Below are 54,738 nucleotides of genomic sequence, written 5' to 3'. Positions count from 1 at the left end.
GATCACGACGCGTCCCGGCTCCCGCGGCAGGAGGGCGGTCGCGACCGGGGTGGAGCACCGGGACCGGGACGGTCGCGTCACCACGACGGCCGCCGATGTGGTCGTCGGCGCCGCGGACCTGCACCACATCGAGACACAGCTGCTGCCCTGGGAGCTGCAGACCCATCCCGAGGGCGCGTGGACCCGCCGGTCCCCGGGGCCGGGCGCGGTGCTGGCGATGCTCGGTGTCGAGGGACGGCTCCCCGAGCTGGCCCACCACACCCTCTTCTTCACCTCCGACTGGGCGCGGAACTTCGGCGACATCTTCGGCCCCGACACGCGGGTGCCGGACCCCGCCTCCATCTACGTCTGCAAGCCGTCGGAGACCGACGCCACGGTCGCGCCCGCGGGGCACGAGAACCTGTTCGTCCTGGTGCCGGTGCCCGCCGACACCGCGATCGGGCACGGTGGCGACGACGGGCAGGGTTCGCCGGAGGTGGAGCGGGCCGCCGACGCCGCGATCGACCAGGTGGCCTCGTGGGCCGGCGTCCCCGACCTGCGGAGCCGGATCCGGGTACGGCACACCGTCGGGCCCGAGGACTTCGCCACCCGCTACAACTCCTGGCGCGGTGGCGCGCTCGGCCTCGAGCACACGCTCCGCCAGAGCGCGTTCTTCCGGCCCGGCAACGCCTCGGCCAAGGTCGAGGGCCTTCTCTACGCGGGCGCGAGCACGGTGCCGGGCGTGGGCCTCCCCATGTGCCTGATCAGCGCCGAGCTCGTCCTCAAGCGGCTCAGCGGTGACCGGTCCGCGTTCCCGGTGCCCGGATGAGCGCGCCGCACTGGTCGTACGTCGCGATGCTGGCCTTCTGCCTCGCCGGCACGCTTCCCCTGGTGCCGGCGTTCCGGCTGCGGGTGCTCCGTCAGCCCCGTCGGCTGGTCCTCACGGTCCTCCTGGCCGGCTCGCCGTTCCTCCTGTGGGACCTCTACGCGACCGGTGCCGGGCACTGGTGGTTCGACGACGCCCAGACCCTGCCGTGGCGTCTCGGGGGTCTGCCGCTGGAGGAGATCGGGTTCTTCGTCGTCATCCCCGTCGTCTCCGTGCTGACGCTCGAGGCGGTCCGGGTGGTCCGGCGGTCCGGGTTCAGGCGCGACGCCGAGGTGGACCGGTGACCTACACAGCGCTCGCGGTGATCGGGGTGCTCGCCGCCCTCGTCGTCGACCGCTGGGTCGCCCGCACCCAGTTGACCAGCTCCAGGGACTGGTGGTCGGCGTACGCCATCATCGTGTTCTTCCAGCTGCTCACCAACGGCTGGCTGACCGGCCGCGGGATCGTCCGCTACGACGGCGGGAGCATCGTCGGCTCCGGGAGCACCACGTTCCTGGGGGACGGCCGGATCGTCTACGCGCCGGTCGAGGACCTGGCTTTCGGCTTCGGGCTGGTCCTGACCACGTGCGTCGTGTGGACCTGGCTCGGTCGCCGCGCCGGGGAGGACCCGGCGTGACCGTCAGCGACCGCTTCCAGGCGATGAGGCCGATGGAGATCGGCGTCCCCGGTCCGACACCCGGCGACATGGCCCGCGCGTTCCGCTCCATCCGTCGCGACCCGTTGTCGTACCTCGTCGACGTCCAGCAGGAGTACGGCGACCTGGTCGCCTTCCCGGTGCCCGGCACGCCGGCGCTGCTGCTCAACGACCCCGCCGACGTGCGCCACGTGCTGCAGACCGGCGCCCGGCACTGGAGCAAGCGGACCGTTCAGTACGCCGCGCTCGGCCGCGTCACCGGACCCGGCCTGCTGGCGTCCGCGGAGCCCAGCTGGATGCAGCACCGGCGCGCAGCGGCGCCGGCCTTCCACCACGAGCGGCTCGCGGTCGTGAGCACCCAGGTGCACGCGGCGGCGGACGAAGCGATCCGGTCCGCCGTGCCAGGGGGACCGGCACCCGCCGGCTCCGTCGTCGACGTCTCCTCGCTGATGCACCGGATCGCCCTCGACGCGGTCGGGCGGGCACTGTTCTCCGCCGACCTGACCGGGCACGCCCGCGACCTGTTGCGCGCCACGAGCAGGGCAGCCGAGCTGGTGGTCCGCCTGGGCCGGTCGATCCTGCCGACGGCGGAGTGGGCGCCCACGGTGCTGAACCTCCGGTTGCGCACCACCCGGCGCCGTCTCGACGTGATCACCTCCGAGCTCATCGCCCAACGGCGGGCGCGTGGGCCGGCGCTGCCCGGAGAGCACGGCGACGACCTGCTCGGCCTTCTCCTGGACAGCGGCCTCCCCGACCAGGAGATCCGCGACGAGCTCGTCACCATGGTCATCGCCGGCCACGAGACGGTGGCCGCCAGCCTCACCTGGACGCTGATGTTGCTCGCCGAGCACCCGCAGGTGCAGGACCGGGTGCGCGCCGAGCTGGCCTCGCTGGGCAGGCCGGCGACGTTGCTCGACCACCGGGCCCAGCTGCCGTGGACGCGGGCAGTCATCGACGAGGCGCTGCGCCTCTACCCGCCTGCTTGGGTGGTGTCGCGACGCGCCGAGCAGGCCGACGTCCTCGGGGGCGTCGCCGTCCCGGCCGGGACGCTCGCCATCATCAGCCCCTGGCTCGTCCACCGGCGACCGGTCACGTGGTCCGAGCCCGCTTCGTTCCGCCCGGACCGGTTCCTCGACGCCGACGCGGGGCGCCACGCGTACCTCCCCTTCGGCCAGGGCCCGCGCCTGTGCATCGGGCGCGCCTTCGCGCTCGGCGAGATGACGGTCGTCCTCGGTCGGCTGCTCGAGAGCCACCGGGTCGGGTTGCCGACGGGCTGGCAACGCCCGGAGCCCCGGGCACAGGTAGCGGTCCACCCGCAGGGCGGCATGCCCCTGATCCTCACCCCGCGGACCGGGACGCCATGACCACGTCCGTGCTCGCCGTCGTCCTGCTCCTGGCCGCGGCCGGCGGGCAGTGGCTGGTCCGGGGCCTGCGCCGGGTCCCGGACGCGGCGCAGCGGTCGTCGGGCAGCGCATCGTCCGTGTCGGTGGTCGTCCCGGCGCGCGACGAGGAGCGCACCCTGCCCGGCCTCCTCGGGTCGCTCCGCGACCTCACCGTCCCCGTCGCCGAGGTGATCGTGGTGGACGACGGGTCCCGCGACCGCACGGCGGCGGTCGCACGAGCCGCCGGTGCCAGGGTGCTGCCGGCGGCAGCTCCCCCGCCGGGCTGGACCGGGAAGGCCTGGGCCTGTCACCGCGGGGCGGAGGAAGCCGTCGGCGACCTGCTGCTCTTCCTCGACGCCGACACCGTCCTGTCGACGCCCGACGCCCTCGCCGGCCTGCTCGACCTCCGCGACCGCGACGGCGGGCTGGTGTCCGTCCAGCCATACCACCGGACCCAGCGTCCCCACGAGCAGCTGTCCGCCTACTTCAACGTGGTGGCGGTGATGGCCAGTGGTGCGTTCGGCCGCCGCGTCCCCTCGCGCCCGATGGCGTTCGGTCCCTGCCTGCTGACCACGCGTGAGGACTACCGCCGCGCCGGGGGTCACGCCGCCGTCCGTGGCGAGATCCTCGACGACGTGGCGCTCGCCCGGGCCTACGCCCGCGCCGGACTCCCTGTGCGGTGCACGCTGGGAGGGAGGGCGATCTCGATGCGGAGCTACCCCGACGGGATCCGGCAGCTCGCCGCCGGGTGGACGAAGAACATCGCATCCGGCGCCTCGGCCGCCTCACCGGTCGCCGCGCTCCTGACCGTCGGGTGGGTCGCCGCCCATCACGCCGTCGCCGTCGGCGCCGCGCTGTCCGTGGTCGAGGTCGCCTCCGGCAGCGACGGCCCCGCCGCGGGTCACCCCCTCCTCTGGGCGGCGGGTTGGGCGCTGCTGGCGGTGCAGCTGCGCGCGATCCTGGGGCGCATCGGCGGCTTCCGGCGGTGGGCGTGGGCGGTGTTCCCGGTTCCCCTCCTCGCCTTCGACGCGATCTTCGCCCGTTCCGCTGTCCTGACCGTCGTGCGTCGATCGGTGCGGTGGCGCGGCCGGGACGTGGACCTGCGCAGGGCCGGTCGCTCCGGGGAGGTGGCCTGAGTGTTGCGCCTGGTCATGCCGCAGTGGCTGACGATCCTCGTGGACGTCGCGGCCTGGGGCGCCTTCCACACCATCAGCGGGTATGCGGCCTACCGCCTCGGCGACGACCGACTCGGCCGTGACGGGTGGCTGCTGCGACCGCGGGCCTTCGAGGCGCGCGGGACGTGGTACCGCCAGAGGTTGCGGATCCACCGCTGGAAGGACCGGGTGCCGGAGGCGGGCGGCTTGTTCCGCGGCGGGGTGAGCAAGCGACGACTGCCTGCCCGCGACCGCGCAGGTCTCGAGCTGTTCGTGCGCGAGACGCGCAGGGCCGAGCTGGCGCACTGGTGGTGCCTCGCCTGCGGTCCGGTGTTCATGCTGTGGAACCCGCCGCTCGCGTCCGCGCTGCTGGTGACGTACGGCGTGGCGGTCAACCTGCCCTTCGTGCTCATCCAGCGGTACAACCGGTTCCGCACCCAGGGCCTGATCGACAAGCTCGCGCTGCGGGGAGGCAGCGCATGACCGATGTCCGCAGCGAGAACACCGAGAACGCCGAGGCGGTCGACCAGCGCGGACGGACCGCGACGAGCGAGACGTCCCGGCACGGGCCGATCGCGCAGCTGCTCATCGCGTGGTCGCCGCTGAGCGCGATCCTGGTCGCGTACTGGGTCGCCCAGTGGGTCACCGCGCCGCTCGGGCGCGGGGAGGGCGCCGACGTCAACCGGGTCGGCGCGCCCCTCCACGTCCTCGGTCCGGCCCGGGCCGACGAGCGGATGTTCGGCGCGGTGCCGACCGTGTGGCTGCAGGAGCGGCTCGTCGACGGCTCCGCGCAGTGGTACGACGCCGTGGCTGCGCTGGTCTACGTCACCCACTTCGTCTCGCTGCCCGTCCTCACAGCGATCGTCTGGTTCTGCCTCCGGGAGCGGTTCCGGGAGTGGTTGGTGGCCGTCCTGTCCTTCGCGCTGGTCGGGATCGCGGGCTACGTCCTCTACCCGGCGGCGCCTCCCTGGCTGGCGTCCGAGCGCGCCGACATCGGCCGCGTCGACCGGATCTCCCACCTGGGCTGGGAGTGGCTGCAGGTCGACGCGGTCGCCCGGCTGACCGAGCTCGGTCAGCAAGGCAGCAACCCCGTCGCTGCCATGCCGTCGCTGCACGCCGGCGCGGCCCTGCTCGTCGCGTTGTTCGTCTGGCCCTCGGTCGCCGCGACCGCGCGGACCGTGCTGCTCGCGTATGCGCTCGCCATGGCGCTGACGCTGGTCTACACCGGGGAGCACTACGTGGTCGACGTGCTCGCCGGCTGGGCGCTCGCAGGTCTTGCCGTCTCCGCCGCAGTGCTCGCCCGGCGTGCCGGACGTCGATCGACCGCGCCCTCCCGTCCCTGTCCCCCCACTGATGAGGTGCTGTCATGACGACCGATCCCAGGACCCTCCCGACCGACGCCGAGAGCGTCGTCCTGCTCGACGAGGCCGGACGAGCGATCGGGCAGGCCGACAAACGCTCGGTCCACCACGCCGACACCCCGTTGCACCTGGCGTTCTCCTGCTACCTGTTCGACGGTCGGGGCCAGGTCCTCGTCACGCGGAGGGCGCTGCACAAGCAGACCTTCGCGGGGGTCTGGACCAACGCCTGCTGCGGGCACCCGGGGCCCGGCGAGGGCATCGCGGAGGCGGTTCGCCGGCGGGTCCGGCAGGAGCTCGGGACGGACGTCGTCGAGCTCCGACTGCTGCTGCCCGGGTTCCGCTACCGCGCAGAGCTGGACGGCGTCGTGGAGAACGAGATGTGCCCGGTGTTCGCAGCGACGGTCACCGAGCCGGTGGCCCCGGACGCCGACGAGGTGGCCGACGCCGTCTGGGAGCCCTGGGAGGACTTCCGCGCGGGTGTGCTCGACGGGAGCAGGGAGGTGTCCCAGTGGTGTCGCGAGCAGGTCGCGCTGCTGCCCGCGGACCCGTTGGCCGCGCCGACCGCGTCGTACGACGACCTGCCGCCGGCCGCACGCGACCAGGCCTCATGAGCCGCGCAGCCGCTCGTTCTCCTTCCGGAGCCGGGACACCTCGCCCTCGAGCTCGAGCACGCGGGCGATACCGGCGAGGTTGAGCCCCTCACCGAGCAGGTCGCGGATCCGGTGCAGCCGCTCGATGTCCGCGCGGCTGTAGAGGCGCGAGCCACCAGGCGTCCGCGCCGGCTCGACCAGCCCGCGACGCTCGTAGACCCGCAGGTTCTGGACCTGCATCGACACCAGGTCGGCGGCCACCGAGATGGCGTAGACGCCGCGCACCTGCTCCCCTGGCATCGCTACCTCCTCCGGCTGATCGACGACTCCGCGTCAGGACTTGATCTTAGAGGAATAGATGATCTATAACCGTCATTACAGGTAATCGAAACCGCCGGACGCAGGTCCGGCCTTCCACCGGAGGAGGAACCATGTTGCTGCGCACCACCGACCCGTTCCGCGACTTCGACCGCCTGGCCAGCCAGCTGCTCGGGTCCGCGGGCACGACCAACCGTCCCGCCGTCATGCCGATGGACGCCTGGCGCGAGGGTGACCGGTTCGTCATCGAGTTCGACCTGCCGGGCGTCAGCCGCGACAGCATCGACATCGACGTCGAGCGCAACGTCCTGACCGTCCGGGCCGAGCGGGTCGCCGGCAACGGCGACTGGCAGCGCCTCGCGTCCGAGCGGACCCACGGCCAGTTCAGCCGCCAGCTCGTCCTCGGCGACAACCTCGACCTGACGAAGATCGAGGCCGGCTACGACAACGGCGTGCTCCGGCTCGTCGTACCCGTCGCCGAGAAGGCCAAGCCGCGCAAGATCGAGATCGCGGGCGCCACGCCGGCGGTCGAGACGCAGGCGATCGAGGCATGATCACCCCGGGTCGGGCCCGGCGACACGCTCGCCGGGTCCGACCTCAGCGCACGCGGAGGCGACGCATCAGCTTCAGCGACTGGAGCATCTGCTTGACGTAGGCGTCGTAGTCCTGGCCCGGCCGGGCGCCGAGGACCTGCTTCTTCAGCGTCGCGACGTTCTTGACGTCGGTGTACTTCAGCAGCCCCTGGTCGCCGTGCCGCGCACCCACGCCGGAGGTCTTCACACCGCCGGACGGCGTCGCCTTCGACGCGTACGCCGTCGCCAGCGCGTCGTTGATGTTGACGTTCCCCGACTCGATGCGCGCGGCGATCGCCTCCGCGCGCGCCAGGTCGTTGCCCCAGACCGACGCGTTGAGCCCGTAGTCGGTGTCGTTGGCGAGCCGCACGGCCTCGTCGATCGACCGGTAGCGGTAGAGACCGACGACCGGGCCGAACGTCTCGGTGTGCCCGGCGAGCATGTCCTTGGTGACGCCCTCGAGCACGGTCGGCTCGAAGAAGGCCGGGCCGAGGTCCGGCCGCGCGCGGCCACCGGTCAGCACGGTCGCCCCCTTCGCGACGGCGTCCTCGACGTGCGAGGCGACCCGGTCGCGGTGGTCGGGCGAGACCAGGCTGCCGATCTCCGGCCCGAAGTCGTACGACGCGCCGATCCGCAGGCTGCTGGCCCGCTTCACGAAGGCGTCCCGCAGCTCGTCGTACCTGCTCTCGGGGAGGTAGATCCGCTCGATGTGCATGCAGATCTGCCCGGTGTTGCCGAACGCGCCGAACGTCGCGCTCTCGACCCACTCCTCCACGCCGGTGGCGTCGAGGTCGTCGAGCACGATCATCGGGTTCTTGCCGCCGAGCTCGAGGCAGCAGCCGATCAGGTTGCGGCCGGCCCGTTCCCCGATGACCCGGCCGGTCGCGGTCGAGCCGGTGAACATGATGTAGTCCGCGTTGTCGATGAGCGTCGGCCCGACGTCGGGCCCCTCACCGCAGACCACCTGGAACAGGCCCTTCGGAAGGCCGGCCTGCTCGAGCAGGCTGATGCCGAAGAGCGGGCTGAGAGCCGTCTTGTTGTCCGGCTTCACGACGACGGCGTTGCCGGCCATCAGCGCGGGGATGGCGTCGGAGAGTCCGGTCGCGAACGGGAAGTTCCACGGCGCGATGATCCCGACGACGCCCTTGGGCACATGCACCTCGGTCGAGGTGGAGACGAACGGCACCGGTCCGCCGTGCTTCTTCGGCGCCAGCACCTTCGGGGCGCGCTTGAGGTAGTGGCTGATGACCATCGGCGGGTCGCAGGTCTCCTCGACCGCCATCCGCCGGTTCTTGCCGCTCTCGGCCTGGAGCAGGTCGGCCGTGGTCAGCGCGTTGTCGACCATCAGCGTGTGCGCACGCTCGAACACCTCGAGCCGCTTCCTCAACGGCCACTGCGCCCAGAGCCGCTGCGCGGCGCGTGCCTCCTGGAAGGCCCGCTCGATGTCGGCGGGCGTCGACTGCGGCAGCTCGACCAGCACCTCGCCGGTGTAGACCTCGGTGAGCTTCCAGGTCGCGCCGGTGGAGCCGGGGACCCGAGCGACGAGGCCCTCGAGGAACTCGTCGGTGAGGGTGGCCGGACGGGTCGGGGTCGTCACGAGGGCGCTCCTCCGAGGATGATCTCGGCGGCCTTCTCGCCGATCATGTAGCACGGCGCGTTGGTGTTGCCGCCGGTGATGGACGGCATGATCGAGGCGTCGACCACGCGCAGTCCCTCGATGCCGCGGACCTGGAGCTCGGGGGTGACCACCGCCCGCTCGTCGACGCCCATCCGGCAGGTGCCGACGCCGTGGTAGACCGACGTCGCGCGGTTCTTCAGGGCGGTCCGCAGCTCCTGGCCCTTCACGGCCGGACCCGGGTGGATCTCCTCCTTGACCGCACCGCCGAAGGCGGCGGCGGCCATGATCTCGCGGGTCATCTCGGTGCCCTCGGCGAGCACGGTGACGTCGTCGGGCTCGGTGAGGTAGCCGTAGTCGATGAGCGGCGCGGTCAGCGGATCGGAGGACGCGAGCCGGAGCGTGCCCCGGCTGCGCGGGTAGATCAGCGTGGCCAGCACGGTGATCGCCGGGCGCGGGTCCACCTCGTGGCGGACCGGGGCGTCCTGGTTGGGCGTCGGGTAGGACCACGGCAGCATGTGCAGCTGGAGGTCCGGCACGTCGGTGGCGAGCGAGGTGCGGACGAAGCCGACCGACTCGAACACCGAGTTGGCGAGGAACGAGCCGCCGCGGGTCTTCTCCCGGACCAGGCCCTTGCCGAAGTAGATCGGCGTGCCGCGGTGCGTGACCGTCGGCACGTGGAACGTCAGCGCGTGGAACATGTGGTCGTGCAGGTTGTCGCCCACCGGCAGGTCGGCGACGCAGTCGATGCCGACCGAGGACAGGTGGTCGGCGTGGCCGATGCCCGACAGCATCAGCAGCTGCGGGCTGCCGACGAACCCGGCGGAGACGATGACCTCCTTGCCGGCACGGATCATCCTGCGAGTGGTGGCGACCAGCCCGGTCTTGTCGAGGTCGGCGACCTCGACGCCGGTGGCGCGGCCGTTCTCGATGACGATGCGGGTGGCCTGGACCCGGGTCTGCACCTCGAGCGTCGGCGGGTTGAGGTGGTGGACGAAGCCGCGGGCCGAGGAGTAGCGCAGTCCGCCGACGGCGTTCTGCTGCATCCGGGCGATGCCCTCCTGCTCGGCGGCGTTGTAGTCGTCGAGGACCTTCACCCCGAGGGTGTCGGCGGTGGCCTGGATGAACTGGTGGGTGGCCTCCTGCGGCGTCTTGTTGCGACCGATCTTGATCGGGCCGCCGGCGCCGCGGTAGGCGTTCTCGCCGTCCTCGAAGTCCTCGTAGCGCTTGAACGCGTCGTTGACCTCGTCAGCGCTCCAGCCGGTGTTGCCCTCGGCCGCCCAGGAGTCGTAGTTGGCGCGGTTGCCGCGCACGTAGACCATGCCGTTGACCGAGCTCGAGCCGCCGAGCACCTTGCCGCGCGGCGTCGGCATGCGACGCCCGTCGAGGCCCTCCTGCGGGACCGAGTAGAAGCCCCAGTCGTTGAGCTTCTTGATCTTCGGCTCGGCGTGCATCGGGCCGATCATCCCGGGGATCTTCGTGAGCATCTGCTCGTCGGACTTCCCGGCCTCCAGCAGGATCACGCTCGCGCCCGACTGGGCGAGGCGGGCGGCGACGATCGAGCCGGAGCTCCCCGACCCCACCACCACGTAGTCGGCTTCGTTGCTGCGCTGCGCTGCGCGCTTGGGCATCTGGGTCTCCCTGCTCGTCGCTCCACTCGGCGCGGCAACTGTAACTTGTTCTAGTTCGTTTACGAAAGTGTTTCGTATTCGTTTGGTGACAGGATCGTCGGGTGCGGATCCTGTCCATCCAGTCCTCGGTCGCCTACGGCCATGTCGGCAACTCCGCGGCGGTGTTCCCGCTGCAGCGCCTCGGCCACGAGGTGTGGCCCGTGGTGACCGTCCACTTCTCCAACCACACCGGCTACGGCGCCTGGCGCGGGCCGCTGCTCGCACCGGACGACGTGCGCGAGGTGATCGCCGGCATCGCGGACCGCGGGGTGCTCGGTACGGCGGACGCGGTCCTGTCCGGCTACCAGGGCGACCCGGCGATGGGCGCGGTGATCCTCGACGCCGTGGCGCAGGTCAAGGCGCTCAACCCGGCCGCGCGGTACTGCTGCGACCCGGTGATCGGCGACGTCGGCCGCGGCGTGTTCGTGCGCCCCGGCATCCCGGAGTTCCTGCGCGACGAGGTGGTCCCCCACGCCGACATCGTCACGCCCAACCACTTCGAGCTCGACTTCCTGACCGGTCGCACCACGACCTCGCCGGAGGAGGTGCTCGCCGCCGTGGACGAGCTGCGCGACCGCGGTCCGCGGGACGTGCTCGTCACCTCGGTCCGCTACCCGAGGGTCGCGGACGGCTCGGCCACCGACGAGGAGGAGCTCGACGTGGTCGCGGTGTCGGACGAGGGCGCGTGGGCGGTCACCACTCCCCTGCTGCCGATCGGCCCCAACGGCGGGGGCGACCTGACGGCCGCCCTCTACCTGGCCCACCTGCTCGAAACCGGCTCCCCGCAGACCGCCGTCGAGCGCACGACCAACGCGGTGTTCGCCGTACTGCAGGCGACGCTGGACGCCGGCACCCGCGAGCTCGCACTGGTCGCGGCGCAGGACGCCATCGCCGGCCCGTCCGCGCGGTTCGTGGCCCGACGCCTGCGCTGACCGTGCGTCAGCGCTGCTGGAGGCCCGCGCCGATGCCGGTCAGCCGCATCAGCCGCTCCACGCAGGTCGGCACGTGGTAGAGCAGCAGCTCCCGCCCTGAGCGGGCGAGCGCCTCGGCGCCCCGGTCGATCCCACGGAGCCCGGCCACGTCGCAGAACGTGACGCCGGTGAGGTCGAGCAGCACCAGGTCGGCGGGACAGTGGGCGACGTTCAGGGAGTCGAGCGCGTCGGTGAGCAGGTGGACCGAGTCGAGGTCGAGCTCCCCTCCGAGTCGGACGACGGGGAGGCTGGGCGTGAACCGGATGCGGACGTCGAGGAGGAACCCGGGACTCCCCGGGGTGTCGTCGCCGACGAGGTCCGGGGTGCTGCCGAGAACCAGGTCGGGAGGTCGGCGAGGCGGTGGTGAGAGGACGGACATCTGGGAAGCTCCTGGGTGGAACCCGAGTGGCGATCACTTCCGCCCGGCTGCTGACTCAACCACCTCCGACAGTACGCCTCCTTGTCAAGCGGGTGCCAGGTCGTCGGGCACGTCCCGCCCGACGCCGTCCGCGGGGCGGTGCCCGGTGAAGCGGGTCAGGAAGTCGGCAGCCACGTCCCGCAGCTTGCGGTTGTGGTTCTGGGAGTGCTGCCGCAGCAGGTCGAAGGCAGCCTGGGCGTCGCACCGCTCCTCGGCCATGAGCACGCCGATCGCCTGGTCGATGACCGAGCGCGACACGAGTGCCTGCTCCAGCTGGGCGGTGAGCCGGTGCAGGTCCTCGCGCTGGAGTGCGAGCGCCAGCGCGACCGCCGCCTGGTCCGCGAAGGACTCGAGCCGCTCGCGCTCCTCCGGCCCGAACTCCCGCGGCCGGTCGTAGCCGTAGACGTTCACCGCGCCGAGGGTGCGTCCGTCCGCCGTGCGCATCGGGATGCTGAGCGACGAGCGCAGACCGATCTCGGCCGCACGAGCGCCGTACTCGGCCCACCGCTCGTCCGCAGCCTGGTCCGCCACCTCGACCGGCGCTCCGGTCTCGATCGCCTCGAGGCACGGCCCGGACCCGTAGGCGTACTGGGCCTCGTCCAGCGCGGCGGCCCGGGGGTCGCTGGTCGCGACGCTCGTCGGGCGTCCGTCGACAACGGTGGTGATCCCGCACGAGGCGGGCGGGTCCACGACGGAACCCGCTACGACAGTGACGCCCTCGAGGAACGTCTTCATGTCGGTGGTACTGAGGAGCAAGGTCTGCAGCGACCCGATCAGCTCCGTGAGCCTGATCTCGTCGTCGTAGGTCATCGTTCCGTGGTGCTTCTTTCCGGACCCCCCGGCCGGTCCACTCGCTGGTGAGATCGGTAGTAATACCCACTTCCGGCCGAGCTGCTACCCGTTGCACCGGTCACACGGCGGCGTACTTTCGTCGTCCAGGCGTCGCGCTGACTACCATTGCCGCGCGCCCGCATGGGCCCACGCCGCGTTAGCTCAGATGGCCAGAGCGTTCGCCTTGTAAGCGAAGGGGCGTCGGTTCGAATCCGACACGCGGCTCTGAGGATTGTGTCGGAATTACTCCCTAGCGTCGGCTCATGAAGCAATGTCGCGGCTGCGGCCGCGAACTGACGAAGCGGAGCCAGAAGGTCTACTGCAGCGTCGACTGCCAGCACTCCTCCACCCGAGCAGGGAGAACCGCGGAATGGCTGAAGTCGGGCGTTGCTTCGGTCGGCAGCAAGGCGGCCCACTACGTGCGTCGGCACCTCTTGGACGAGCAGGACGGATGCTGCGCTATCTGCGGGATCGTCGAGGAGTGGAACGGGCAGCCTCTCGTCCTGATCCCCGATCACATCGACGCAGACGCTTCGAACAACCGCCGGGAGAACCTCCGCATGATCTGTCCCAACTGCGACTCGCAGCTGCCGACCTACAAGAGCAGGAACCGGGGCAAAGGACGGCACTTCCGTCGAGAGCGTTACGCCAGCGGGCAGTCGTACTGATCCCGGCCCGGTTCAACCGCCCCGGTCGCGCGAGCGGACTTCAACTTCGCTTGAACTTTGACGCCGTGGCAGGCACGATCTGCGCATGACCCTGCTGACCATCGGGCAGCTCGCGGAGCGGGCGGGCGTGGCGACGAGCGCGATCCGGTTCTACGAGGACAAGGGCCTGGTGCACTCGACCCGCACGACCGGGAACCAGCGGCGCTACGAGCAGTCGACGCTGCGGCGGGTGTCGTTCATCCGGGCGGCGCAACGGGTCGGGCTGACGCTGGAGGAGGTGGCCGAGGCGCTGTCGACGCTGCCGGACAACCGGACGCCGACGAAAGCCGACTGGCACCGGATCAGCCGGGACTGGAAGCCGCGCCTCGAGGAGCAGGTACGACGGATCCGGCTGCTCCAGCAGCGGCTCGACAGCTGCATCGGCTGCGGCTGTCTCAGCCTGAAGAGCTGTGCGCTGATGAACCCCGGCGACGTGGCCGGCGAGCAGGGCGGCAAGGGCGCGGTGCTGTTGGAGCCGTGACCGCGTAGGGTCCCGCTCATGGCGCTGCACGTGGTCGCCAGCCGGGTCGGGCCGGCCGAGAAGACGGCCCTGCTGACCCTCCCCTGGTCGACCCCGCTGGAGGACTGGACCGACGAGCACGTCGTACCCCTTCCGCGTGGGCTCTCCCGGCACGTGGTGCGCATCGTCCGCATCGGGCAGCAGACCCTCGCGGTGAAGGAGACCCAGCCGGAGATCGCGCTGCGGGAGTACCGGGTGCTGCGCGACCTGAGGCGGCTCGACCTGCCCACGGTCACCCCGAAGGCGGTCGTGACCGGCCGCACCGACGCAGCCGGGGAGGACCTGCCCGCGGTCCTGGTGACGGAGCACCTCAGCTTCTCGCTCCCCTACCGGAGCCTGTTCCGTCACGGCCTCAGCGCCGACAACCTGCCCCAGCTGGTCGACGCCCTCGTCGTCCTGCTGGTGCGGCTGCACCTGACCGGCTTCTACTGGGGCGACGTGTCGCTGTCCAACGTGCTGTTCCGTCGGAACGCGGGCGGGTTCGCGGCCTACCTCGTCGACGCCGAGACCGGGGAGCTGAAGGAGACGCTGTCCGACCGGATGCGCGAGCACGACCTCACCGTCGCCGGCGAGAACGTCTTCGCCGAGCTGCTCGACCTCCAGGCGGGCGAGGAGCTCGACCCCGGGGTCCAGGCGCACGACATCGTGGACCTCCTCGCAGAGCGGTACGACGCGCTGTGGCGCGAGCTCACCGAGGCCGAGGAGTTCGGCACCGACGAGATGTGGCGCATCGAGCAGCGGATCGAGCGGCTCAACGAGCTCGGGTTCGACGTCGACGAGCTCGACATCGTGACCGACCTCGGCGGCGACGTCGTCCGCATCCAGCCGAAGGTGGTCGAGGCCGGCCACCACTCGCGCGAGCTCCAGGCGCTGACCGGGCTCGGCGTCGAGAACGACCAGGCCCGCCGCCTCCTCAACGACCTCGCGGCCTACACCGCCCACCACGACCTCGGGCGCGAGGACCGCTCGCTCGTCGCCAACCAGTGGCTGACGACCGTCTACGAACCGTTGGTGCGGCTGATGCCCGCCGACCAGCGCGGCAAGCTCGAGCCCGCCGAGTTCTTCCACGAGGTGCTGGTGCACCGGTGGTTCCTGTCGGAGAAGGCCGGTCACGAGGTGGACATCTTCGAGTCGGCACGCGACTACGTCGCGAACGTCCTCCCGACGCGGCCCGATGAGTTGGTGACGCCGGACTAGTCTCCAGAACCGTGGACCTGCCCGTGATGCCGCCCGTCCAGCCGATGCTCGCCAAGGCGGTGAAGGGCGTGCCCGATCCGGAGAAGTTCGGAGGCCTCAGCTTCGAGCCCAAGTGGGACGGCTTCCGGTGCCTCCTGTTCAAGGACGGCGACGAGGTCGAGCTGGCCAGCCGCAACACCAAGCCGCTGACCCGCTACTTCCCCGAGCTCGTCGTCGCCGCGCGCGAGCAGCTGCCCGCACGGTGCGTGCTCGACGGCGAGATCTTCGTGGCGCTGCCCACCGACGGGCGCGACCGGCTGCAGTTCGAGGTCCTCCAGGAGCGGATCCACCCGGCCGAGAGCCGGATCACCATGCTCGCGGAGAAGACCCCCGCCAGCTATGTCGCCTTCGACCTGCTCGCGCTCGACGACGAGTCGTTCATGGACCGCCCGTTCTCCGAGCGGCGGGAGGCACTCACGGCGGCCCTGGCCGACCTGCCGCCCGACGGTACCTGCCACCTGACCCGCACCAGCACCGACCCGGCGGTCGCTGAGGAGTGGTTCCACCAGTTCGAGGGCGCGGGCCTGGACGGCGTGGTGGCGAAGCCGCTGGGCGCGCCGTACCAGCCCAACGCCCGGACCATGCTCAAGATCAAGCACGAGCGCACCGCCGACGTCGTGGTCGCGGGCATGCGCGAGCACAAGACCAGCACGCCCGAGCGGCCGCTCCTCGGCAGCCTCCTGCTCGGCATGTACGACGGCGGCGAGCTCCAGCACGTCGGCGTCAGCGCCAGCTTCACCGAGGCCCGCCGCGCCGAGCTGTGGCAGGAGATGCAGGCGCTCGTCGTACCCATCGAGGAGCACCCGTGGGGTCGCTGGCAGGAGTTCCTCGTCGCCAACCCCGGCCGCCAGCCCGGCACCCAGAGCCGGTGGAGCGCGGGCAAGGACCTCTCGTTCGTGCCGCTACGCCCGGAGCGCGTGCTCGAGGTGAAGTACGACGCGATGGAGGGACGCCGCTTCCGGCACACCGCGCACTTCAAGCGCTGGCGCGACGACCGCGACCCCGAGTCATGCGGCTACGAACAGCTCGAGCAGCCCGTTTCCTACGACCTGTCCGACGTCCTCGGCGGATAGTCTGGAGGGCATGGAGCCCGCACCCGAGAGGTACGACGTCGTCCTGCTCGTCGAGCAGCCCCTGACCGCCGCGGACGCGGCCCAGGTGCGATCCCTGCACGCCGACTTCGACGCTCAAGTCGTCTACCACGTGCTGCTCCCCCTGGTGGACGCCGCCGCGGCCGTCGAGGCGTCGCTCGGAGCGATCGGCGGAGCCGACCTGCTCGCACCCCCGATGACGCCCAGCCCCGACGAGCTGGCCGCGCTGCGCGAGGAGCAGAAGGACCAGGCCACCCACGACCTCGCCGCGACCACCGACGCCCTCCGCGCCGCCGGCGCCGAGGTCGGCAGCGCCGCCGTGGTCAGCAACCCGCCCGTCGACGCCCTCGCCGCCAAGGTGGGCGAGGTCGACGGCCGCGAGGCGATCGTCCTCACCCGCCCCCACGTCGTCGCCGAGTTCTTCCACGTCGACTGGACCTCCCGCGCCCGCCGCAAGCTCGGCGTCCCTGTCCTGCACCTGCTCGAGCACGAGACCTTCGACGAGCAGGCCGGTGGGGGTGAAGGGGTCACGGGAGTCTGACCGGGCACGCCCGCCCCCCGGCGCGCCTCAGGGTTGTCAGCCTTTCCCCTGCCTTGTCAGCCCTTGCAGAGGCTGACAACCCGTGGAATACCCGGTCGACCGGGTATTCCGCGCCCCCCGGCGGCCGACCGTCCGGCCGATTCAGTCCCCCGACCTACCCAGCTCGACGACGATGTCCAGGTGCCCGGCGTGCCGGGCGTACTCGGCCAGCACGTGGAAGCAGATCCACTCCAGGGTGGGTGGGTCGGAGGTGAACCGGCCGCCGACGGCGCCCCGCGCGTCGAGCGGGTACGACGCGAGCACCTCACGAGTGCGCTCACCGATCGCCTCGAGTCGCTCGGCGTAGGACTCGGCGGTCGCGTCCGCCGGGACCTGCCAGCGGGCGTCAGGGGTGTCCTCGCCGGGGTTGTCGACGTCCCAGTCGCCGAACGGCTCCTCGACCGGCTCGCCGAGGAAGCCCCAGACGAACCAGCGCTGCTCCATGTGCAGCGCGTGGCTGAGCAGCTCGAGCGGGGTCCAGCCCGACGGCACCCTGGCGGTGCGTTGCTGCTCGGGCGTCAGGTCGAGCACGCCGCGGATCATCTCGCCGCGGACCCAGTCGAGGTAGTCGGCCCACCGCGGGGCGCCGGCCGGACCGGTCTTGGGCGGCTCCTCGACGTTGCGCGACACCCGGTCGTCCTCAGCCACGGTCCGGCCCGATGTAGTTGCCCTCGTCGTCCCAGTGCTCGGCGACCTTCTTGCTCGGCTGCACCCGCGGCGGCTCCCCCGGCATCTTCGGGTAGTCGGGCGGGAAGTTGAGCTCCCCGCCGGGCAGCTCCTCCCACAGCTCGAGCAGCGGCTCGAGCGAGAACGCCTCGTCGTCGATGGTCGCCCACGGGTCGCCGTCGGCCATCCGGTCGGGGACGGTGAAGAGGTTGTGGTCGCGGGGGTCCTTCACCTCCGCGATCTCCTCCCACGTCATCGGCGTGGAGACCGGCGCCCCCGGGATCGGGCGCAGGGAGTACGCCGACGCGATCGTGCGGTCGCGGTTGTTCTGGTTGTAGTCGACGAAGATGCGCTCCCCCCGCTCCTCCTTCCACCAGGCCGTGGTGACCCCCTTGTCGCGCCGCTCGAGCTCGCGCCCGAACCCGATCGCGGCGTGCCGGACGTCCTCGAACGTCCACCGTGGCTCGATGCGCACGTAGATGTGGATGCCGCGGTTGCCGGACGTCTTCGGGTAGCCGCGGATCCCGAGCTCCTCGAGGGTCTCGCGCGCCACACCGGCGACGCGGACGGCGTCGGCGAACGTGGTGCCGGGCTGGGGGTCGAGGTCGATCCGCAGCTCGTCGGGGTGGTCGACGTCGTCGCGGCGCACCGGCCAGGGGTGGAAGGTGAGGGCACCCATCTGCGCGCACCACACCGGCACGGCGATCTCGGTCGGGCAGATCTCGTCGGCGGTGCGGCCGGACGGGAAGGTGATCTGCACCGACTCGAGGTAGTCGGGCGCCCCCTTCGGCACCCGCTTCTGGTAGAACGCCTCGGCGTCCTTGTCCCAGGGACCGGTGGCGAGCTTGAAGCCCTCGCGTACGCCGTTCGGCCACCGCTCCAACGCGGTCGGCCGGTCCTGCAGCGCGCGCATCAGCCCGTCGGCCACGCTGACGACGTACTCCGCCACCATCAGCTTGGTGACCTCCGGCGTCTTGTCGGTCGCCTCGTAGACCACCCTGTCGGCGCTGGAGATCCGCACGCTGCGTCCTCCGGCCTCGACCTCCGCCGCCACCGACTTCGCCATGGCATCGACCCTAACCGGCGTCGCCGACGAAAACTCGTCACAACAAACCGGCCGCACCGTGCGTCAGTGGAGACGTGAAACCGATCCTTGCTGCGGCGACCGTGCTCGCCGCCCTCACCGCCGTCCCCCTCACCTCGTCCCCGGCCGCCGCCGGCGAGCCGACCTGTCGTGGCCAGTCGGCGACCCACGTCGGCACCCTCGGAGAGGACCTCACCACCAGCCCAGGAGCGGACGTCGTCGTGACCAACGGCGCCCGTCGGGTCGAGACCAGGGACGGCGACGACGTCATCTGCGTGACCCGCGACGCGCCCCACCGGGTCACCGTGGTCCCGGGTGCCGGTGACGACCTCGTCGACAGCACGAGGTACGACGGCTGGGGGCTCCGTACCTACCTGGGAGTGCTGCACGAGACCGGCAGCTCGGGCGACGACACCTACGTCGGCGGCGACGCACCCGACCGGGTGCTCGTCTTCTCCGGCACGGCCGAGGACCACAAGGTGGTCAGCGGTGAGGGCGACGAGGACGTCCTCAAGATCGGCTCGCCGTACGCCGGCACGGTCGCCGCCGACCTCGGCCCGGGCACCGACGACTACTTCGCCAACGGGTTGCACGCGGGCGTCGACGTCGAAGGCGGACCCGGCCGGGACTTCCTCCTCACCGACTGCCCGGGCTGCACCTCGGCCGGGTTCGACCTCGGCACGGGGGCGGTGACCGTGGACGGAGCCGCGGCCGGGACCGCCGCCGGGTTCCAGTCGCTGAGCCTGTTCCGCCGCCGGTTGGAGGAGCTCACGGTGGTCGGCGATGCCGGCTTCAACTCCGTCACCGCGGTCGCCTGCACCGCGGACGTGCGCGGCAACGGCGGCGGGGACGTCCTGGTGGTGCACCCGGCGGGTTCCGCCGTCTGCGCGACGCCGTCGGCCGCCATCCGGGGCGGCCGGGGCAACGACCTGCTCAGGGGGACGCCGGGTGACGACCTCCTCGTCGGCGGGCCCGGCACCGACTCGGCGTACGGCGAGGCGGGCGTCGACGTGTGCGAGGCCGAGCGGCGCCGCGGCTGCGAGGGCTGACCGGCTGGTCGGCCTCAGCGACGGCGGTAGTCGAGCTCGACCTGGAACCTCGCTCGCTTCGTGAGCTGGGTGCCGGCCGGGATGTCGGTCTCGTTCACCCGTGTCTGGAACTGGACGAACACCAGATAGGTCCCCGGGGTGACGTTGAAGGTCGTCCCGCCGTGGCGCGACGGACGGATCTTGTCGACCACCGGGTTGCCGTTGCGGGACACCAGGATCTGCTCGATCTGACCGGCGCGGCCGCGGTCCCACTCGATGCGGACGCGCCCGTTGCGGTTGACCTTCAGGTCGGCGCCGGACTGGGTGTCGGCGAGCACGCCGAGCTTGCAGTCGAGTCCGGCGTTCGTGTCGTTGACCCGCACCAGCTGGCGGGCGGTGAACCGGACCGTGTCGAACGCGCCGTTGTCCGCGTCTGCGACCGCCGTGCTGCGGTTCTCGACCCGGCCGCGGGCGCTGACGGTGCCGCTCTCCTCGGCGCGGAAGCTCCGCTCCACCTTCGCCGCGCGCTTCCCGGTCGCCGACGTGAACGTCCGGTTCTTGTTGATCGGGCCGGGGTGGTCGGTGCAGCCGGCCTGGTTGGTCTTGCCGTAGCCGAACGAGCCGATGTTGCCGTCGACCGGAGGAGCGGCGGCGGCGGGGCTCGCGGGAAGCAGCAGTGCGCCCGCCGCAGCAACGGCGGCGAGAGCGGAGATCGCGGTGGTGCGCATCGAGATGGGGCTCATGACGACACCGTAAGTCCCTTGGCCGTCGCCCGCCTCAGGGAAATCCCGCTGACACGGGCGACCGCGACTCTCAGGCGCCGTCCGCCGGCTCGAGGGTGAGGCTGATCGAGTTGATGCAGTAGCGGTCACCGGTCGGGGTGCCGTAGCCGTCGGGGAAGACGTGGCCGAGGTGCGACCCGCAGTTGGCGCAGCGGACCTCGGTGCGCTTCATGCCGTGCGAGTCGTCCTCGAGGTATTCGATGGTGTCGCTGATCGGCTGGTAGAAGCTCGGCCAGCCGCAGCCGGAGTGGAACTTGGTGTCGGACTCGAAGAGCTTGGCCTGGCACGCCTTGCAGCGGTAGACGCCCTTGGTCTCGGTGTCGGTGTACTCGCCCTTGAACGCGCGCTCGGTGCCGGCCTGGCGGAGCACGGCGTACTCCTCGGGAGTGAGCTCGGCCTTCCACTCCTCGTCGGTCTTCTCCACGTTGTAGGTCATGCCTCGAGGCTACCCAGCGGGGGTAGGCCGCACGCCGCGGCGAGGTAAAGGTTCGCTGAGTCCTTCGCCCGTCGGACGGCATCGGGATGCGCGGTCCCGAGGTGACCTCGACCCCGAGACACGAGCACAACCCTCACCTCCGGGACGGCGGTCGGTGGCCGTTCAAGGAAGGCGGGCGAGGAGGTCGGCGACGTCGACCCGGGCTCCGGTGTAGAACGGCACCTCCTCGCGCACGTGGCGGCGGGTCTCCGACCCGCGCAGGTGCCGCATCAGGTCGACGATCCGGGTCAGGTCGTCGGCCTCGAACGCGAGGATCCACTCGTAGTCACCGAGGGCGAACGACGGCACCGTGTTGGCTCGCACGTCCGGGTAGTCGCGCGCCATCTGGCCGTGCTCGGCCAGCAGCCGGCGGCGCTCGCCGTCCTCGAGGAGGTACCACTCGTAGGAGCGGACGAAGGGGTAGACCGCGACGTAGGCGTGGGCTCGCTCGTCGGCGAGGAACGCCGGCAGGTGGCTGCGGTTGAACTCCGCCGGCCGGTGCAGGGCCATCTGCGACCAGACGGGGACGAGCCGGGCGCCGAACGCCGTACGACGGAGGCGGTGGTAGGCCTCCTGCAGCTGGTCGCTCGTCGCGGCGTGCCACCACACCATCACGTCGGCGTCGGCACGGAGCCCGGCGACGTCGTAGACGCCGCGGACGACCACGTCCTCGGCGGCGAGCTCGGCCAGCAGGGCCTCGACCTCGTCGGTCTCGCTCTTGCGGACGACGTCGTCCGGGCCGAAGGTGCGCTCGAGCCGAAAGACCGACCACATCGTGAAGCGGATCGTGTCGTTGAGCTCGTTGATCTTGGCGGCGTTGGACTTGATCTCCGCCTGCGGGTCGCTCATGCCTCCATTGTGCGGGGTCGGGTGGGTGAGAGTGACCGATGGGTCACCCTCACCCACCCGACCGTCCGTACCCCGCTTCCCGCGCCTTCACGATCGCGTCGGCCCGTCCCGTCACGCCGAGCTTGGCGTAGATCGCGGAGACGGTGTTGCGGACGGTCTTGTTGGACACGTAGAGCTCGCCGGCGATGTCGTCGTTGGAGCGCCCCGCGGCGACCATCCGGAGCACGGAGCGCTCCCGGTCGGTGAGGTCGGGGAAGGGCTCGTCGGTCTCGGGCCGGGCGCCGGCCCCGGTCAGGAGGAGTCCGATCTGCTGGGCCATCGACGCGCCGAACACGAGGCCGCCGCCGGCCGCGGTGCGGATCGCGTTGTGCACCTCCGCGGCGCCGGAGCCCTTGAGCAGGTAGCCGCACGCACCGGCGCGGATCGCGCTGAGGACGGTGTCGTCGTCCTCGTTCATCGTCAGCATCAGCACCCGGAGCGAGGGCTGCCGACCGACGAGGAACCGGGTCGCCTCGATCCCGTCGAGGTGCGGCATCTGGATGTCCATGACGACGACGTCGGGCGTGGCCTCGGCCACCACGTGCAACGCCTCCCTGCCGTCGGCCGCCGACCCGACGACCTCCACCCCGTCGAGCGCCGAGAGCAACGCGGTCAGGCCGTCGCGGACGATCTGGTGGTCGTCGACCACGACGACCCGGATCGGGAGGGCCGGGCTGCTCGGGCTCGGGGCGGTCACGCGTTGCTCCTCAGTGGTAGGCGGGCACGGACGACGGTGCCGCCGTCCGCGGGACAGGTGATCTCGGCGCGGCCACCGAGCTCGGCGGCGCGCTCGCGGACGCTGACCAGGCCGACCCCGGCCTGCCGGTCCGGCTCGATCCCGACGCCGTCGTCGGCGAGCTCGACCTCGAGCACGTCGTCGACGACGTCGAGGGTGAGGCTGGCCGCGGAGGCTCGGGCGTGGCGGGCGACGTTGGTGAGCGCCTCGCCGACGATCCGGTAGGCGGCGACCTCCACGGCCGCGGGGAGCCCGCCGTCGAGGTCGGGGGCAGCCACCGTCAGCGGCACCTCCAGCCGGTCGGCCTGCTGCTGGATGGCGCCGACCAGCCCCCGGTCGTCGAGCGCCGGCGGTCGGAGGTCGTGGACGAGACGTCGTACGTCGGCGACGACGGCCTGGACGTGCTCGCTCACGTCGGCCAGGCGCTGGCGGGCCTGGTCGGGGTCGGTGTCGATCTGCATCCGGGCGGTCTCGACCTGGAAGACGATGCCGCTGAGCGACGGGCCGAGCCCGTCGTGCAGGTCGCGACGGATCCGGCGGCGTTCCTCCTCGCGAGCCGTCACCAGCCGCTCACGGCTCTGCTGGACCTCCTCGGCCAGCTGGTTGGTGCGGACCGCCGTCGCCGCCTGCCGGACCAGGTCGCCGAGCAGCTGCTCGTCGCGCGCCGTCAGCCGGCTGCGGACACCCTTGGCCGGCAGCACCAGCCGGCCGATGTCGGCCCCGCGGTAGGTGATCGGCAGGGTGCGGACAGCGTCGGGCCGCTCGCCGTGGGTGGTCACCACTCGCTCGCCGTTGGTCCAGTCGACCTCGAGGCTGACGAACCGGACGCCGAACGCGGTCGCGACGGCGCGGGCGACTTCCGACAGCTGCTCGGCCGCGTCGTCGGTGTTCTCGAGCGTCGACGACAGGCCGGCCAGCGCGTCGTACCGGTTGCCCCGCTCGCCGAGCATCCGCCGTCGGACGGCCGAGGCCAGCCGTTGCCGAAGCGGTCCGTAGAGGACGACCGCGACGACCAGCACCACCGCGACCACCTGGGCCTGGGTGAGGTCGTCGTCGAGAGTCAGCGTGAGCAGGGCCAGCAGGGCGGCGTCGGCGGCGACCAGGACCGCTAGGAGCACCGCGATGACGATCGTCCGACCCAGCAGGTCCTCGATCGACACGAGCTGCGGGCGCACGATCGCGACCGTCATCGCCGCTCCGGGGAGCACCATCGCGATGATGATCGACGCGTAGTCGGTGCCCTCCACGTCGACGACGAACGTGACGGTGAGCTGGTAGGCCACGATCACGACGGCGCTCCAGGCCAGCCAGCGCATCCGGTCCCGGGTGATCCCGGTGGACAGGCGGTAGCGGATGATCACCAGCGCGAGAGCGGTCGCGAAGGCCGCGAGCAGGACGCCGAGGACGACAGGCCGGAGAGTGTCGGCGACGCCGGTCAGGGCGTTGATGGTGACCGGGTCCACGTCGATCTCGGGCGGGAGCGACCGCATGTTCTCGGCGAGCTCCTGCTCCAGCGGCATCACCAGGATCGCCAGGCCGCCGACGGCGCCGATGCCGAGAGCGATCCGACCGAGCAGGCCGGGGAGGCCCGGGAGCAGGCGTCCGTTGGGGAACACCAGCACCAGCGCCATGATCGAGATCGGCAGGAAGACCCCGAACCGCTCGAGGAACCACACGGCGAAGGTCATGCTCGGCCAGAGACGGTCGTCGGTCACCCCGGCGCGGATGTAGGACTGGGCGAGCCCGTCGAGCACCCAGAACAGGCCCAGCAACCCGAGCAGCCACCCGAACATCCGGGCGTCGTCGCCACGCAGGATCGGTACGGCGAGGACGGCGAGAATGACGCCGTTGAGCGCGAACGGCCAACCCGGGTCGCCGGCGTAGCGCACCCCGGCGCCGGTGCTGGGTGCGGCGACGTCGAGGGCAACCGCGAGGGCGAACAGCACGCAGCACACGACCGGGAGCGCGAACACCCCCGCCGTGCGCATGATCGCGTCCCGGTCCTCCCTCAGCACCGGGACAGTGTGCAGCCGATCCGGCCCCGTCGGGGCCGGATCGGCTGTGGTCTCGTGCCGCGCCTTGCGGGTCACCGCGGGCTCACCGGCCGCGGAAGGCCTTGTCGCCCACCAGGAAGCCGAGCGCCACGACGGTGAGACCGACCGGGCCGGTGAAGCCCGCCATGTACTGCAGCGGAGAGATCCCGGCCAGCAGGGTGATGCCGCCGCCGACCAGGCCGACGATGCCGAGCCAGCGCGCGACGCCGCCGCTGCGGGAGAGCACGAACAGGGCGAGACCGGAGAGGCCGAGCAGGCCCCAGCACCACGGGATGGTCGCGATCCAGTGGCCGTAGAACGAGGCGTTGGACGGGTCGACGAACACCTCGTCGTCGGCGAACGCGAACACGAACTCGGTGTCGAGGCCGGCGCCGAGGAACAGGGTCAGCGCGGTGCCGAGCACCCCGGTCGCGGCGACGGCGGGCACCAGGCTGTCCGGCCCGGCGGTGGCCCGCAGCCGGCGGAACAGCCCGGCGGCGAAGACGACCATCAGGGCCGCGCTGATCACGGCCAGCACGTGGAAGGCCAGGATCTGCGGCACCTGGTTGTTGAACTCCTCGAGCAGCTTCTCGGTCGACCAGTCGGCCTCCTGCTCGTAGCTGACGGTCACCTGCAGGGAGGCGACGATCGCGCCGATGCCGGTGAGGCCGGCGCCGAGACCGGCGAGCGCCCAGCGGGTGGAGGCGGCCGGGGCCGGGATCGGGTGGTCCGGTCCGTTCGGGAGGTCCGAACGGACGGGGTGGGTGACGTGCGTGGTCATCGAGGTCTTTCCTCTCGGGAACGATCGGGTGCGATGACCTGAGGTTCGCGGGCCGGCTGTCCCGGCTCCCAGGGACAGGACGGCAGACCTACCGGGACAGGGCGGCAGCAGCGGCGTGCCCGGAGGCGATGCAGGCCGGGATGCCGACGCCGTCGTAGGCCGCACCGCAGACCGCGAGCCCCGGCACAGCGGCGACAGCGGCGCGGATCCTGGCGATCCTTTCGCTGTGCCCGACCCAGTACTGCGGGAGCCCGGCACCCCACCGCTGGACGACCGCGTCGACCGGCGCGGCCGTCAGGCCGGTCGCGGCCGCGAGGTCGGTGAGCGAGGCGCGGACGAGCTCGTCGTCGGGGACCTGGAGGGTGGCCTCCTCACCGAAGCGGCCCAGCGAGGTGCGCAGCACCAGCAGGCCGTCCGCGGCCTCCCGCACCCAGTCCCACTTGGCGAAGGAGAAGGTCGACGCCTTCACGGCGCGCCCGTCGACAGGGGGCACCAGGAAGCCCGAGGCGCCCACGTCGAGCGCCTCGGCGACACCCGGGGCGGAGGCGTCGAAGGCGAAGGTCACCACGGCCACGGACGCGTAGCCGATGCGCTCCAGCTCGGCGGCTGCCGTCGGGGCGAGGTCGCCGAGCAGCCGGGCGGTCGGCGCCGCGGGCGTGGCGAGCACGAGCGCGTCGGCGGCTTCGTCGCCGCCCGCCGTGGCGACCACGAACCCGTAGCCGGTGCGACGGACCGCGGTGACCGGGCTGCCGACCCGGACCTCGACCCCGGGCTGGGCCCGCAGGTCGTCCGCGGCGGCCGCGACCAACCGCCACATGCCGCCGTCGACCGCAGCGAAGACGGGGGGCGCGTCCGGGGGCGGCACGGGCAGCGTGAACTCCGTCCGCCCGAGCAGGTCAGCCAGCTGGGGCACCGCCGAGCGGATCGAGATCTGCCGTGCCTGCCCGGCGTAGACGCCACCGAGCAGCGGCTCGACCAGCCGGTCGACGACCTCCGGGCCGAACCGCTGGGCCACCGCCTCGCCGACCGACTCGTCGCCGGTGACCTGCTGGACGAGCTGGCGGCGGGCCCGCGCCATGCCGTCGGGCGAGAGGATCCCGGCCCGCTCGAGCTGGTCCAGGTCGAGCGGCGCCCCCATCAGCGTGCGCGGCAGCGGCCGCAGCGCGTCGCGGGTCCAGATCCGCGAGGAGGCGGGCGTGGGGTGCGTCAGCGGCAGCGCGAGCTCCGTGGCGAGCGCGACGCCTTCCGGCCGCCGGTTGATCATCGCCTCGGCTCCGACGTCGACGGCGGTCCCGGACACCTCTCCGCGGCGCAGCTTGCCGCCGACCTCGCCGGTCGCCTCGAGCACCAGCACGTCCACGCCGGTCTCGGCCAGGTCGCGGGCAGCGGTCAGTCCGCTGACGCCCCCGCCGACCACGACCACCCGCACGGATCCAGCGTGGCAGACGTCCGCACGACATGATGACGTGCATGGCCGACTCCAACGCTCGACTCGCGGTTCTGATCGACGCCGACAACACCTCGCCCAAGCACGCCGCCGCCCTGTTCGACGAGCTGGCGAGCTATGGCGTCGCCACCGTGAAGCGGGCGTACGGCGACTGGACGACGCCACAGCTCAACGGCTGGAAGACGGCGCTGAACCAGCACGCGATCGTGCCGATCCAGCAGTTCGCCTACACCGTGGGCAAGAACGCGACCGACTCCGCGCTCATCATCGACGCGATGGACATCCTCCACACCGGCAGCGTCGACGGGTTCGCGCTGGTGTCGAGCGACAGCGACTTCACGCGCCTGGCGACCCGGCTCCGCGAGTCGGGGAAGACCGTCTACGGCCTCGGGATGCGCAAGACCCCCGCCTCGCTGGTGGCTGCGGTCGACCAGTTCATCTATCTCGAGGTGATCGGCGACCAACCGGCGACGGCGCAGACAGACGACCCGACGGAGGAGCAGGCACCCCTGCCCAACCTGCAAAGCCTGCTGACGCGAGCGATCAACGCGTCGTCCGGGGACGACGGTGTGGTCCGCGTCAGCACGCTCGGCAACTACCTACGCTCGGCGAGCGCGTCGTTCGACCCGCGGCTCTACGGTGAGCCCAAGCTGTCGACCCTCCTCCAGGCCCAGGGCTACTTGACGGTGACCGGGTCCGGCAGCGGGTTGGAGGTCGCCCTGAAGGGCGCCACCAACAAGACGACCGCCAAGAAGGCACCGGGGAAGAAGGCGACTGCCAAGAAGGCATCCGCCAATAAGGCTCAGTCCAAGGGGTAGGACTGGACGAACTCGGTCAGTCGCGCGAGCTGGTCGGGGTCGGTCGACGGGATGACGCCGTGGCCGAGGTTGAAGACGTGGCCCCGGGCGGACCGGCCGGCCTCGATGACCTCGGCGGCGCGGGCGGTCATCACGTCGGTCGGCGCGAAGACGAGGGTGGGGTCGAGGTTCCCCTGGACCGCCCTGTCGCCGACGAGCGGGATCGCCGAGGCGAGCGGCGTGCGCCAGTCGACACCGACCACGTCGGCGCCGGCCTCGCCCATGAGGCCGAGCAGGTTCGTCGTACCGACGCCGAAGTGGATGCGCGGGACGCCGAGCTCGCCGATCCGCGCCAGCACCGCGGCGGAGTGCGGCATCACGTACTGCTGGTAGTCGGCGGGCGTCAGCGCGCCGGCCCACGAGTCGAACAGCTGGACGGCCGAAGCGCCGGCGGCGACCTGCACCTCCAGGAAGGCCGCGGAGATCCCGGCGATCTTGCGCATCAGGGCGTCCCACACGTCCGGGGCGCCGAACATGAGCGCCTTGGTCCGCGCGTGCTCCTTGGACGGCCCGCCCTCGACGAGGTACGACGCCACGGTGAACGGCGCGCCCGCGAACCCGATGAGCGGGGTGCCGCCGTTGGTCACGCCCAGCTCCCCGACCAGGTTCTGCACCGCCCGGGTGATGAACGGGACGTGCTCGGGAGTCAGGTCGGGGATCGCCTCGACGTCGGCGAGCGTCCGCACCGGGTCGGCGACGACGGGGCCGACCCCCGGCTTGATGTCGATGTCGACACCGACCGCCTTGAGCGGCAACACGATGTCGGAGAAGAAGATGGCCGCGTCGACGCCGTACCGCCGTACCGGCTGCAGGGTGATCTCGGTGACCAGGTCGGCGTCCATGCACGACTCGAGCATGGTGGTGCCCTCGCGGACGGCGAGGTACTCCGGCAGCGAGCGGCCCGCCTGCCGCATGAACCACACCGGCGTGTGCGGCACCGGCTCGCCGCGCACGGCCTTGAGGAAGGCGCTGTCGCTGAGGTCGTGAGGATCGCTCATAGCGGGCTCAGCGTCTCAGGTCGGCGGGCGCCGCGCACATCGGCGGGCTCCCGGGGGCGGCGTGGCTCAGGTCCGATCCCGCCGATGTCTCCTATGGTGGATTCATGGTCGCCCGCCAGGAGACGCACCAGGGGTCCGGCGCGGCCGGGGAGCCCCCGGAGTTCGCCGCTGCCGTGGCAGCGATGCGTGCGGCGGTGCTGCGCCCCGAGATCTTCTGCGAGGAGATGCCGGCGCCACAGCGGATCGCGCCGTTCGCGACGGCGATGTCGGCCGACGTGACGGTGGACGGCGAGGAGGTCGCGACCGGCCGGATCGTGCTGCTCCACGACCCCGCGGGCAACGAGGCGTGGAACGGCACGTTCCGCTGCGTGGCCTACTGCCGGGCCGAGATCGACCACGCGCTGGCCACCGATCCGATGCTCACCGACGTGGGCTGGACCTGGCTGGCCGAGGCGCTCGCGGCCCACGAGGCGGCCCACACGGCGCTGTCGGGCACGGTGACCCGGGTGGCGACGGAGAGCTACGGAACGATGGCGGGCGACGGCGGGTCCGCCCAGCTGGAGGTCCGTGCGTCGTGGACGCCGACCGACGCACCCGCCCTCGCCGCCCACGTCGAGGCCTGGGCCGAGCTGCTCTGCACGGCCGGTGGGCTGGAGCCGGTGCCGGACGGAGTCGCGGTGATGCCCTCGCGTCGCGGACAGCGGGGCGCCACGCTCTGATGCCGGACAAGCCCAACCCCGACGCAGCCGAGGAGGCGAGCGCGCCGGAGCCCGAGGTCGCGCTGCTCACCCTCGCCGACGGTCTCCCGCCGGTCATCGACACCGACGAGGAGCTGCGCGCCTACACGACCGAGCTCGCGAAGGGCAGCGGCCCGGTGGCGATCGACGCCGAGCGGGCGTCGGGCTACCGCTACTCCAACCGGGCGTACCTGATCCAGGTACGACGCGAGGGCGCCGGCACCGCGCTCATCGACCCGATCCCGCTGTCGACGCTCGCGCCGCTCCAGGAGGCGATCGGCGAGTCCGAGTGGATCCTGCACGCGGCGACCCAGGACCTCCCGTGCCTGGCGGAGGTCGGCCTGACCCCCGCGGTGCTCTTCGACACCGAGCTGGCCGGGCGGCTGCTCAACTACCCGCGGGTGGGGCTGGCGACCTTGGTCGAGACGCTGCTCGGCGCGCGGATGAAGAAGGAGCACTCCGCGGTCGACTGGTCGACCCGGCCCCTGCCCGAGCCGTGGCTGGAGTACGCCGCGCTGGACGTCGAGGTGCTCGTCGACCTGCGCAACGTGCTGGCCGACCAGCTGGTCGAAGCCGGCAAGGACGACTGGGCCCGCCAGGAGTTCGACAACCTCCGCTCGTTCGAGCCGACGGTGCGCGTGGAGGCCTGGCGTCGTACCTCCGGGCTGCACAAGGTCCGCGGCCGGCGAGCCCTCGGAGCCGTCCGCGCGCTCTGGGAGGCGCGGGACGAGCTCGCCCGCGAGCGCGACGTGACGCCCGGCCGGCTGATCCCCGACTCCGCGATCGTCGCGGCGGCGACCGCCATGCCGACCAACCGCGGCGCGATGATGTCGACGCCCGGCTTCCACGGGCGCGGCGCCTCCCGCTTCGCGCCGGTCTGGCTGGCGGCGATCAAGGCCGCGGCCGAGATGCCGGAGGCCGACCTGCCCTCGCGCACCCCGCGGGGCGACGGCCCGCCGGCGCCGCGCGCGTGGGCCGAGAAGAACCCGGTCGCGGCACGCCGTCTCGAGCTGGCCCGGGCGGCCGTCGCCGCACTTGCCGAGGAGCACCAGCTGCCGGCCGAGAACCTGCTCACCCCCGACCACCTGCGGCGGGTGATGTGGGAGCCGCCCGCGACCCGCGAGCCGGTCGAGTTGCTGGAGCGGCTGATCGACCAGCTCGGCGCCCTCGGGTCCCGCAGTTGGCAGATCGGGCTGACCGCTCCCGCGCTGGCGCGGGCGGTCATCGACGCCGAGGACGAGAAGAAGGCGAAGAAGGCCAAGGCCGCCAGGGCCTCCGAGAAGATCGAGAAGGCCGAGAAGGCCGAGAAGGCCGACTGACCTAGCCGCCGTCCCCGGTCTCGCCGTCGCTCGGGTCCGGGCTCCCTGTCTCACCCGGGCCGCCGGGGTCGTCGGTCTCCCCGGGCTCGTCGGGGTCCTCCGGGTCGAGCACGGCCCGCGACTTCTCGTCGATCAGCTCCAGGTCGGCCTCGAGGTCCTCCAGCAACGGCTGGGTGAGCAGCCGCTCGAGGTCGGGGTCGACGGCCGCCTCCAGCTCGGGCCAGCCCTCCAGCAGCGGCGGCAGCACGATCGAGCGGATCGCGTTCACGAACACCCGCGCGTTGGCCGGCTGCAGGTGCGGTTGCAGGAAGGCGTCGGAGAAGTTGACGTCGACCTTGGTCGGCATCACGTAGCCGGTCTCGGCCATCGTCGTCACGGCCTCGTCGCTGAGCAGGTTGACGAGGAAGTCGGCCGACTGCTCGACCCGGTCCTGCGGACCCTCGGCCACGCACACCCCGGTCAGGTCGCCGATCGTGGCATCGTCGTCGAGCTCCGGCATCGGCATCACGTCGAAGGCGAGGCCGGGGACGTTGCGCAGCGTGGGCGTGAGGTCGCGGAAGCCGGCCACCATGCCGAGCTTGCCGTCCTTGAAGTAGTCGAGGGCGGTCTGCGACCGCAGCTGGCGGTTGCTGAGGGTGATCGTCGGGTCGCGCAGCACCTCGAGGGTCTGGCGCAGCGCGTCGGCGGACTCGCCGTCGGCCAGGGCGAGCGACGTCGGGTCGTCGTCGTCGTCGAACATCTCGCCGCCGCCGGCGTACACGAACGGCGCCAGGCCCTGCAGCGTCGGCTCGATGTAGACGCCCTTGGACTCCTTGCGCGGGCGGCTGGCGAACTCCGCGGCCGCGCGGAACATCTCGAGCGTCCAGTACTCGCGGTCCTCCGGCGGCACGGGTAGCTCCCGGGCTGCCATCCGCTCGAAGTCGATCAGGTCGGTGTTGTAGTAGATGACCATCGGCGAGCCGGCGTACGGCATGCACTGCAGGTCGTCCTCGGCGGAGAACGCCGAGATCGCGTCGCGCGGGAACTCGTCGCCGAACGCCACACCGCGGGCGTCGAGCAGGTCGAGGAGCGGGCGGTTGCGGTCGGCCTCGAGGGTCTCCGCCAGCTCGTCGCGGGGCAGGAGGTAGAGGTCGGGGGTGACCTCGCCGGACCGGATGTCGGCGAGCATCGCGTTGGGGTCGGGCCAGGCCTCGACGTGCACGTCGACGACCTCGGACTCACGGTTGTAGGCGGCGACGATCTCCTCGAAGGCGTCGACCTCGGCCTCGTTGCCCCACACGGCGAACACCAGCCGCGCCATCCCCGGCGCCTTGGTGGGAGAACCGTTGCCCCCCTTCTGCGGCGGGCCCTCGCTGTCGGCGTAGAGGACCATCGCCACGACCACGCTGATGGCGACGACGACCACGGCCGCGTACGTGCGCCAGTCCAAGCGCGCCAAGCTGAACATCGGTTGTGGTCTCCCCTGGTCGTGTGCCCGGGCCACCCTACCGAGCGGTAGGCGCCCACCACGACAGGGTTAAGCGGCGGGGACGGCGGGCCGGCAGCGTCGCGCACGATGGTGCGGCACGCTCGGCCGGGTCGAAGTCGTCGAGTGCGCCGGACCGGGAGCGCCTCACGGCGCGTGGCCGCTCTTGGCGGCTGATTTTGGGACCCGGGGCTGCCACAGCCCGGCGCACTCGTAGTCCCATTGTAACGGCGCTACCCCAACCCGCGGGCCAGCTCCACATGTCCGGCCGACTCGAGCTGTTCGGCCAGGCCGAGCATCCGTCGTACGTCGTCGTGGCTGGTCCCGGGAAGCGCGGCGCGACCGGTCGCGACGACCCGGGCGAAGGCCGCCGCGCGGAAGAGCACGTCGGCGAAGTCACCGGCGGCGATGCCGCCGAGGACCTGGTCGATCATCGCCCGCAGCTCGTCGGGGCCGGGCGGGTCGGCCACCCCGGCGACGACCCGGGCGACCTGGGCCGCGGACCGTCCGGCCTCGAACTCGCGGGCCACCGCCGCCGGATCGGCGTAGACCCACGACCGCAGCAGGTAGAGGCGCCACAGGCAGCCGGCCAGCGAGTCGGGAGGCGAGCCCGACCAGACCTCGGCGATCGCCTCGATCCCCTCGGTGTCGGCGAGGTGGACCAGGCGGTCGGCGACGGCCGCGTCGTCGCTCGCGCGGGCGCCGCGCACCAGCAGGATCGCGGCCCGGTCGGCCGCCTCCTGCAACAGCTCGGGGTCGGCACCCTCGGCGAACCCCTCGAAGAAGCTCCCCGTGCGCGTGATCGGACGATGGTGTGGCCGCTCTCCCTCACCCATCCCGTCAGCGTACGGCGGGCGGGATAGTCCCTGACGAAAAGCACCTCCGGCGGCCGAGTTCAGGTGCTTTTCGTCAGGGACTATCGCCGGTTCAGGCCTCGAGCAGCTTGCGGATCCGGACGTCGCTGACCTTGCCGGCGGTGCCGAGCTGCGGCGCCCAGAGGGAGACGCGGAACTCCTCGAGCTGCCAGCGCACCTGGCGCAGGGCGGAGCCGGGCGGGCGGCCAGCGGGGAGGGCCTCGATCCGGTGCAGGTAGGCCTCCTGGAGCGGCTGCACGCGGTCGAGCCGGTCGCGGTCGCGGGCGACGGCCAGGCCGCCCTCACCGAGCTGCTCGCGGCGACGGCGGATCGCGGCGAGGTAGACGGGGTAGCGGCGCAGCTGGGCGGCGCCCGCCTCGCCGACGAACCCCTCGGGCACCAGCCGCGCGAGCTGGGCCTGCATGTCGCTCAGCGCCGGCAGCAGCGCCAGCTCGGCACGCCCGCTCAGCAGCCGGTCGGTCTCGCGGTGTCCGTCGAGCACCCGGAACAGGTCGGGCAGGAGCGCCCGGACGCTGCCGGCCGCATCCGCCCGGAGCGAGGCCAGCAGCGCGTCGTACTCCTGCTGAGTGCGGAGGATCTCCTGCTGCTGCGCGGCGTCGACGGCGTCGACGACCACCGCCCGCAGGCAGTCGGCGAGCAGCGCCTGCACGGAGGAGTACGACGTGCCGGCCAGCCGCAGCTTCTCCTCGTTGGAGAGGTCGTTCGGGTCGACGCGACCGTCGCCGTCGAGACCCAGGAGGACCAGCCGGACCAGCCCGAGCCGGTGCCGGGCATCGCGCTCCTCCGCGGACCCGAAGACCTGGAGGCCGACGGTTTCACCCTCGTCGACCAGCCCGGGGAAGGCCTCGACCTCGTGGCCGGCCCGGGTCCAGGTCGCCGTCCGCTCGATCTTGCCGAACACCCAGGAGGTCTCGCCGGTGCGGGCGACCCCGCTGTCGGCGGCCACCTCGGCCATCGCCTTCTCGAACCGCGGCTGCAGCGGAGCCTTGAGCGCGGTCAGGTCCTTGCCGCGGGCCTGCTCGCGGCCCTTCTCGTCGACGACCCGGTAGGTCGGGCGCAGGTGCGGGGCGAGGGAGCCCAGGTCCCAGGCCTCGCGAGGGACGTGGACACCAGTGGTGGACCGCAGGTAGCGCTCGAGGGCGTCCAGGAGGGACTCCTCGCCCGCCGGGACCTGGGCGAGGAACTGGCGCGCGGTGTTGGGCGCCGGGACGAAGTTCACCCGCAGCTGCTTCGGCAAGCTCCGGAGCAGCTCGGTGACCAGCTCCTCGCGCAGGCCCGGGACGTTCCAGGAGAAGTCCTCGTCGCCGACCCGGTTCAGCACGGCCACCGGCACGTCGACCGTGATGCCGTCGTCGGCGGCGCCCGGCTCGAAGTGGTAGCTGAGGTCGAACGTCAGCCCGCCGTCACCCACCCACTGCTCCGGGTAGTCCTGCTCGGTGACCTCGGCCGCCGCGTCGTGGGTGAGCATCGCGGGGTCGAACGTCAGCAGGTCCGGGCGCTCCCGACGTGCCTGCTTCCACCACTGGTCGAAGTGCGCGCCGCTGACCACCTCGGCGCCGACCCGCGCGTCGTAGAAATCGAAGAGCGTGTGCTCGTCGACGACCAGGTCGCGGCGGCGGGCGCGGTGCTCGAGCTCCTCGACCTGCTGGAGCAGCCTGCGGTTGTCGTGGAAGAACTGATGCCGGGTCGACCACTCGCCGTAGACCAGGGCGTGCCGGATGAAGATCTCGCGGGCGAGGGCGCGGTCGACCTTGCCGAAGGAGATCAGCCGGTCCGCGACCAGCGGCACGCCGTACAGCGTCACCCGCTCGCGGGCCATCACCGCCTGCCGCTTCTGCGACCAGTGCGGCTCGGAGTAGGTCCGCTTCACGAGGTGGGCGCCGAGCCGCTCGGCCCACTCTGGCTCGATGGCGGCGTTCTGGCGGGCCCAGAGCCGTCCGGTCTCGACCAGCTCGAAGGCCATCAGGAACTGCGGGTTCTTCCGGGCCAGTCCGCTGCCGGGGAAGATCGCGAACTTCGCGCCGCGGGCACCGAGGTACTCCCGCGGCCCCGGCCGCCTCCGGTCCGCCCGGCCCTTGTTGGTCGAGCCTGTCGAGACCTTCTCCCGCTCCTCCAGCAGGCCGACGTGGCTCAGCAGCCCGGACAGCAGCGCCTGGTGGATGCCGTCGGCGTCGGGCTCGCCCTCGCCCTTCTCGATCCGCAGGCCCATCTCCTTGGCGACCTGCCGCAGCTGGCTCTGGAACTCCTGCCACTCGCGGACCCGCAGGTAGTGGAGGTACTCGCGCTTGCACATCCGCCGGAACGCGCTGCCGGACAGCTCGCGCTGCTGCTGCTTGAGGTAGCGCCAGAGGTTGAGCCAGGTCAGGAAGTCCGAGCCCTCGGCCTTGAACCGGGCGTGCGCCTGGTCGGCCCGCGCCTGCTCCGCCGGCTGGTCCGCGCCCGGCCGCTCCCGCGGGTCCTGCAGCGACAGCGCCGCCACGATGACCAGCACGTCCCGCACGCACCCGAGCCGCTCCGCCTCCAGCAGCATCCGCCCGAGTCGCGGGTCGATCGGTAGCCGCGCCAACCGCTGCCCGACCTTCGTGAGTCGTTGATTCCTGTCTCGTGGCCGGTCGAATCGTCCCTCGTGGCGGGACGAGTCGTTGCTCGTGGCGAGCGCGCCGAGCTCCTCGAGCAGCTGCTGGCCGGCCTGGATGTTGCGCCTGTCCGGCGGCTCGACGAAGGGGAACCGGCCCACGTCGCCGAGTCCGAGCGAGGTCATCTGGAGGATGACCGAGGCGAGGTTGGTCCGCAGGATCTCGGGATCGGTGAACTCCGGCCGGCCCTCGAAGTCCTCCTCGCTGTAGAGGCGGATCGCGATGCCCGCCGCGACCCGCCCGCACCGTCCCGACCGCTGGTTGGCCGACGCCTGGCTGATCGGCTCGATCGGCAGTCGCTGCACCTTGGTCCGCGAGGAGTACCGCGAGATGCGCGCGACGCCCGTGTCGACGACGTAACGGATGCCGGGCACGGTCAGCGAGGTCTCCGCGACGTTGGTCGCGAGCACCACCCGGCGACGGGAGTCGCGCGCCGGCGCGAAGACGCGGTGCTGCTCGGCGGCCGACAGCCGCGAGTAGAGAGGGAGTACGTCGACGCCGGGCACCGCGCCGCGGTGGTCGAGCTTGTCGAGACCCTGGAGCGCCTCGGCCGTGTCGCGGATCTCGCGCTCGCCGGGAAGGAACACGAGCACGTCGCCGGGTCCCTCGGCCGAGAGCTCCTTGACCGCCTCAACGATCGCCTCGGTCTGGTCCCGGACGATCGGCTCTCCTTCCTCGTCCTCCTCCGGCAGCTCGACGAGCGGCCGGTAGCGGACCTCGACGGGGTAGGTGCGGCCGGAGACCTCGACGATCGGCGCCGGCTTCCCGTCCTTGTCGGAGAAGTGCTCGGCGAACCTTTCGGGGTCGATGGTGGCGCTGGTGATGATCAGCTTGAGGTCGGGTCGCTTGGGGAGCAGCTGGCGCAGGTAGCCGAGCAGGAAGTCGATGTTGAGGCTGCGCTCGTGCGCCTCGTCGATGATGATCGTGTCGTACCGCTTGAGCATCCGGTCGCGCTGCAGCTCGGCGAGCAGGATGCCGTCGGTCATGACCTTGACCCGGCTCGTCTTCGACGTGCGGTCCGTGAACCGGACCTGGTAGCCCACCAGGTCACCGAGCTCGGTCCCGAGCTCCTCGGCGATCCGCTCCGACACCGCCCGTGCCGCGATCCGGCGCGGCTGGGTGTGCCCGATCATCCGCGGGCGACCGTCGTCCCCCGGTGTGCCGCGACCGAGCTCGAGGCAGATCTTCGGGAGCTGCGTCGTCTTCCCCGACCCGGTCTCCCCCGCCACGATCACGACCTGGTGGTCGTTGATCGCCTTCGCGATGTCGTCGCGTCGGGCGCTGACCGGCAGGTCCGGCGGGTAGGTGATGTTCACGGCAGAGGCATTCTCCCTGGTGCGCCCTGAACCGGCCATTCGGTTTCCTTGGACAGCGCGTACCGCAAATACCACAGGTGGTCCCGACCGCTCACCGGAAGTGTTTGGGATCACACCGGATGGTTACTGCGCTCGTGGAGGGAGAGGTCGCCCGCTGTTCCAGGGAGGGAGCACGGCGTCGGCCTATCGACATGCCTATTTCCACAGCAAAGATCGCTGCCGGGGTTGCCGGCGGCTACCTGCTCGGACGGACCAAAAAGCTCAAGCTCGCACTGACTATGGCCGGTCTGCTCGCAGGCAAGAAGCTGGCACCGGACCCGAAGGCGCTCGCGAGCAAGCTCGGCGATGGCGACCCCGAGGTCGCCCAGCGACTCACGGGAGCAGCCAAGCAGCTGGCGCTGGCGACCGCTGCCTCGCGGGTCGAGGCGGTGACCGAGAAGCTCGGTGGCGCGAACGGCCGGGCGAGCAGCAGCGACGACGACGACGAGCCTGATGAACCCGACGAGGCCGACGAGACCGACGAGACCGACGAGACCGACGAGACCGACGAGTCGAGCGATTCCGGCAGCCGGTCGTCGGGCGACCGGTCGCGCAAGCGGACCAGTTCGGCGAAGAAGTCCAGCTCGCCGAGGAAGTCCGGATCGGCGCAGAAGTCGAGCCCGGCCAAGAAGGCGAGCCCGGCGAAGAAGTCGAGCCCGGCGAAGAAGTCGAGCGCCGCCAAGAAGTCGAGCGCCGCCAAGAAGTCGAGCGCCGCCAAGAAGTCGAGTCCGGCGAAGAAGTCGAGCCCGGCGAAGAAGTCCAGCGCCGCCAAGAAGTCCGGTCCGGCCAGGAAGTCGGGCTCGTCCCGCAGGTCCGGCTCGTCCACGAGGTCGACCGCCTCGTCGAAGCGGTGATGACGATGGCTTCCAGCACTGCTCAGGACAGGCTCAAGGACGCATCGAAGGCGCTCCTCGACACGTTGGGGGACCGCGCCATGGGTGCCGTCGAGGGCAAGGTCGGCGACCTGACCTCGAAGATGGAGTCATTGGCCGAGAACGGCGGTCTCCACCTGCCGAAGACCGGCCTGAAGGACGCCGCGTCGAAGGTCAAGGAGGCAGCTCCCTCGCCCGGCGCGCTCAAGGCAGGTGCCGGCGTCGGCGGGGCGGTGGCCAAGACGGTCGACAAGGTCAAGGACGTCGTGCCCGGGCTCGGAGGCGGGGGCGACGGCGGCGGCAGCGAGACGAAGGTGACGACGATCCTCGAGGAGATCGACGTCGGGGTCCCGATCGCGCTCGCGTACGACCAGTGGACCGAGTTCGGCGCGTTTCCCACCTTCATGAAGAAGGTCGAGAAAGCGCACGCCGAGGAGGACCAGAAGATCAAGTGGAAGGCGCAGATCTTCCTCTCCCACCGGGAGTGGGAGTCCACGATCCTCGAGCAGCAGCCCGAGGAGCGCATCGTCTGGAAGTCCGAGGGCAAGAAGGGGTACGTCGACGGAGCGGTCTCGTTCCACGAGCTCACCCCGGACCTGACGCGGATCATCGTCGTGCTCGAGTACCACCCCCAGGGGCTCTTCGAGCGCACGGCGAACCTCTGGCGTGCGCAAGGGCGCCGGGTCCGCGCCGAGCTCCTCCACTTCCGCCGGCACGTGATGGCGCACACCGTGCTCGACCCGGACTCTGTCCAGGGCTGGCGCGGCGTCATCGAGGACGGCGAGGTCGTGCAGGGTCCCGACGAGGCCGACGAGGACGAGCCCGACGAGGCGCCTGAGGACGAGTACGACGACGAGGGCGACGACGACGTCGAGGACGAGTACGACGACGAGGACGACGACGACCTCGACGACGAGGAGGACGACGAGGACGACGACGAGGACGATTACGACGACGAGTCCGAGTACGACGACGAGTCCGACGAGTCCGACGAGGACGAGGACGCTGACGACGACGTTGAGGACGAGTACGACGAGCAGGAGGACGACGAGCAGGAGGACGACGAGCAGGAGGACGACGAGCAGGAGGACGACGAGCAGGAGGACGACGAGCAGGAGGACGACGAGGACGAGGACGACGAGGACGCTGACGTCGAGGACGAGTACGACGACGAGGACGACGAGGACGACGAGGACGACGAGGACGACGAGGACGAGTACGCCGACGACGACGTCACCGACGAGATCGACGACGAGTACGAGGAGGACGAGCGATGACCGTGCAGACGACATCCCGCCGGCAGGGCGGCGGCTACCTGGAGCGGCCCGCACCCAGCGGTCTCGCCGACGTCATCGAGATCATCCTCGACAAGGGCATCGTGATCGACGCCTACGTGCGGGTCTCCCTCGTCGGCATCGAGCTGCTCACCATCGACGCCCGGATCGTGATCGCCAGCGTCGACACCTACCTGCGCTTCGCCGAGGCGACCAACCGCCTCGATCTGGGCACGGCGGAGGGCCAGGACCTCGACGACGTGCTCAGCAGCCTGCGTGAGGGCGGCGCCAAGAAGAAGACCAAGGGCGCGTTGAGCGGGGTGAAGGAGGCGCTCACGCCGGGCAGCGACAAGGACGACGACTCCGACGAGGACGAGAACGAGGAGAAGCAGCGCAGCCGCAGCTCCTCGCGTCGTACGTCGCGGAGCCGGTCGTGACCGCGACGGAGGTCGAGCAGACCGCCCTGTTCGTCTACGGCGTGGTGCGAGCCGACGCCGAGGTCCCCGAGATCCCCGGCGTCGCCGGTGCCGTGATCCACACGGTCGCGCACGACGAGGTGATGGCGGTCGTCGGCGACGTCGACGTCAGCCGGCCCGTCGTGCGGAAGGCGGACCTGCAGGCCTACCAGCAGGTGCTCGACCGGCTCGCCGTGTCGGGCCCGGTGGTCCCGGTGCGTTTCGGCACCGCACTGCCGGACGCGACGAGCGTGATCGACGTGCTGCTGGCCGACCGGCCCGATCTCGTCGAGCTGCTCGACGCGCTCGAGGGTCGCAGCCAGATGACGCTGCGCGCGCGGTACGTCGAGGACGTCGTGCTGGCCGAGGTCGTCGCGGACGACCCGGTGATCCGCGACCTCAACGAGCGGACCCGCGGCCTGCCCGAAGAGGCGTCGTGGGCCGACCGGATCCGGCTCGGCGAGCTCGTCGCCCGGGCGGTGGACCGGCGCCGGCAGGACGACGCAGCGGACCTGCTCGACACCGTGCTGCCGCTGGCCGTCGAGCACCGCACCCTGCGCGGGGCCGGCCTCGACCACGTCGTGGAGGTCGCACTGCTCGTCGACCACGACCGCCGCGAGGAGCTCGAGCAGACGCTCGAGGCCTACGCGGAGGCGGTCCACGAGCGGATCCGGTTGCGGCTGGTGGGCCCGCTGGCGCCGTACGACTTCGTCGGGACGACGTGATGGGGATCCTCACCGGCATCCTCGGCCTGCCGCTCGCACCGCTGCGCGGCACGGTCGCGATCGGCGAGCAGGTGCTGCGCCAGGCCGAGGCGGCCTACTACGACCCCGCCGTCATCAAGCGTCAGCTGGAGACCGTCGAGGAGCAGCACCGCGCCGGCCTGCTCACCGACGAGGAGGCGGCGTGGTGGGAGTCCGAGCTCCTCGAGCGCCTGGTGGAAGGAGCCGACCGTGTCCGGCCCTGAAGCCGTGAAGCGCGCCCGCCACCACGTCCAGGGACTGACCGGCAGGGAGACCGAGGCCGTCATCGGTCTGGAGAAGGACGAGGACCGGTGGACGGTGCTTGTCGACGTGGTCGAGCTGCGGCGGGTACCGAGCACGACCGACGTCCTGGCGACGTACGAGGTGGCTCTCGACGACGACGGCGACCTGGTCGGCTGCCGCCGGCTGCACCGCTACGTCCGCGGCAGCACCGAAGGAGATTGAGATGACCGAGTCACCACGCGCGCCGGAGCGGCCCGGACCCTCGTCGGTCACCGGACCCTACGAGCGCTCGTCCGGGCCGCAGTCGCTGGCCGACGTCCTCGACCGGGTGCTCGACAAGGGCATCGTCATCGCGGGCGACATCCAGGTGAACCTGCTCGACATCGAGCTGCTCACGATCAAGATCCGGCTGCTGGTCGCCTCGGTCGACCGGGCCGAGGAAATGGGCATCAACTGGTGGAAGAACGACCCGATGCTCTCGGGGAAGCGCGACGAGCTGGAGCAGGAGAACAAGGAGCTCCGCGAGCGGCTGGAGGCACTGGAGGCGCGCCATGGGTGACCAGGGCTACTACCTCTACGCCGTCTGCCGCGGCTTGGACCCTGCGGTGCTGGCCCGGGTCGAGGGGGTCGGGCCGGCACCGCTGGAGGTCGTCGAGGTGCTCGACCTGCAGGGGGTGGTGAGCGCCGTCGACCTCGAGGAGTACGGCGAGGCCGGCCTCCGCTCCAACCTCGAGCGCCTCGACTGGGTCGAGCGGACGGCTCGGCGCCACGACGCCGTGGTCCAGGCCTGCGCCCAGCACGCGCCGACCGCGCCGATGCGGATGGCCACGATCTACCTCGACGACCGCAGCGTCCGCGACCGGCTCGAGCTCGCCTACGACCCGCTCGCAGCGGCGCTGTCGCGCGTCGAGGGTCGGCAGGAGTGGAGCGTCAAGGTCTACGCCACGCCGTCCGGCCCCGTCCGCGAGGACAGCGAGGCGGTCGTCACCAGCGGAGCCGCCTACCTCCGGGCCAAGAAGGCGGCCGCAGAGAGCCGGCGCACGGCCGAGGCCCGCGCGATGCGCGCCGCCCGCCAGGTCGACGGCGAGCTCAGCGCGATCGCCGTCGCCACCCGCCATCTCCGCGCGCAGGACCCGCAGCTGTCCGGGGTCAGCTCGACGATGCTGCTCAACGGCGCCTACTTGGTCGACGCCGAGGACGCCCCGGCCTTCGCCGAGCAGGTCGCGGCGCTCGTCGCCTCCCTGACCGACATTCACATCGCCTGCGGGGGCCCTTGGCCGCCGTACTCCTTCGCCACGGTGGAGGAGCCGTGACCGTCCTCGCCGAGGAGCAGGCGTACGGCGACATCGCGCTCGTCGACCTGCTCGACCGGCTGCTCGGCACCGGGGTGGTCATCGTCGGCGACGTCGTCATCAGCCTCGCCGGCGTCGACCTGGTGCAGATCAGCCTGCGCGCCCTGATCAGCTCCGTGCGCGAGGACATGGGCCTGTGAGCGAGCGGAGCAAGCTGGCGCAGCGGCTCGAGACCGATCCCGAGTCCGTCGAGCGCGACCTGCTCAAGCTGGTGCTGACCATCGTCGAGCTGGTGCGGCAGCTGATGGAGAAGCAGGCCCTGCGCCGCGTCGACGAGGGCGACCTCTCCGACGAACAGGTCGAGTCGCTCGGGCTGGGGCTGATGAAGCTCGAGGAGGCGATGGAGAACCTCAAGGAGCGCTACGACCTCACGGCCGACGACCTCAATCTCGACCTCGGGCCGCTCGGGACGCTGCTTCCCCGCTAGCTCGCCGACTCGGACGACGACGGTTCCGACGACGGGTCGGCGGGGAGAGGCTCGTCGTCGGACGACTGCCCGTCGGACTCGTCGCCGGGGAACCGCATCTGCCCGCCCGGCGGCAGACCTGGCATCCCGGGGTGGAACATCGGGCCGAAGCGTTGCTCGCCGCTCCGGTCCGGGTGGGAGTCGCTCACGAGCGCGGTCGTGGCGGCGCCCCCGGCGGCACCGAGGATGACGCCGGCGACAGCGACGGCGGCCACGGCGCGCATCCGGAAGACCCGGTCGCGCCAGCGCGGCTGCGGCGCCACGGCGGGTGCGTCGGCTGCCCCAGGTGCGGCGGATGTGGGAGCAGCAGGTTGTGCGACCGGCGGCGGAGGCGCGTCGGTCGGCTCGGCAGGGTCGTTCACGTTGTCGTGATCAGTCATGTTGTTCACGCTGCACCCGGACGCTGTGCCCCACCTGTGCGCAGCCCGTCGACTTCCCATGATCGGCCGCGTCCGGCACTCCTCGTCCGCACACCGCCCTCACAGCGGACTCACAGGCAGTCCGGCCAGACTAGGGGCATGAGCCAGCCCGACGACCTCACCCGCCCGGACGGCTCGCCGGTGCGCGTGCTCGTCGTCGACGACGAGGTTAACATCGCCGAGCTCATCGCGATGGCGCTGCGGTACGAGGGCTGGACCGTCGACGTCGCCCACACCGGCTCGAAGGCGGTCGCCGCTGCGAAGGCCGAGCGCCCCGACGCGGTGGTCCTCGACTGGATGTTGCCCGACTTCGACGGCCTCGAGGTGCTGGGCCGCATCCGGGCGGCCGAGCCCGCCGTACCCGTCCTCTTCCTCACCGCTCGCGACGCCGTCGAGGACCGTGTCGCCGGGCTGACGGCGGGCGGGGACGACTACGTGACCAAGCCGTTCTCGTTGGAGGAGCTGGTGGCGCGGCTGCGGGCGCTGGTACGACGCGCAGGGCTCGCCGTCGCGCAGAGCAGCAGCCTGCTCGCTGTCGGCGACCTGACCCTCGACGAGGACTCCCACGAGGTCGTGCGCGCCGGCGAGGAGATCCACCTGACGGCGACCGAGTTCGAGCTGCTGCGCTTCCTGATGCGCAACCCGAAGCGGGTCCTGAGCAAGGCGCAGATCCTCGACCGCGTGTGGAACTACGACTTCGGCGGCCAGGCCAACATCGTGGAGCTGTACATCTCCTACCTCCGGCGCAAGATCGACGCCGGGCGGGACCCGATGATCCACACCATGCGCGGCGCCGGGTACGTGCTGAAGCCGGCCTGACCCCACGATGCGTCCTCCCCGCACGCTCACCTCGCGGCTGGTGCTGACGACAGTCGCCCTGGTGGCGCTGGCGTCCGTGCTCGTCGCGGCGGCGACGACCTTCGCGATGCGCGACTACCTGACCGACCAGCTCGACAGCGAGCTTCGAGAGACGCTCGACCGCGCCACTGGTCCCGGCCCCTCGGAGCTGCCGGACCAGCCACCCGACGAGGAGTTCGCCGGGATCCGCGGGCAACGCGTCGGCACCCTGACCGTGAACTTCGGCGACTGCGGCCCCAGCACGATCATCACCGCCGACGGCCCGGGCCGCGCCACCGTCGAGGAAGTCCCCGGTGTAGTGGTCGACGAGCTCGGACTGCGTGAGAGCACAGACCAACCCGCCACCGTGGCGATCGAGGGCTACGGGCGTTACCGCGTTCTCAGCGACCAGGACTGCACCCTGGTCGGACTCCCCACCGAGAACGTCGACGATGCCGTCATGTCGCTGGTCCGTTGGGAGCTGGTCCTCGGCGCGCTGGCGGTCCTGCTGGCGGGCATCGCCGGCAGCCTCGTCGTACGACGCCAGCTCCGGCCGCTCTCCGACGTGGCGGCGACAGCGCACGAGGTGGCCGAGCAGCCCCTCGACACCGGCGCCGTCGGCGCCCTGGCCCGGGTCCCCGACCACCTCACCGACCCCGACACCGAGGTGGGGCAGGTCGGTCAGGCGCTCAACACCCTGCTCCAGCACGTCGAGTCCTCGCTCGACGCCCGGCACCGCAGCGAGCAGCAGGTGCGGCAGTTCGTGGCCGACGCGAGCCACGAGCTGCGGACCCCGCTCACCACGATCGTCGGCTACACCGAGCTCGCCCGCCGGCGTGGCGACGTCGAGGCCACCGAGACCGCGCTGGCCAAGGTCGAGGAGGAGGCTGCGCGGATGACCGCCCTGGTCGAGGACCTCCTGCTGCTGGCCCGGCTCGACAGCGGCCGGCCGCTGGCGCAGGAGGCGGTCGACCTGACCCGGCTGCTGCTGGAAGCAGTCGAGGACGCACGGGTGGTCGCGCCCGACCACCGCTGGCGACTGGAGCTGCCCGACGACGCGGTACCCGTCGAGGTGATCGGGGACGGTGCACGACTCCACCAGGTGGTCACCAACCTGCTGACCAACGCCCGCAAGTACACCCCGCCCGGCTCCACCGTGACCGTTGCCGTACGCGACGACGGGTTCGAGGTCCGTGACGACGGTCCGGGCTTCCCGCCGGACCTGGTGCCGGTGGCGTTCGAGCGGTTCTCGCGCGGCGACGCGTCGCGTCACCGCGAGGGCGGCCTCGGCCTCGGTCTCGCACTGGTCCGGGCGATCGTCACGGCACACGGTGGCACGGTCTCGCTCGCCACCGAGCCGGGACTGACGACGGTTCGGGTTGCCGACCTGCCCTACGAGAAGACCCGGTAGGTCGCGACGACGGTGAAGGACTTGACGTCATAGCTCGCCCCGCCGCCGACGCCGGCGCTCCAGATGAAGTGCGGCTTGCCGTCTGCGACACCGAGGAAGTGGCGTTTGTACTGCTCATGGCCCCGGTGCAGGCGAACGCGGGATCCCGCTGTCATGCCGGTGAGCCACTTCCCCTCGTCGGTGAGGTAGGCATAGCCGATCTCCGACCCGCGGTGGCCCCGCGCGCTCCCACCGAAGATGTCGAGCCGGACGGACGCCCACTTCCAGTTCGGGTCGCGCGGGAAGTAGATCGCATTCGCGGTGGCCGCGTAGGACTCGCGCCGTCGCGCGCATGAGCGCGAGCGGTAGCCCAGCGATCCGGACCACGTCGGACGGGCCGGTCGCTTCAACGCTCCGCACTTTCCTCGATCCCGATCAATGACGGTGGCCGCTGCGTTCACGGTCCGGCGCCATGTCTTGGTGCGCCAGCGCGCGGGATCGAGCCGGACGTCCTGGGTCATCACTTTGCGACGATTGTTGCGGTCGACGACTGTGAGCGTGATGGTGTAGGTCCCCTCCGGGTAGAGGCGATCCGTGTACCCGTAATGTCCGGTCCATCCGAAGTGAAGCTCGTCGTTGAGGTAGAACTGGGTCGTGTTGCCCCTCTCGGCAACGACCACCGCGCCGGCTTCGTTCGTGATCGTGAAATCGATCGACCGCATGGTCTCGTCGATGTCACGCGACTCGTAGAGCCTGACGGCGAGGTAGTCGAGGTAGTCGTCGTGCGCTGGGTAGAAGACGAGGGGATCGACTGACATCTCGACCGGCACCTGCAGGAGGCCCCGGTCCTCGACCGACGCGGGTGCAGGCGCCGTGAGCACTCCCATGCCGAGCGCGATCAGCGCCACCACCACGAGTGCCCGCTTCGTCGTGCACATTGCCGTTCCCCCGAATCCGCTGCACTGACGGCTTCAGGCTATGCGAACAGATCGACTCGGACCGGGGTTTTCAGATTGTCTGACAATCCGTGATAGACAGTTCGCAGACCTTTGAACCAAGCGCAGCAGAAGGAGGCGGGACATGAGCATCACCACCGGTACGACGGGCACTGGGACTCCGACCACGTCGCTGGAGGTCGAGCGCGCCGAGGCGCGCACCGCCCACAACTACCACCCGCTGCCGGTCGTGCTCGCACACGGCGAGGGCGCGTGGATGACCGACGTCGACGGCAAGCGGTTCCTCGACCTGCTCGCCGGCTACTCCGCGCTCAACTTCGGTCACAGCCACCCGCGGCTCCTGGCGACGGCGCACGCCCAGCTCGACAAGCTGACGCTGACCAGCCGGGCGTTCATCCACGACGAGTTCGCCGACTTCTGCGCCGCCCTGGGTGACCTGTGCGGCAAGGAGCTGGTGCTCCCGATGAACACCGGCGCCGAGGCCGTCGAGACCGCGATCAAGGTCAGCCGCAAGTGGGGCTACGAGGTCAAGGGCGTGCCGGCCGACCAGGCCCGGATCGTCGTCGCGACCGGCAACTTCCACGGCCGCACCACGACGATCGTCGGGTTCTCCGACGACCCCGACGCCCGCGACGGCTTCGGCCCGTTCGCGCCCGGCTTCGACATGGTGCAGTACGGCGACCTCGCGGCGCTCGAGGCTGCGATCACCCCCGACACGGTGGCCGTCCTGATCGAGCCGATCCAGGGCGAGGGCGGCGTGATCATCCCGCCCGAGGGCTACCTGCGCGACGTCCGCGAGATCTGCACCCGCGAGAACGTGCTCTTCGCCGCGGACGAGATCCAGGCGGGCCTCGGCCGCACCGGCCGCACGTTCGCGTGCGACCACGAGGGGGTCGTGCCCGACCTCTACATCCTCGGCAAGGCGCTCGGCGGCGGCATCGTGCCGGTGTCGGCCGTTGTCGGCAACCGCGACGTGCTCGGCGTGCTCAAACCCGGCCAGCACGGCTCGACCTTCGGCGGCAACCCGCTCGCCTGCGCGGTCGGCCACGAGGTCGTGCAGATGCTCGCGACCGGCGAGCTCCAGGACCGGGCGACGGAGCTCGGCGAGATCCTCCGCGAGCGGCTCGCCGCCCTCGTCGGCAACGGCGTCGTCAGCTTCCGCACCCGCGGCCTGTGGGCCGGCGTCGACATCGACCCGGCCATCGGCACCGGTCGTCAGGTCTGCGAGCGGCTGATGGAGCGCGGCGTCCTCGCGAAGGACACCCACGGCTCGACGATCCGACTCGCTCCCCCGCTGGTCATCTCCGAGGAGGACCTGCACTGGGGCCTCGACCAGCTGGCCGCCGTCTTGTCCTGAGCCTGTCGAGGGTCTTGTCCTGAGCCTGTCGAAGGGTCTTGTCCTGAGCCTGTCGAAGGGTCCTGTCCTGACCGGCTGACCGCCCCTGCCGGGGGTACCTCCCTCCCCACACAGGGAGGTCACGGCCATGCGCAGAGGCAGCGGTATCGGTGGGGCGATCGTGGTGATCTGGCTCCTGATCGGAGTCCTCGCCGCGTTCCAGCGGGACTACTTCGACCCCGACGACGACGTCAGCTGCCGGGAGTTCGCCGACACCGCGCTGACGATCGTGGCGGGACCGCTGAACTACGTGGGCGTCAACCCGAAGGTCGACTGCAAGACCCCGCAGCCGTCGAAGTAGCAGTACTAGCTGTCGTAGCCGTCACTGCGGAAGGGCGAGCGCCGGGTCCGCAGCTGCCGCCAGCAGGTCGGCGACCCCGAACCCGAAGCCGGTGACGCCGGTGGTGGAGTTGTTGCCGAACAGCGGGTCGGCGATGATCCCGACCGCCACCCCGTCGTCGCGTACGACGAGCACGGCGGTCACGTCGCCGTTGTGAACCTCGCGGGCGCGGGTCACGCCGTCCGGCAGCCGTGGCTCGTCGACCTGCCGCCAGCCTCCGAACGAGAGCTCGACCTGGCTGCCGCGGGCGGAGGTACCGACCTCGATCTGCACCATGCCCAGCCCGCCCTCGCCGGGGACGCTCCAGCCCAGCTTCGTGCCGAGCGCGTCGAAGTCGCACCCGGGGATGCCGCTGGTCTGGACGTTCGACGGCTTCCGCTCCAGGTGCTCGTCCTGCGGATCGAGGTGCTGGACCAGGACGTCGCGGTAGGACCGCAGCACCGGCGCGATGACCGGGTCCTCCCAGAGCGGGTCCTCCATCCGCTCGCGCATCTCCTGCTCGGGCGAGAGCGTGGTTGCCTCGCACTCCGGCTCGGGGTCCTCCGAGGAGCTGGGCGACGGGGCACCTGAAGGGCCGGTGGACGCCGTCGAGGCACTGCCGCTGCCGGCGACGTCGAGGTTGGTGGACGCCGGCTCGTCGTCGCCCGTCCGGCCCACGGCGTAGCCGCCGCCCACCAGGCCGGCCACCACGGCAGCGGCCGCGACCGGGGCCACCCACCGTCGCGGCTGGCGGTCGTCCGCGCGGACTGCCGCCATCAGCTCGGTGCGTCGCCGGGCCCTGGCCTCGTCGCTCAACCGCCGCTCGGGGACGTGCTGCTCGTTCATCGCTCCTCCTCGGTCCGGTCCATCAGCTCGGCGAGCCGGCCGCGCGAGCGCGACAGCCGGCTGCGGACGGTGCCGACGGGGACGTCCAGCACCTGTGCGGCCTGCTCGTAGGTGAGGCCGTCCCAGGCGACGAGCACCAGCACCTCGCGGTCGCGCTCGCCGAGCCGGCTCACCGCGGCGACCAGCTCGGCCATCCGCCGCTCGTCGTCGACCCTGCCCGCGACGTCATCGGCGTGGTCGGCCACGCGGACGTCCTCCTCGACGACGTGCAGCTTGGCTCGCAGCGCCGCGTGCCGGCGCTGACTGCGCAGCTGGTTGCGGCAGACGTTGCCGGCGACCGTGTAGAGCCAGGGCAGGAGCGTGCCGTCGTACGCCGTCGCGCGAGCGCGCACGCGCCAGACCTCGAGGAAGGCGGCCGCCATCGCGTCCTCCGCCGCCGACCACGACGCCGTACGACGGAAGCAGAAGTTGTAGACCCGGTCCGCGAACCGGTCGTACACCTCTCCCATCGCGTCCACGTCGCCCGACCGGAGCCGGGCGGCGAGGTCGTCGTCGGTCACGTCCTCACTCTCGTCGATCCCGAGCCTCGTCGCCTGCATGCCCGGTCATGTCCGGCACCGGGTCGAGGGTTCCGCCCGGATCCCGACCTTCTCCCGAATGCCGGTCAGTCGGCGGTGCCGACCAGCGCCGGGAGCGCGTCGGTGACGATCTGTACCAGCTCGTCGCGGGTCACGCCGTTGGCGTCGTCGCACCAGGTGAGGACGGTGTCCTCGACGAAGGCCACCCAGCCGCGGACGACGAGCCGGGTCCGCGGGGTGTCGACGAGGAGCGCCTCGACTCCCGGCGTCTCGAACGTCCGGTCGATCATCCGCGTGCGGGCCCGCTCGTAGATCGCGCGCACCGCCTCGTTGCCGCCCGCCGCGGCCAGCACGAGCGAGCGGTAGCCCTGGTGGTTGGCGATCACGTAGTCGACGTACGCCGTCAGCGATGCCAGCAGCTTCGCGATCGGGTCGTCGCCCTCCGGCGGGGCCGTCTGGGCCACGAGGTCGTCGGCCGCCCGCTGCACCACCGCCTCCCGGAAGCCCTGCTTGCTGCCGAAGTAGTGGTAGAGCAGCCCGCGCGAGATCCCAGCCTCCTCGGAGAGCCGGTCGATGGAGATCTCGTCGATCGAGCTGCCGGCGAACAGACGCAGCCCGAGCTCGAGCAGCTGCTCGCGGCGCTCGTCCGGGGAGAGCCGGGTGCGGGTGGTCGCGGTCACGCAGACACTCTATTGACGAACGTTCAATAACGCCAGTACGGTCGACGACATGGCCGAGAAGACCACCCCGAGGACCGCCGCGACCGCGGTCGACCACCTCATCGTCGGCGCCGGCTTCGCCGGGCTCGCCGCGGCGATCAAGCTGCAGGAGGCGGGCGAGCGCGACTTCGTCGTCGTCGAGAAGGACAGCGACGTCGGCGGCACCTGGCACATCAACACCTACCCGGGTGCGGAGTGCGACGTCCCCAGCCAGCTCTACTCCTACTCGTTCGCGCTCAACCCCGATTGGTCGAAGGTCTACTCCCCCCAGCAGGAGATCTGGGAGTACACCAAGCGGGTCGCCGAGGAGGCCGGCGTCCTCGACCGGTTCGTCTTCGACACCGCCGTCCTCGACGCCGCGTGGGACGAGGCCGCGCAGCGGTGGCGGGTCCGGGTCTTGACGAGCTCGACCGGCGAGTCCAGGGAGTACGTCGCGCGCACGATCATCTCCGGCTCCGGCGGCCTTTCCGAGCCGCGCCTGCCCGAGATCGAGGGCATCGATGCGTTCCAGGGAGAGATCTTCCACTCGGCCCGCTGGAACCACGACGTCGACCTGGCGGGCAAGCGGGTCGCCGTGATCGGCACCGGCGCGTCGGCGATCCAGCTCGTCCCCGAGCTGCAGAAGGTGGTCGGTCACCTCGACGTCTACCAGCGCACGCCGAATTGGGTCATCCCCCGCAACGAGCGCCGCTTCACCGGCATCGAGAAGGCGGTCTTCCGGCACGTGCCGGGCGCCCAGCGGCTCGCCCGCGCCGCCGTCTACGCCCAGCTCGAGGGCCGCGCCCCCGCGTTCACCCGCTTCCCCGCCCTGCTCCAGGTCGTCGAGCGGCAGTGCAAGAAGAACATCGCCAAGGCGATCTCCGACCCCGTCCTGCGCGAGAAGGTGACCCCGACCTACCGCGCCGGTTGCAAGCGGATCCTCATCTCCAACGCGTGGTACCCCGCGCTCGCCGCCGACAATGTCGACCTGGTCACCGACCCGATCACGAAGATCACGGGCGACGCGGTCGTGACCGCCGACCCTTCGACAGGCTCAGGGACCACCGAGCGGCCGATCGACGTGCTCGTCGTCGCGACCGGGTTCTACGTCACCGAGCCGCCCATCGCCCAGCACATCACCGGCCGTGACGGCCGTACGCTCGCGGACGTCTGGGACGAGCAGGGGATGGCGGCCTACAAGGGCACCACCATCCACGGCTTCCCGAACCTGTTCCAGATCGTCGGCCCCAACACCGCGCTCGGTCACTCGTCGATGATCTTCATGATCGAGTCGCAGGTGCGCTACATCGTCGACGCCGCCCGCACGATGCGGCGCGAGGGTCTCGCGACCGTCGAGCCGAGCGCCGAGGCGCAGGCCGAGTGGACCGCGTCCATGCGGGAGCGGATGAAGCCGACCGTCTGGACGACCGGCGGCTGCGCCAGCTGGTACCTCGACAAGTTCGGCAACAACACCACGCTCTGGCCGGGCCAGACGTTCACGTTCCGCAGCCACCTGTCGCGCTTCGACGTCGACAAGTACGACGTCGCACCGCTCACCCCCGCACCCCGTGTCACCACCGCCGAGGAGGCGCTCGCATGAAGTCCCTGAAGGACAAGGTCGTCGTCATCACCGGAGCCGGCTCGGGCATCGGCCGAGCGCTGGCGCTCGACGTGGCGGGCAAGGGCGCGCTGCTCGCGATCTCCGACGTCGACGAGGCCGGCCTCGCCGAGACCGCGGCCCTGGCGGACAAGGCGGGCGCCAAGGAGGTCCGCACCGACCGGCTCGACGTCGCCGATCGCGACGCGTTCGCGGCGTACGCCGACGACGTGGCCACCCACTTCGGCCGGGTCAACGTGGTCGTCAACAACGCCGGCGTGGCGCTGGCCGGCGACTTCGTCGACCTGGAGATGAAGGACATCGACTGGATCATCGGCATCAACTTCTGGGGCGTCGTCCACGGCTCGAAGTTCTTCCTGCCGCACCTGATCGCCTCCGGCGACGGCCACCTGGTCAACATCTCCTCGCTGTTCGGGCTGGTCTCGATGCCGGGGCAGAGCATGTACAACGCGTCGAAGTACGCCGTGCGCGGAATGACCGAGGCGATCCGCGAGGAGATGCTCGTCGCGGGGCACCAGGTCGGTGTGACCGCCGTCCACCCCGGCGGCATCAAGACCGCGATCGCCCGCAACGCACGGGTCTCCGACCACGAGGACAAGGCCGCGACGGCGAAGCTGTTCGACGAGAAGCTCGCGCGGATGACGCCGGAGAAGGCGGCCGCGATCATCGTCAAGGGCATCACCAAGAACCAGGCCCGGGTGCTGGTCGGCATCGACGCCCACCTGATCCACCACTTCGGCAAGCTGACCGGATCCCGCTACCAGGACCTCATCGCGATGGGGTCCAAGCGGGTGCTGCCGAAGAAGACCACGATCGTCTAGTCGCTGCGCGCGCCGTCCGACCCGCGGTTGCGCCGGGTCCTCATCCGGGTCACACCGACCAGGCGGGGCCCGGCCAGGCGGCTCTCCACGCGGCGCGCCTCGCGCTTGACCGGCTGGGCGACGTACTCCCCCAGGATCACGCCCGCCGCGAGCGCGATCGCGACCGATGCGGCGGTCACCATCGCCAGCAGGCCGCCGGCGACGAAGCCGCGCTCGGCTTCGCCGAGCAGGGAGAGCCCGCGGTAGATGGACAGACCGGGCAGCATCGGCACGATCGCGGGGACGACGATCACCAACGGTGGCACCCGGATCCGGCCCGCGACCGTGTAGCTGACCAGACCGACGGCGAACGCCGCGATCCCGGTCGCCCACGGCCGGCCGAAGTCCTGCAGGTCGATGGTCTGGCTGATCGCCGTCGCGAACGCGGCCAGCAGGCTCAGCGGCAGCAGGGTGCGTTTCGGACCGTAGGAGCCGTAGGCGAAGGCGGCGGCCGCGATGCCGGCGCCGACCGCCGCGGCGCTGACCGAGGTGAGGTCGAAGCGCGCGGGCTCCAGCGAGGGCAGGTCGACGCGCAGCGCCGCCGCCACGCTGATGCCGCCGCTGACGCCGGCGATGATCCCGGCCGTGGCCAGCAACGCCTCGAGGATGCGGGCGCCACCGGTGACGTAGAAGCCGGAGAGCGCGTCCTGGATGGCGCCCATGAACCCGATGCCGGCCAGGAGCATGATGATGTTCGCGGTGACGACCAGCGACGCGTCGACCTCCACCACCGACTCGAAGGCCCAGGTGACCACAGCGGCGATGACGGTGGCGACCGCGCCGCCGGCGACCTGCTGGTAGAAGTACGGGATCCGGCGCCGCGCCATCGCGAGCTGGAGCCGCACGATCGCCACGGCGGCGACGAACGCGACCGCGATCACCAACGCGTCGCCACCGAGCATCAGCGCGATGCCCGCGCAGCTGACACCGGACCCGAGGATCGCCGCCCAGCGCGGCCGGGCGTGCGCCGAGCTCGCGATCCGGGCGATGCTGCCGCGCGCGTCCTTGAGCTCGACCCGCCCCGCCACCACGTCACGGACCAGGTGGTCGACGCGGGTGAGGTCGTCGTAGTCGATCTCGCGCTGCGTGACCTGGCGGATCTGGATCAGCGGCGGCTCGTCCGGCGCCGCTTGCGCGCTCATCGCGAGCGAGGTGAAGGTGACGTCGACCTGTGGGGCGCGGACGCCGTAGGCGCGGGCGACGGAGTCCATGGTCGCGGTCACGTCGGCCGCGCCGGCGCCGTTCGACAGCAGCATCTCGCCCACCCGGAGACACAGGTCGAGCACCTGCGCGAGCTGCCGGGAATCCATGCGGACGATGCTTGCAGACCTCTGATAGACAGCGGGGGTGACCCCTGGTGAGCCGATCCGTGTCGTGATGACGAAGTGGGGTGGCCGGCCGCACTGGGAGTACGACGGCGTCTTCCTCGGCACCGACCAGCACGGCGACTGGCTCGGCTTCCCGAGGGGGACGTTCTACTCCCGGCCGGGCCTGGAGTTCGTCGGCGAGTTCACCGGCGTGGTCGTCGTGCCCGCCGGCGGCGCCGCCCACCTGGCCGCGTTCAACGACCGGGTCGCGAAGGCAGCGATCTACGTCGACATGACCACCCCGCCCACCTGGGACGGCACGACGCTGCGCGCCGTCGACCTCGACCTCGACGTGATCAAGCTGCAGGACGGCACCGTCTACGTCGACGACGAGGACGAGTTCGCCGAGCACCAAGTGGCGTTCGGCTACCCGCCCGAGGTCGTGACCATGGCCGAGCGGTCCGCCGCCGCGGTGCTGGCCGCCGTGCAGCAGGGCGTGGCGCCGTACGACGGCACCGCGGAGACGTGGCTGCGCCTGCTCCCGGTCGTCGAGGAGTAGAGCGAGCGCAGCGACTCCGGTCGTCGAGTAGGAGCGAGCGCAGCGAGCGACGTATCGAGACGCCCGACACGTGCCCACTCACCGTCGGGCCTTCGTCTCACCGCGTCTCGATACGCCCTCGCCTAGCGGCTCGGGCTACTCGACGACCGAAGGAAGCGCGGCGCTCTTATCGGTCGTCGAGGAGGAGAGCGAGCGCAGCGCCGTCCGGTCGTCGAGTAGGAGCGAGCGCAGCGAGCGACGTATCGAGACGCCCGACACGTGCCCACTCACCGCCGGGCCTTCGTCTCACCGCGTCTCGATACGCCCTCGCCTAGCGGCTCGGGCTACTCGACGACCGAAGGAAGCGCGGCGCTCTTCCGGTCGTCGAGTAGGAGCGAGCGCAGCGAGCGACGTATCGAGACGCCCGACACGTGCCCACTCGCCGTCGAGCCTTCGACTCACCGCGTCTCGATACGCCCTCGCCTAGCGGCTCGGGCTACTCGACGACCGAAGGAAGCGCGGCGCTCTTCCGGTCGTCGAGGAGGAGCGAGCGCAGCGAGCGACGTATCGAGACGCCCAACCGTGCCTACTCACCGTCGGGCCTTCGACTCACCGCGTCTCGATACGCCCTCGCCTAGCGGCTCGGGCTACTCGAGCGCAGCGCCGTCCGGTCGTCGAGTAGGAGCGAGCGCAGCGAGCGACGTATCGAGACGCCCGACACGTGCCCACTCACCGCCGGGCCTTCGTCTCACCGCGTCTCGATACGCCCTCGCCTAGCTGTGATGTCCAGCCAGGTTGTCCAACCGGGTGATGGGTGGGAGGCCACCTAGGGCTGAGTGGGGCCGGTGGTGGTTGTACTGGTGCAGCCATCCTGCCAGCGCGGCTCGACGGGCG

The 54,738-nt window shown here is 71.4% G+C and carries 61 protein-coding genes and 1 tRNA gene (1 of these 62 only partly in view); 37 read left to right on the top strand and 25 right to left on the bottom strand.

Translation table 11 applies throughout. The features are described 5' to 3' along the window. The 8 genes in view from crtI to idi are tightly spaced (each overlapping or abutting the next) and all read left to right on the top strand, a layout consistent with a single transcriptional unit that may run on beyond the window. Window positions 1-808: the 3' portion of a phytoene desaturase family protein gene (gene crtI / locus DJ010_RS13680; RefSeq protein ID WP_109694675.1), read on the top strand. The gene continues 809 nt to the left of window position 1, outside the view; 808 of the gene's 1,617 nt are visible here — the last part of the coding sequence; its start codon lies off the left edge, out of view; its stop codon occupies window positions 806-808. Beyond that, window positions 805-1,149 carry a lycopene cyclase domain-containing protein gene (locus DJ010_RS13675; protein WP_109694673.1) on the top strand — a complete coding sequence of 115 codons (345 nt, stop codon included), beginning with the start codon at window positions 805-807 and terminating at the stop codon, window positions 1,147-1,149. Before crtI ends, DJ010_RS13675 begins: the two co-directional genes overlap by 4 nt. Then, entirely contained in the window at window positions 1,146-1,481 is a 336-nt protein-coding gene (locus DJ010_RS13670; RefSeq protein WP_109694671.1) for a lycopene cyclase domain-containing protein, read from the top strand. Before DJ010_RS13675 ends, DJ010_RS13670 begins: the two co-directional genes overlap by 4 nt. Next, window positions 1,478-2,863 carry a cytochrome P450 gene (locus tag DJ010_RS13665; protein ID WP_109694669.1) on the top strand — a complete coding sequence of 462 codons (1,386 nt, stop codon included), beginning with the start codon at window positions 1,478-1,480 and terminating at the stop codon, window positions 2,861-2,863. The genes DJ010_RS13670 and DJ010_RS13665 overlap by 4 nt, the downstream gene beginning before the upstream one ends. After that, the gene (locus tag DJ010_RS13660; protein ID WP_109694667.1) at window positions 2,860-4,017 is read left to right on the top strand and encodes a glycosyltransferase; all 1,158 of its coding nucleotides are present in this window, start codon (window positions 2,860-2,862) and stop codon (window positions 4,015-4,017) included. The genes DJ010_RS13665 and DJ010_RS13660 overlap by 4 nt, the downstream gene beginning before the upstream one ends. Continuing rightward, a complete protein-coding gene (locus DJ010_RS13655; protein ID WP_109694665.1) occupies window positions 4,018-4,518 on the top strand; it encodes a glycosyl-4,4'-diaponeurosporenoate acyltransferase CrtO family protein in 501 nt (166 codons plus the stop codon). It abuts the gene before it with no gap. After that, window positions 4,515-5,405 (top strand): phosphatase PAP2 family protein, encoded by an 891-nt coding sequence (locus tag DJ010_RS13650; RefSeq protein ID WP_109694663.1) that lies wholly within the window; start codon window positions 4,515-4,517, stop codon window positions 5,403-5,405. The genes DJ010_RS13655 and DJ010_RS13650 overlap by 4 nt, the downstream gene beginning before the upstream one ends. Next, window positions 5,402-6,007, top strand: coding sequence for an isopentenyl-diphosphate Delta-isomerase (gene idi / locus DJ010_RS13645; RefSeq protein ID WP_109694661.1), 606 nt, complete (start codon window positions 5,402-5,404; stop codon window positions 6,005-6,007). Before DJ010_RS13650 ends, idi begins: the two co-directional genes overlap by 4 nt. On the opposite strand, the gene DJ010_RS13640 is transcribed toward idi, so the two are convergent. Beyond that, window positions 6,002-6,286, bottom strand: a complete 285-nt coding sequence (locus tag DJ010_RS13640) for a MerR family transcriptional regulator (RefSeq protein WP_109694660.1) — start codon at window positions 6,284-6,286, stop codon at window positions 6,002-6,004. The two genes, idi and DJ010_RS13640, sit on opposite strands and share 6 nt — an antisense overlap. 131 nt (window positions 6,287-6,417) lie before the next feature. Here DJ010_RS13640 and DJ010_RS13635 point away from each other — a divergent pair, with 131 nt between their 5' ends. Continuing rightward, a complete protein-coding gene (locus tag DJ010_RS13635) occupies window positions 6,418-6,858 on the top strand; it encodes an Hsp20/alpha crystallin family protein (protein ID WP_109694658.1) in 441 nt (146 codons plus the stop codon). A 43-nt stretch (window positions 6,859-6,901) separates the two neighbouring features. On the opposite strand, the gene DJ010_RS13630 is transcribed toward DJ010_RS13635, so the two are convergent. Together DJ010_RS13630 and DJ010_RS13625 are read right to left on the bottom strand one after the other, a co-directional pair. Beyond that, complete coding sequence (locus DJ010_RS13630) at window positions 6,902-8,473, bottom strand: succinic semialdehyde dehydrogenase (RefSeq protein ID WP_109694656.1); 1,572 nt, start codon at window positions 8,471-8,473, stop codon at window positions 6,902-6,904. Next, window positions 8,470-10,122, bottom strand: coding sequence for a GMC family oxidoreductase (locus tag DJ010_RS13625; protein ID WP_109694654.1), 1,653 nt, complete (start codon window positions 10,120-10,122; stop codon window positions 8,470-8,472). Before DJ010_RS13625 ends, DJ010_RS13630 begins: the two co-directional genes overlap by 4 nt. Before the next feature lie 101 nt (window positions 10,123-10,223). Here DJ010_RS13625 and pdxY point away from each other — a divergent pair, with 101 nt between their 5' ends. Further along, window positions 10,224-11,093 (top strand): pyridoxal kinase PdxY, encoded by an 870-nt coding sequence (pdxY, locus tag DJ010_RS13620; RefSeq protein WP_109694653.1) that lies wholly within the window; start codon window positions 10,224-10,226, stop codon window positions 11,091-11,093. A gap of 7 nt (window positions 11,094-11,100) precedes the next feature. Here the strand turns inward: pdxY and DJ010_RS13615 are convergent, their stop codons facing one another. Both DJ010_RS13615 and DJ010_RS13610 read right to left on the bottom strand, forming a co-directional pair. Continuing rightward, on the bottom strand, window positions 11,101-11,511 hold the full coding sequence (locus tag DJ010_RS13615) for an STAS domain-containing protein (protein WP_109694651.1): 411 nt from the start codon (window positions 11,509-11,511) through the stop codon (window positions 11,101-11,103). Between the two features lie 84 nt (window positions 11,512-11,595). Further along, complete coding sequence (locus DJ010_RS13610) at window positions 11,596-12,360, bottom strand: GAF and ANTAR domain-containing protein (RefSeq protein ID WP_109694649.1); 765 nt, start codon at window positions 12,358-12,360, stop codon at window positions 11,596-11,598. 172 nt (window positions 12,361-12,532) lie between these two features. On the opposite strand from DJ010_RS13610, the gene DJ010_RS13605 reads away from it, so the two are divergent. The 6 genes from DJ010_RS13605 (at window position 12,533) to DJ010_RS13580 (ending at window position 16,476) form a co-directional block, all read left to right on the top strand. Then, window positions 12,533-12,606: transfer RNA gene (locus tag DJ010_RS13605), tRNA-Thr, on the top strand. 38 nt (window positions 12,607-12,644) lie between these two features. Further along, window positions 12,645-13,049, top strand: coding sequence for an HNH endonuclease (locus DJ010_RS13600; protein ID WP_109694647.1), 405 nt, complete (start codon window positions 12,645-12,647; stop codon window positions 13,047-13,049). 85 nt (window positions 13,050-13,134) lie between these two features. Then, window positions 13,135-13,569: a redox-sensitive transcriptional activator SoxR gene (gene soxR, locus DJ010_RS13595; protein ID WP_109694644.1), complete on the top strand. Its 435-nt coding sequence runs from the start codon at window positions 13,135-13,137 to the stop codon at window positions 13,567-13,569. Between the two features lie 18 nt (window positions 13,570-13,587). Next, entirely contained in the window at window positions 13,588-14,805 is a 1,218-nt protein-coding gene (locus DJ010_RS13590) for a DUF4032 domain-containing protein (protein ID WP_109694642.1), read from the top strand. An 11-nt stretch (window positions 14,806-14,816) separates the two neighbouring features. Continuing rightward, the gene (locus DJ010_RS13585; protein ID WP_170124649.1) at window positions 14,817-15,917 is read left to right on the top strand and encodes an ATP-dependent DNA ligase; all 1,101 of its coding nucleotides are present in this window, start codon (window positions 14,817-14,819) and stop codon (window positions 15,915-15,917) included. Between the two features lie 10 nt (window positions 15,918-15,927). Beyond that, window positions 15,928-16,476, top strand: a complete 549-nt coding sequence (locus tag DJ010_RS13580) for a hypothetical protein (RefSeq protein ID WP_109694641.1) — start codon at window positions 15,928-15,930, stop codon at window positions 16,474-16,476. Between the two features lie 141 nt (window positions 16,477-16,617). Here the strand turns inward: DJ010_RS13580 and DJ010_RS13575 are convergent, their stop codons facing one another. Continuing rightward, window positions 16,618-17,163, bottom strand: coding sequence for a mycothiol transferase (locus DJ010_RS13575; RefSeq protein WP_245927550.1), 546 nt, complete (start codon window positions 17,161-17,163; stop codon window positions 16,618-16,620). Continuing rightward, the gene (locus DJ010_RS13570; protein WP_109694639.1) at window positions 17,156-18,247 is read right to left on the bottom strand and encodes a DNA polymerase domain-containing protein; all 1,092 of its coding nucleotides are present in this window, start codon (window positions 18,245-18,247) and stop codon (window positions 17,156-17,158) included. Before DJ010_RS13570 ends, DJ010_RS13575 begins: the two co-directional genes overlap by 8 nt. A gap of 74 nt (window positions 18,248-18,321) precedes the next feature. On the opposite strand from DJ010_RS13570, the gene DJ010_RS13565 reads away from it, so the two are divergent. Further along, a complete protein-coding gene (locus DJ010_RS13565) occupies window positions 18,322-19,314 on the top strand; it encodes a hypothetical protein (protein WP_146207352.1) in 993 nt (330 codons plus the stop codon). Window positions 19,315-19,328: 14 nt separating this feature from the next. Here DJ010_RS13565 and DJ010_RS13560 read toward each other — a convergent pair whose 3' ends face one another. From DJ010_RS13560 to DJ010_RS13530, 7 genes are all read right to left on the bottom strand, one after another. After that, on the bottom strand, window positions 19,329-20,036 hold the full coding sequence (locus DJ010_RS13560) for a hypothetical protein (protein ID WP_109694635.1): 708 nt from the start codon (window positions 20,034-20,036) through the stop codon (window positions 19,329-19,331). A 70-nt stretch (window positions 20,037-20,106) separates the two neighbouring features. Continuing rightward, window positions 20,107-20,511, bottom strand: coding sequence for a peptide-methionine (R)-S-oxide reductase MsrB (msrB, locus tag DJ010_RS13555; protein WP_109694633.1), 405 nt, complete (start codon window positions 20,509-20,511; stop codon window positions 20,107-20,109). Between the two features lie 162 nt (window positions 20,512-20,673). Beyond that, a complete protein-coding gene (gene hemQ / locus DJ010_RS13550) occupies window positions 20,674-21,399 on the bottom strand; it encodes a hydrogen peroxide-dependent heme synthase (protein WP_109694631.1) in 726 nt (241 codons plus the stop codon). A 49-nt stretch (window positions 21,400-21,448) separates the two neighbouring features. Then, window positions 21,449-22,135: a response regulator transcription factor gene (locus DJ010_RS13545; protein ID WP_109694629.1), complete on the bottom strand. Its 687-nt coding sequence runs from the start codon at window positions 22,133-22,135 to the stop codon at window positions 21,449-21,451. Continuing rightward, complete coding sequence (locus DJ010_RS13540; protein ID WP_146207351.1) at window positions 22,132-24,189, bottom strand: sensor histidine kinase; 2,058 nt, start codon at window positions 24,187-24,189, stop codon at window positions 22,132-22,134. Before DJ010_RS13540 ends, DJ010_RS13545 begins: the two co-directional genes overlap by 4 nt. A gap of 82 nt (window positions 24,190-24,271) precedes the next feature. Then, entirely contained in the window at window positions 24,272-24,988 is a 717-nt protein-coding gene (locus DJ010_RS13535) for a hypothetical protein (RefSeq protein WP_211318790.1), read from the bottom strand. 88 nt (window positions 24,989-25,076) lie between these two features. Further along, window positions 25,077-26,417 (bottom strand): protoporphyrinogen/coproporphyrinogen oxidase, encoded by a 1,341-nt coding sequence (locus DJ010_RS13530; RefSeq protein WP_109694626.1) that lies wholly within the window; start codon window positions 26,415-26,417, stop codon window positions 25,077-25,079. Window positions 26,418-26,458: 41 nt separating this feature from the next. Between DJ010_RS13530 and DJ010_RS13525 the strand changes: the two genes are divergently transcribed. Further along, window positions 26,459-27,253, top strand: coding sequence for an NYN domain-containing protein (locus tag DJ010_RS13525; RefSeq protein WP_109694624.1), 795 nt, complete (start codon window positions 26,459-26,461; stop codon window positions 27,251-27,253). Here the strand turns inward: DJ010_RS13525 and hemE are convergent. Continuing rightward, window positions 27,238-28,290 (bottom strand): uroporphyrinogen decarboxylase, encoded by a 1,053-nt coding sequence (gene hemE, locus DJ010_RS13520; protein WP_109694622.1) that lies wholly within the window; start codon window positions 28,288-28,290, stop codon window positions 27,238-27,240. The genes DJ010_RS13525 and hemE overlap by 16 nt on opposite strands. A gap of 104 nt (window positions 28,291-28,394) precedes the next feature. On the opposite strand from hemE, the gene DJ010_RS13515 reads away from it, so the two are divergent. Beyond that, on the top strand, window positions 28,395-29,009 hold the full coding sequence (locus DJ010_RS13515) for a DUF3000 domain-containing protein (protein ID WP_109694620.1): 615 nt from the start codon (window positions 28,395-28,397) through the stop codon (window positions 29,007-29,009). Continuing rightward, window positions 29,009-30,346, top strand: a complete 1,338-nt coding sequence (locus DJ010_RS13510; protein ID WP_109694618.1) for an HRDC domain-containing protein — start codon at window positions 29,009-29,011, stop codon at window positions 30,344-30,346. Before DJ010_RS13515 ends, DJ010_RS13510 begins: the two co-directional genes overlap by 1 nt. A gap of 1 nt (window position 30,347) precedes the next feature. Here DJ010_RS13510 and DJ010_RS13505 read toward each other — a convergent pair whose 3' ends face one another. The 3 genes from DJ010_RS13505 to hrpA form a co-directional block, all read right to left on the bottom strand. After that, a complete protein-coding gene (locus tag DJ010_RS13505) occupies window positions 30,348-31,775 on the bottom strand; it encodes an extracellular solute-binding protein (RefSeq protein ID WP_158283020.1) in 1,428 nt (475 codons plus the stop codon). Between the two features lie 269 nt (window positions 31,776-32,044). Beyond that, window positions 32,045-32,647, bottom strand: coding sequence for a hypothetical protein (locus tag DJ010_RS13500; protein ID WP_170124648.1), 603 nt, complete (start codon window positions 32,645-32,647; stop codon window positions 32,045-32,047). 91 nt (window positions 32,648-32,738) lie between these two features. Next, entirely contained in the window at window positions 32,739-36,677 is a 3,939-nt protein-coding gene (gene hrpA, locus DJ010_RS13495) for an ATP-dependent RNA helicase HrpA (RefSeq protein WP_109694614.1), read from the bottom strand. A 152-nt stretch (window positions 36,678-36,829) separates the two neighbouring features. Here hrpA and DJ010_RS22110 point away from each other — a divergent pair, with 152 nt between their 5' ends. From DJ010_RS22110 to DJ010_RS13445, 10 genes are read left to right on the top strand one after another with little or no spacing between them, the layout of a single operon-like run. After that, window positions 36,830-37,531: a hypothetical protein gene (locus DJ010_RS22110; protein ID WP_158283019.1), complete on the top strand. Its 702-nt coding sequence runs from the start codon at window positions 36,830-36,832 to the stop codon at window positions 37,529-37,531. Between the two features lie 5 nt (window positions 37,532-37,536). Beyond that, complete coding sequence (locus tag DJ010_RS22470) at window positions 37,537-38,826, top strand: SRPBCC family protein (RefSeq protein WP_158283018.1); 1,290 nt, start codon at window positions 37,537-37,539, stop codon at window positions 38,824-38,826. Then, the gene (gene gvpJ, locus DJ010_RS13480; RefSeq protein WP_109694608.1) at window positions 38,823-39,260 is read left to right on the top strand and encodes a gas vesicle protein GvpJ; all 438 of its coding nucleotides are present in this window, start codon (window positions 38,823-38,825) and stop codon (window positions 39,258-39,260) included. Before DJ010_RS22470 ends, gvpJ (DJ010_RS13480) begins: the two co-directional genes overlap by 4 nt. Further along, complete coding sequence (locus DJ010_RS13475) at window positions 39,257-40,003, top strand: GvpL/GvpF family gas vesicle protein (protein ID WP_109694606.1); 747 nt, start codon at window positions 39,257-39,259, stop codon at window positions 40,001-40,003. Before gvpJ (DJ010_RS13480) ends, DJ010_RS13475 begins: the two co-directional genes overlap by 4 nt. Then, on the top strand, window positions 40,003-40,245 hold the full coding sequence (locus DJ010_RS13470; protein ID WP_109694604.1) for a gas vesicle protein GvpG: 243 nt from the start codon (window positions 40,003-40,005) through the stop codon (window positions 40,243-40,245). The genes DJ010_RS13475 and DJ010_RS13470 overlap by 1 nt, the downstream gene beginning before the upstream one ends. Beyond that, window positions 40,232-40,486: a gas vesicle protein GvpO gene (locus DJ010_RS13465; protein ID WP_109694602.1), complete on the top strand. Its 255-nt coding sequence runs from the start codon at window positions 40,232-40,234 to the stop codon at window positions 40,484-40,486. Before DJ010_RS13470 ends, DJ010_RS13465 begins: the two co-directional genes overlap by 14 nt. 1 nt (window position 40,487) lies before the next feature. Further along, window positions 40,488-40,823 (top strand): gas vesicle protein, encoded by a 336-nt coding sequence (locus tag DJ010_RS13460; RefSeq protein ID WP_109694600.1) that lies wholly within the window; start codon window positions 40,488-40,490, stop codon window positions 40,821-40,823. After that, window positions 40,816-41,577: a GvpL/GvpF family gas vesicle protein gene (locus DJ010_RS13455; RefSeq protein ID WP_109694598.1), complete on the top strand. Its 762-nt coding sequence runs from the start codon at window positions 40,816-40,818 to the stop codon at window positions 41,575-41,577. The genes DJ010_RS13460 and DJ010_RS13455 overlap by 8 nt, the downstream gene beginning before the upstream one ends. Then, a complete protein-coding gene (gvpJ, locus tag DJ010_RS13450; protein ID WP_109694596.1) occupies window positions 41,574-41,756 on the top strand; it encodes a gas vesicle protein GvpJ in 183 nt (60 codons plus the stop codon). The genes DJ010_RS13455 and gvpJ (DJ010_RS13450) overlap by 4 nt, the downstream gene beginning before the upstream one ends. Continuing rightward, window positions 41,753-42,043, top strand: a complete 291-nt coding sequence (locus tag DJ010_RS13445; protein WP_109694593.1) for a gas vesicle protein K — start codon at window positions 41,753-41,755, stop codon at window positions 42,041-42,043. The genes gvpJ (DJ010_RS13450) and DJ010_RS13445 overlap by 4 nt, the downstream gene beginning before the upstream one ends. On the opposite strand, the gene DJ010_RS13440 is transcribed toward DJ010_RS13445, so the two are convergent. After that, window positions 42,040-42,462 (bottom strand): hypothetical protein, encoded by a 423-nt coding sequence (locus tag DJ010_RS13440; protein ID WP_146207350.1) that lies wholly within the window; start codon window positions 42,460-42,462, stop codon window positions 42,040-42,042. The two genes, DJ010_RS13445 and DJ010_RS13440, sit on opposite strands and share 4 nt — an antisense overlap. Before the next feature lie 138 nt (window positions 42,463-42,600). Between DJ010_RS13440 and DJ010_RS13435 the strand changes: the two genes are divergently transcribed. Next, window positions 42,601-43,320 carry a response regulator transcription factor gene (locus tag DJ010_RS13435; RefSeq protein WP_109694589.1) on the top strand — a complete coding sequence of 240 codons (720 nt, stop codon included), beginning with the start codon at window positions 42,601-42,603 and terminating at the stop codon, window positions 43,318-43,320. Between the two features lie 40 nt (window positions 43,321-43,360). Next, a complete protein-coding gene (locus tag DJ010_RS13430) occupies window positions 43,361-44,749 on the top strand; it encodes a sensor histidine kinase (protein ID WP_245927548.1) in 1,389 nt (462 codons plus the stop codon). Here the strand turns inward: DJ010_RS13430 and DJ010_RS13425 are convergent. Next, window positions 44,731-45,642 carry a hypothetical protein gene (locus DJ010_RS13425; RefSeq protein ID WP_146207349.1) on the bottom strand — a complete coding sequence of 304 codons (912 nt, stop codon included), beginning with the start codon at window positions 45,640-45,642 and terminating at the stop codon, window positions 44,731-44,733. The two genes, DJ010_RS13430 and DJ010_RS13425, sit on opposite strands and share 19 nt — an antisense overlap. A 166-nt stretch (window positions 45,643-45,808) precedes the next feature. Here DJ010_RS13425 and rocD point away from each other — a divergent pair, with 166 nt between their 5' ends. Then, window positions 45,809-47,041, top strand: a complete 1,233-nt coding sequence (gene rocD / locus DJ010_RS13420) for an ornithine--oxo-acid transaminase (RefSeq protein ID WP_109694583.1) — start codon at window positions 45,809-45,811, stop codon at window positions 47,039-47,041. 127 nt (window positions 47,042-47,168) lie between these two features. After that, window positions 47,169-47,381 carry a hypothetical protein gene (locus DJ010_RS13415; RefSeq protein ID WP_109694581.1) on the top strand — a complete coding sequence of 71 codons (213 nt, stop codon included), beginning with the start codon at window positions 47,169-47,171 and terminating at the stop codon, window positions 47,379-47,381. 21 nt (window positions 47,382-47,402) lie between these two features. Here the strand turns inward: DJ010_RS13415 and DJ010_RS13410 are convergent, their stop codons facing one another. From DJ010_RS13410 to DJ010_RS13400, 3 genes are all read right to left on the bottom strand, one after another. Then, complete coding sequence (locus tag DJ010_RS13410; RefSeq protein WP_109694579.1) at window positions 47,403-48,245, bottom strand: hypothetical protein; 843 nt, start codon at window positions 48,243-48,245, stop codon at window positions 47,403-47,405. After that, complete coding sequence (locus tag DJ010_RS13405; RefSeq protein WP_158283017.1) at window positions 48,242-48,805, bottom strand: RNA polymerase sigma factor; 564 nt, start codon at window positions 48,803-48,805, stop codon at window positions 48,242-48,244. Before DJ010_RS13405 ends, DJ010_RS13410 begins: the two co-directional genes overlap by 4 nt. 104 nt (window positions 48,806-48,909) lie before the next feature. Beyond that, on the bottom strand, window positions 48,910-49,503 hold the full coding sequence (locus tag DJ010_RS13400) for a TetR/AcrR family transcriptional regulator (protein WP_109694574.1): 594 nt from the start codon (window positions 49,501-49,503) through the stop codon (window positions 48,910-48,912). A gap of 49 nt (window positions 49,504-49,552) precedes the next feature. Between DJ010_RS13400 and DJ010_RS13395 the strand changes: the two genes are divergently transcribed. Further along, window positions 49,553-51,121, top strand: a complete 1,569-nt coding sequence (locus tag DJ010_RS13395) for a flavin-containing monooxygenase (RefSeq protein ID WP_109694572.1) — start codon at window positions 49,553-49,555, stop codon at window positions 51,119-51,121. Beyond that, window positions 51,118-51,960 carry an SDR family NAD(P)-dependent oxidoreductase gene (locus tag DJ010_RS13390; protein ID WP_109694570.1) on the top strand — a complete coding sequence of 281 codons (843 nt, stop codon included), beginning with the start codon at window positions 51,118-51,120 and terminating at the stop codon, window positions 51,958-51,960. The genes DJ010_RS13395 and DJ010_RS13390 overlap by 4 nt, the downstream gene beginning before the upstream one ends. On the opposite strand, the gene DJ010_RS13385 is transcribed toward DJ010_RS13390, so the two are convergent. Then, on the bottom strand, window positions 51,957-53,309 hold the full coding sequence (locus DJ010_RS13385) for a threonine/serine exporter family protein (protein ID WP_109694568.1): 1,353 nt from the start codon (window positions 53,307-53,309) through the stop codon (window positions 51,957-51,959). The genes DJ010_RS13390 and DJ010_RS13385 overlap by 4 nt on opposite strands. Before the next feature lie 37 nt (window positions 53,310-53,346). Between DJ010_RS13385 and DJ010_RS13380 the strand changes: the two genes are divergently transcribed. Then, on the top strand, window positions 53,347-53,865 hold the full coding sequence (locus tag DJ010_RS13380) for a ribonuclease FAU-1 family protein (protein ID WP_109694566.1): 519 nt from the start codon (window positions 53,347-53,349) through the stop codon (window positions 53,863-53,865). Window positions 53,866-54,617: 752 nt separating this feature from the next. On the opposite strand, the gene DJ010_RS13375 is transcribed toward DJ010_RS13380, so the two are convergent. Next, on the bottom strand, window positions 54,618-54,738 hold a 121-nt coding region (locus DJ010_RS13375), incomplete at its 5' end, for an integrase core domain-containing protein (protein ID WP_146207348.1).

It is taken from the genome of Nocardioides silvaticus (assembly GCF_003160695.1).
GTDB lineage: Bacteria > Actinomycetota > Actinomycetes > Propionibacteriales > Nocardioidaceae > Nocardioides > Nocardioides silvaticus.
This window is presented reverse-complemented; position numbering and strand designations above follow the sequence as displayed.

Excerpts from the sequence above, each read along its gene's own strand:
- DJ010_RS13675 (WP_109694673.1), top strand. The coding sequence starts at position 805 with ATGAGCGCGCCGCACTGGTCGTACGTCGCGATGCTGGCCTTCTGCCTC.
- DJ010_RS13660 (WP_109694667.1), top strand. The coding sequence starts at position 2,860 with ATGACCACGTCCGTGCTCGCCGTCGTCCTGCTCCTGGCCGCGGCCGGC.
- DJ010_RS13650 (WP_109694663.1), top strand. The coding sequence starts at position 4,515 with ATGACCGATGTCCGCAGCGAGAACACCGAGAACGCCGAGGCGGTCGAC.
- idi (WP_109694661.1), top strand. The coding sequence starts at position 5,402 with ATGACGACCGATCCCAGGACCCTCCCGACCGACGCCGAGAGCGTCGTC.
- DJ010_RS13640 (WP_109694660.1), bottom strand. The coding sequence starts at position 6,286 with ATGCCAGGGGAGCAGGTGCGCGGCGTCTACGCCATCTCGGTGGCCGCC.
- DJ010_RS13635 (WP_109694658.1), top strand. The coding sequence starts at position 6,418 with ATGTTGCTGCGCACCACCGACCCGTTCCGCGACTTCGACCGCCTGGCC.
- DJ010_RS13625 (WP_109694654.1), bottom strand. The coding sequence starts at position 10,122 with ATGCCCAAGCGCGCAGCGCAGCGCAGCAACGAAGCCGACTACGTGGTG.
- DJ010_RS13615 (WP_109694651.1), bottom strand. The coding sequence starts at position 11,511 with ATGTCCGTCCTCTCACCACCGCCTCGCCGACCTCCCGACCTGGTTCTC.
- DJ010_RS13610 (WP_109694649.1), bottom strand. The coding sequence starts at position 12,360 with ATGACCTACGACGACGAGATCAGGCTCACGGAGCTGATCGGGTCGCTG.
- DJ010_RS13600 (WP_109694647.1), top strand. The coding sequence starts at position 12,645 with ATGAAGCAATGTCGCGGCTGCGGCCGCGAACTGACGAAGCGGAGCCAG.
- soxR (WP_109694644.1), top strand. The coding sequence starts at position 13,135 with ATGACCCTGCTGACCATCGGGCAGCTCGCGGAGCGGGCGGGCGTGGCG.
- DJ010_RS13590 (WP_109694642.1), top strand. The coding sequence starts at position 13,588 with ATGGCGCTGCACGTGGTCGCCAGCCGGGTCGGGCCGGCCGAGAAGACG.
- DJ010_RS13580 (WP_109694641.1), top strand. The coding sequence starts at position 15,928 with ATGGAGCCCGCACCCGAGAGGTACGACGTCGTCCTGCTCGTCGAGCAG.
- DJ010_RS13570 (WP_109694639.1), bottom strand. The coding sequence starts at position 18,247 with ATGGCGAAGTCGGTGGCGGCGGAGGTCGAGGCCGGAGGACGCAGCGTG.
- DJ010_RS13560 (WP_109694635.1), bottom strand. The coding sequence starts at position 20,036 with ATGAGCCCCATCTCGATGCGCACCACCGCGATCTCCGCTCTCGCCGCC.
- msrB (WP_109694633.1), bottom strand. The coding sequence starts at position 20,511 with ATGACCTACAACGTGGAGAAGACCGACGAGGAGTGGAAGGCCGAGCTC.
- hemQ (WP_109694631.1), bottom strand. The coding sequence starts at position 21,399 with ATGAGCGACCCGCAGGCGGAGATCAAGTCCAACGCCGCCAAGATCAAC.
- DJ010_RS13535 (WP_211318790.1), bottom strand. The coding sequence starts at position 24,988 with ATGACCACGCACGTCACCCACCCCGTCCGTTCGGACCTCCCGAACGGA.
- DJ010_RS13525 (WP_109694624.1), top strand. The coding sequence starts at position 26,459 with ATGGCCGACTCCAACGCTCGACTCGCGGTTCTGATCGACGCCGACAAC.
- hemE (WP_109694622.1), bottom strand. The coding sequence starts at position 28,290 with ATGAGCGATCCTCACGACCTCAGCGACAGCGCCTTCCTCAAGGCCGTG.
- DJ010_RS13515 (WP_109694620.1), top strand. The coding sequence starts at position 28,395 with ATGGTCGCCCGCCAGGAGACGCACCAGGGGTCCGGCGCGGCCGGGGAG.
- DJ010_RS13510 (WP_109694618.1), top strand. The coding sequence starts at position 29,009 with ATGCCGGACAAGCCCAACCCCGACGCAGCCGAGGAGGCGAGCGCGCCG.
- DJ010_RS13500 (WP_170124648.1), bottom strand. The coding sequence starts at position 32,647 with ATGGGTGAGGGAGAGCGGCCACACCATCGTCCGATCACGCGCACGGGG.
- hrpA (WP_109694614.1), bottom strand. The coding sequence starts at position 36,677 with ATGGCCGGTTCAGGGCGCACCAGGGAGAATGCCTCTGCCGTGAACATC.
- DJ010_RS22110 (WP_158283019.1), top strand. The coding sequence starts at position 36,830 with ATGCCTATTTCCACAGCAAAGATCGCTGCCGGGGTTGCCGGCGGCTAC.
- DJ010_RS22470 (WP_158283018.1), top strand. The coding sequence starts at position 37,537 with ATGGCTTCCAGCACTGCTCAGGACAGGCTCAAGGACGCATCGAAGGCG.
- gvpJ (WP_109694608.1), top strand. The coding sequence starts at position 38,823 with ATGACCGTGCAGACGACATCCCGCCGGCAGGGCGGCGGCTACCTGGAG.
- DJ010_RS13470 (WP_109694604.1), top strand. The coding sequence starts at position 40,003 with ATGGGGATCCTCACCGGCATCCTCGGCCTGCCGCTCGCACCGCTGCGC.
- DJ010_RS13460 (WP_109694600.1), top strand. The coding sequence starts at position 40,488 with ATGACCGAGTCACCACGCGCGCCGGAGCGGCCCGGACCCTCGTCGGTC.
- DJ010_RS13455 (WP_109694598.1), top strand. The coding sequence starts at position 40,816 with ATGGGTGACCAGGGCTACTACCTCTACGCCGTCTGCCGCGGCTTGGAC.
- DJ010_RS13440 (WP_146207350.1), bottom strand. The coding sequence starts at position 42,462 with ATGACTGATCACGACAACGTGAACGACCCTGCCGAGCCGACCGACGCG.
- DJ010_RS13435 (WP_109694589.1), top strand. The coding sequence starts at position 42,601 with ATGAGCCAGCCCGACGACCTCACCCGCCCGGACGGCTCGCCGGTGCGC.
- rocD (WP_109694583.1), top strand. The coding sequence starts at position 45,809 with ATGAGCATCACCACCGGTACGACGGGCACTGGGACTCCGACCACGTCG.
- DJ010_RS13415 (WP_109694581.1), top strand. The coding sequence starts at position 47,169 with ATGCGCAGAGGCAGCGGTATCGGTGGGGCGATCGTGGTGATCTGGCTC.
- DJ010_RS13410 (WP_109694579.1), bottom strand. The coding sequence starts at position 48,245 with ATGAACGAGCAGCACGTCCCCGAGCGGCGGTTGAGCGACGAGGCCAGG.
- DJ010_RS13395 (WP_109694572.1), top strand. The coding sequence starts at position 49,553 with ATGGCCGAGAAGACCACCCCGAGGACCGCCGCGACCGCGGTCGACCAC.
- DJ010_RS13390 (WP_109694570.1), top strand. The coding sequence starts at position 51,118 with ATGAAGTCCCTGAAGGACAAGGTCGTCGTCATCACCGGAGCCGGCTCG.
- DJ010_RS13385 (WP_109694568.1), bottom strand. The coding sequence starts at position 53,309 with ATGGATTCCCGGCAGCTCGCGCAGGTGCTCGACCTGTGTCTCCGGGTG.